Here is a 57,671-nt window from a genome sequence, read left to right on the forward strand (position 1 = left end):
TGGCGTGCCGTGACCGGCAAGAAGCCGCCGAGCAGTGGCCGCCACCCCGACGTCACGACCGGTGAGGCCGTGGCATGGGCTGTTGTGGGCGGCGCGATCATCGAGCTCGTCAAGGTCGGCGTACGCCGCGGCACCGCGAACTATTGGGTGAGGTCGACTGGTCAGCTGCCGCCCGGCATGAAGCCCCTCGAGAACTCGGTCCCGGACAACGCAAAGGAGCCGGTCCTTGCGGATCCGGCTCCCGAACGTTCGACCAAGAAGAAGGTCAGTAGGCGCAGTCGCGGCAGATGAGCACGCCGTTCTTCTCCGATGCCAGCTGGCTGCGGTGATGCACCAGGAAGCAGGACGAGCAGGTGAACTCGTCGAGCTGCTTGGGCACGACCTGGACCGCGAGCTCCTCGTGTGACAGGTCCGCACCGGGCAGCTCGAAGTTCTCGGCAGCCTCGGTCTCGTCCTCGTCGACCTTGCCCGAGCTCTTCTCGTGCCGACGCGCCTTGAGCTCCTCGATGCTGTCCTCGGACTGCTCTTCTTCGGTCTTGCGCGGTGCGTCGTAATCGGTAGCCATCAAATCTCCCTTTGTGCGGAACAACCGGCGTGATTGTGCCACACGCCCCAAATGTTCCGTTCGTCAGAACCCACAAGCACGTACGAGGGCGAAATATTCCTCGGCAATCGCAGGATGAGCAGCCATCACCATACGCTCGTCCGGGCCGCCGTCGATGCCGCTCAGCAGAAGGCCCGACTCGGCCGCGATCAGGCCGCCTGCGGCGAGGTCCCAAGGCTTGAGTCCCTGCTCGAGATAGGCGTCGAACTGGCCCTCGGCCAGACCGCACAGGTCGAGCGCCGCCGAGCCGATCCGGCGGATGTCGCGGACCTGTGGCAGGAACGTCGCCATCGCCGCGGCCTGCGCCGTGCGGACCGCCGGTATGTAGTTGAAGCCGGTCGCGACCAGCGCGTGGGCCACGGACTCCGGCTGCGGTGCGGTGAGCACCTGGCGTGACTCGCCTGCGTAGCGCCAGGCGCCCGCACCGCGTAGTGCGCCCCACTCGGCGCCGGACGCGATGTTGACGACGTAGCCCGCGACGACCTCGCCGTCCTGGCGCGCCGCGATCGAGACGGCGTAGGCCGGGATGCCGTAGACGAAGTTGACCGTGCCGTCGATCGGGTCGACGACCCAGTCGACCCCGGTCGTGCCGACGACGTCGTTGCCCTCCTCGCCGACGAAACCGTCATCGGGCCGAGCGGCGAAGATGCGCTCACGGATGAGGCGTTCGCAGGCCTCGTCGATCTCGGTGACGACGTCGGTGGGGCTCGACTTGGTGGCCGAGATCGTGACGCGTCCGGCCGGGCGCTTGTCTGCGACGAACGCGGCGGCTTCGCGGCCGACCTCTCGGGCCAGCGTCAGGAACTGTTCGGTCATGCGGTTGCCGTCGCGGTTGCGTCGCCGACGCCGCCGATCGTCGGCAGGGCCGATCGCGGGTTGAGGCAGCAGTCGACCGGGCACACGTCGTGGGACGGTCCGAGCTCGCCGAGCGAGCAGCGTTCGGGCTGCTCCCCCCGCTCGACCGCAGCGCGCTCGAGCAGCAGGTCGCGCACCATCGCGACGAAGTCGGGGTGAGCGCCAGGCGTGTCGACCCGGTCGTAGGTCATGCCGAGTCCGTCGGCGGTCATCTTGGCCTCGGTGTCGAGGTCGTAGATGACCTCCATGTGGTCGGAGATGAAGCCGATCGGCACGACCACGACCGACGTGGTGCCGGACTCGTGCAGCTCGCGCAGGTGGTCGTTGATGTCGGGCTCGAGCCACGGCATGTGCGGGGAGCCGGAGCGCGAGCAGTAGGCCAGCGACCAGCGATGCGTACCGGCGCCCTCGGCGACCATGGCTGCGACGCTCTCGTGCTGCCGGACGTACGCCTCACGGCCCGGGCCGCCGCTCGCGAGGTTCATGGTCTCGGGGATCGAGTGCGTGACGAAGACGACGTGCGTGCCGTCCGGCGCGCTGGCGAGCGCCTCCGACGTCGCCTCGATGAACGGCCCGACGAACCCCGGGTGGTTGAAGTAGTGCCGCAGTCGGCTGAGCTCGATGCCGAGGCCGCTGACCGCGTCGTAGAGGTCCTCGCGGTACTGCCGGCAGCCGGAGTATGACGAGTAGGCGCTGGTGACGAAGCACGCTGCTCGGCGTACGCCGTCGGCGGCCATCTGGCGGGCGGCGTCTCGCAGGTAGGGGTCCCAGTTGCGGTTGCCCCAGTAGATCGGCAGGTCGACCCCGTGTTCGGCGAAGTCCTTGCGGAGCGCGTCGAGCAGCTCGAGGTTGAGCTCGTTGATCGGCGACTTCCCGCCGAACAGGAAGTAGTGCTGGCCGACCTCCTCGAGCCGTTCCCGCGGGATGCCGCGGCCCATCGTGACGTTCTCGAGGAACGGGACGACGTCGTCCGGATGCTCCGGACCGCCGAACGACACGAGCAGAAGTGCATCGAAGGGGCGAGCATCCATGCGCTCATCATCCCACCGCCACCGATATGGTCGGCATGCTGGGAGGCCCTTCATGCTGACGACCTATCGGGACGTGCTGTCACGACCCGGTGCCGTGCTGTTCTCTTCCACCGCGGTCGTGTCCCGGCTGCCGCTGTCGATGGCCGGCTTCGGCATCGTCCTGCTGGTCTCGGAGCGCACGGGATCGTACGGCCGCGCGGGTGTGCTCGCCGCGGTCTACGTCCTCGCAGCCGCCGTCTTCGGCCCGACTCAGGGCCGACTCGCCGATCGCCTCGGCCAGTCGCGCGTGCTGTGGGTCGTCGGCGCCGTGTACGCCCTCGGCATGGCTCTCACGCTCGTCGCGATCGGCGAGGACTGGGCCACACCGCTGCCGCACGTGTGCGTGGCGATCGCCGGTCTCGCGACCCCGCAGACTGGGAGCATGGTGCGTGCGCGTTGGACGCACGCCGTGGCCGACCGGAGCCAGCTCAACACCGCCTTCTCGATCGAGGCGGTGCTCGACGAGGTCGTGTTCATGGTCGGCCCGGTCCTCGTGACGGTGCTGACGCTGCAGCTCTCGGACTACGCCGGACTGATCGCGGCGGCCGCTGCTGCGTCGCTCGGATCGTGGGCGCTGGCGACCCAACGACGTACTGAACCGCCCCTCGTCGAGCACGTCGAGGGCGCGCGCCCGCCGATCGGCTGGGGGCTGCTCGGACCCGTGGTGGCCTCGTCCGTGGGCCTCGGCATGCTGTTCGGTTCGGCCGAGGTCATCGTCGTGGCGTTCTGCACCGAGGAGGGCAACCGCGGCGCCGCCGGGTTCGTCATCGCGATCTGGGCGACCGGCAGCCTCATCGCGGGTGTCGTGGTCGGCGCACTCCCCCAGCCCGCGGAACCGCTGCACCGGCTCCGCGCGTCGCTGCTGGCACTCGCCCTGCTGTTCGCGCCGCTCGCGGTGCTCTCGGGCATACCGCTCATCGCCGTCGGCATGTTCCTCACGGGGTTCATGATCTCGCCGACGCTCATCGCGACCGTCAACCTGATCGAGCGCAGCATGCCCTCGTCGCGCCTCACCGAGGCCCTCACGTGGACCACCACGGGGCTCGCCGTCGGAGTGGCTCCGGGCTCCGCGATCGCCGGCTGGGTCATCGATCACCAAGGCGCATCGGCAGGGTTCCTGGTCCCCCTGATCTCGGGTCTGGCCGCTGCTGCCGTCGCGTGGAGCATTCGGACGCCGTCGCGGGGTGCCGCGGGGTGAACTTCGGGGCAGTGTGGCACTAACCTTGGGCACGACATGACCGAACTCACTCTCGCCGAACGCAGCGTCGAGCTCGTGCGCACCTGGATCGATCCGGAGCGCACCTCCAAATGCCGTGCTGATCCGTCCGCCGAACGCCTCGCCCAGCTGCTCAAGGACCCGCACGGGCTCGAGTTCACGATCGGGTTCGTCGACCGCGTAGTACGCCCCGACGACCACCGCGTGGCGGCCCGCAACCTGCGACGGCTCGCGCTGCACACCCCGTCATTCCTCCCGGCGTCCCAGCGCGTCCTGCTCAAGCTCGGTGCCGTCACGGCGGTCGTGTTCCCCAAGCTCGTCGTGTCGATCGCGCGGCGCACGCTGCGCCGCATGGTCGGCCACCTCGTCGTCGACGCCCGGCCCGACAAGCTCGGCAAGACGATCAAGCGCCTGCGCTCCGGCGGCGACCGGCTCAACCTCAACCTGCTCGGCGAGGCCGTCCTCGGCGAGGGCGAGGCGGCGCATCGCCGCGACGGCACCATGGAGCTGCTGGAGCGGGACGACGTCGACTACGTCTCGGTCAAGGTCTCGTCAGTCGCCAGCCAGCTCTCGATGTGGGCGTTCGACGAGTCCGTCGCCCGCGTCGTCAAGCAGCTGACGCCGCTCTACGAGCGGGCCTCCAGCGGCGAGCCGACGTTCATCAACCTCGACATGGAGGAGTACCACGACCTCGACCTGACGGTCGCGGTGTTCAAGGCGATCCTCGAGTCGTTCCCCGACCTCGAGGCCGGCATCGTCCTGCAGGCCTACCTGCCGGACGCTCTCGGCGCGATGCAGGACCTGCAGGAGTGGGCGACCCAGCGCCGCGCCAAGGGCGGCGCACCGATCAAGGTGCGGGTCGTCAAGGGCGCCAACCTCGCCATGGAGCGGGTCGACGCCGCGATGCACGGCTGGCCGCTCGCAACCTGGTCCAGCAAGCAGGAGACCGACACCAACTACAAGCGCGTGCTCGACTGGTCCATGACGCCCGAGCGCACCGACGCCGTACGCCTCGGTGTCGCCGGCCAGAACCTGTTCGACATCGCGTACGCCTGGCTGCTCGCCGGCGACCGCGGCGTCCGGGACGGTGTCGACTTCGAGATGCTGCTCGGCATGGACAGCGGTCCGGTCGACGCGGTCCGCGACGACATCGGCCAGCTGCTGCTCTACACCCCCGTCGTGCATCCGTCGGAGTTCGACGTCGCGATCTCCTACCTCGTACGCCGGCTCGAGGAGAACGCCAGCAGCGACAACTTCATGTCGGCCGCGTTCGAGCTCGCCGACGAGCCCGACCTGCTCAACCGTGAGATCCGTCGCTTCTTCTCCTCGGTCGATGCTCTCGACGACAGCGTGCCCGAGCCGCACCGCATCCAGAACCGGCTGACCGAGGTCGTGCCGGTGCACCCCGACACGTTCGCCAACACCCCTGACACCGATCCCTCGACGGCGGGCAACCGGGAGTGGGGCCGGCTCGTGCTGGCCCGCTCGGCCTACACGCAGCTGGGCGCCGAGACGGTTGGCAGCAACAAGATTCCCGGCCCGGCGAGCCTCGAGAGCGTCATCCAGGACACCCGCACGGCGGCCACGGCGTGGCAGGGTCGCGGCTCCGAGGTACGTGCGTGGATCCTCCACCAGGCCGGCAACGCTCTCGGCGCGCGCCGCGGCGATCTCGTGTCCGTCATGGCCGTCGAGGCCGGCAAGACGATCGCCGAGGCCGACGTCGAGGTCAGCGAGGCGATCGACTTCGCGCACTACTACGCCGAGTCGGCACGTCGCCTCGAGGCGGTTGACGGCGCCGAGTTCGTCCCCGACACCCTGACGATCGTCGCTCCCCCATGGAACTTCCCGGTCGCCATCCCGGCCGGCTCCGTGCTCGCCGCGCTGGCCGTGGGCAGCGGCGTCGTCATCAAGGCCGCACCTCAGACCCGTCGCTGTGCAGCCGTGATGGTCGAGGCCCTGTGGCAGGCCGGCGTGCCGCGAGACGTGCTGCGCTACGTCACGATCGACGAGGGCCCGCTGAGCAAGGCCCTGATCTCGCACTCCGACGTCGACCGCGTCATCCTCACGGGTGGCTGGGACACCGCCAACCTGTTCCGCTCGTGGCGCCCTGACCTGCCGCTGCTGGCCGAGACGAGCGGCAAGAACGCCATCGTCATCACGCCCAGCGCCGACATCGACCTCGCGGTGGCCGACCTCGTCAAGAGCGCGTTCGGGCACGCCGGGCAGAAGTGCTCGGCCGCCAGCCTGGCGATCCTCGTCGGGTCCGTGGGCGACTCCGAGCGCTTCGAGCGTCAGCTCGTCGACGCAGTCTCGTCGCTCAAGGTCGGCTTCCCGCACGATCCCGAGGTCACGATGGGCCCGATCATCGAGCCGCCCCTCGGCAAGCTGGCCGAGGGCCTCACCGCACTCGGCGACGGCGAGGAGTGGCTCCTCGCACCGCGCCAGCTCGGTTCCGATCCCCGGGTCTGGTCGCCGGGCGTCCGCACGGGCGTACGCCCCGGGAGCCGCTTCCACACGACGGAGTACTTTGGCCCCGTCCTCGGCATCATGAAGGCCAAGTCTCTGCAGCAGGCGATCGAGTGGCAGAACGCGACGGACTACGGCCTCACCGCCGGCATCCACTCGCTCGACGCCAAGGAGGTCAACACCTGGATCGACTCGGTCCAGGCCGGCAACCTCTACGTCAACCGCGGCATCACCGGGGCCATCGTGCAGCGTCAGCCGTTCGGTGGCTGGAAGCGGTCCTCCGTCGGCACGACCGCCAAGGCCGGTGGGCCCAACTACCTGACGCACCTCGGCACGTGGAAGCCACGACCGCTGCGCTCGGCCGAGACACCTGACCTCTCGCGGGAGGTCTCCCGCCTCCTCGACGCCGCACGCCCCCACGTGAGCGGAGTGGAGCACCGCGACCTGGTCGCGGCCGCGTCGTCCGATCACGTCGCATGGACTCGCGAGTACGGCGTGCTCAAGGACGTCTCCAAGCTCGGCGTCGAGCGCAACGTGTTCCGCTACGTCTCCGTGCCGGTCGCGATCCGCTTCGACGGCACCTTCCTGCCCGAGCTCATCCGCGTGCTGCTCGCTGCCGCACGCACCGGATCACACGTCGCCGTGAGCTCCCGGACGCCCTTGCCGTCGGGGCTGGCGCCCAAGGCGCGCATCGAGACCCACGACGAGTGGCTCGCCCACATCGCGGCGACCCGTCCGACCCGGCTCCGTCTCGTCGGGTCCGACGCCCGCGACGTCTCGGTCGCCGTCGACGGCGATCCTGACGTCGCGATCTACGCAGGTCCGGTCACCCAGTCCGGCCGCGTCGAGGCGCTGCCGTTCCTCCAGGAGCAGTCGGTGACGATCACGAACCACCGCTTCGGCAACCACGATCCCGAGTTCGAGCTCGTCCTCCCCCGCAAGCGCTGACCAACGCTGGGAGCGGGGTTCAGGCGTGGTCGATGCCGGGTGGGAGCGGCGCCGTCCAGCCGCGCTTCAGGGCGATGAGTCGCCAGCCGAGGCATACCGCGAACGCGAGGGCGTACCACCACTCGGAGTAGCCCTCGTGGTGCACGACCGTCGCGACGAATGCACCGGCGAAGGCCGGCGTCGCGTACAGCTCGCCACGGAAGATGACCGGTACGCGGCCGGCCACCACGTCACGCAGCATCCCGCCGCCGATGCCGCTCAACGTGCCGAGCACCGAGGCGGCGAGGACGTTGAGACCTGCCTCGTCGGCCTTGACCGCGCCCGTGACGCAGAACAGCGCGAGGCCGACGGCGTCGAGAACCATGATCTGGCGTTCCATGCGGCCGAACGCCGGGTGGAACACGAACACCGCGAGCGCCGTCGCGGCCGGGACGACCAGGTAGCGCCAGTCCTCGAGCGCCGCCGGTGGGACGGAGCCGATCAGCACGTCGCGCAGCACACCGCCACCAAGCCCGGTGATCAGGGCCAGCACCGTGACACCGAAGACGTCGAGCTCCTTGCGTACGCCCACCAAGGCACCAGTCGAAGCGAAGACCGCGATTCCGGCGAGATCGAGGACCAGGAGCAGGGTGTCGGACACGGCGACGACGCTATCGGGTATCGGCGCGTCACCGCAGGTTCGCCACCTGCGCGCCTAGGATGAGAACACGCTGCGGGTGAACGCCCACTCGCAGCCGGTGTCACATCGGAGGCGATGACATGCGTGATCTCGGTCTCGACGGACTGAGCGAGGACAGACGGTTCCTCATTGCGCGTGACACGTCCACCGGTGAACAGTTCCGCATCCCCGCTGATCACCGCCTCGCTTCCCTGATCGGCAAGCCGTCCCACCCTGGGAACACCTCCGGCCAGTTGGAGATCCGCATGGAAAGCTCTCTCAGCCCGCGCGACATCCAGACCCGCATCCGCCGCGGTGAGACCCCGCAGGCGGTCGCCGACTCGGCCGGCGTGCCGGTCGAGCAGATCCTCGGTTTCGCCGGGCCCGTGCTCGCCGAGCGTGAGTACATGTGCGAACAGGCTCGCAAGACCTCGATCCGCCGCAAGCACGTCGGCGGTGCCGGCGTCCTGCTCGGCACCCTCGTGTCGGAGAACATCGCCGCCAACGGTGGCGTGCCGGAGTCCGCGGCCTGGGACTCCTGGCGGCGCGAGGACGGCCGCTGGAACGTCCAGGTCACCCCGGAGGGCGCCGCGCATCCCGCGAGCTTCCTGTTCGACGTCAAGAGCCGCTACGTCGTACCAGCTGACGAGTTCGCCCACGACCTGGTCGGCGACGTCGCCCTGCCCGACTCCGCCGACATGGCGATCGCGGATGCCGTACGCACGCCGTCACAGCCGGCCGAGCCTTCCGTCGAGGTCGTCGACGACGAGGTCGAGGCCGTCGCGCCCGAGATCGAGGAGGGCCCCCAGGTCGGGGTCGCCTCGCTCAAGGAGGCCCGCGACCGCAAGGTGCTCGAGCAGCTGGCGATCGTCGAGACCGAGGACGCTGACACGTCGGCTGCGCTTGAGCACGAGGTCGACGACTTCGAGGAGTCTCTCGAGCACGACGTCGCAGTCCCCGACACGATGGGCCCACGCAAGAAGCGCCACGAGCGCCGCCGCGTCCCGAGCTGGGACGAGATCATGTTCGGCGACAAGTCCGACTGAGCGAGGCCCGAGCGCGCTCAGCGCGCGACCGGTCGACTTGGTTGAGGTGCGAAGGCCGCCCCGCGGCCGAAGCGTCGAAACCTCGTGAGATCACTCCCCAGCGCAGAAACGCGCAGCGTCAAAAAGGCAAGACATCCGGCGACAGGGCTGACGCCTTCGCCGATGCGGCCGTCATCCGGCGGCGATGGTGCCTACGGCACAGCACCTCATAGCCGACGACGAGGTCGTCCTCGTCCGGCGTCAGCTCGTGGTCGACGTCGCCCACGACGATGACGTCGCCCTCGGTCACCATGATCCCGTCCTCCGTGCGCGCGTTGTGCGTCGCGCGTTCGCCGCACCAGCACAGCGCTTCGACCTGCAGTGTGTGCACGTGGTCGGCCAGCTCGATGAGCCGCGCCGATCCGGAGAACAGCTGCGTCCGGAAGTCCGTCAGGATGCCGAACGCAAAGACGTCGATCGCCAGCTCGTCGGTGACCTTGGCCAGCTGGTCGATCTGGTCCGAGGTGTAGAACTGCGCCTCGTCGCACACGAAGTAGTCGATGCGCCCGCCCTGCGTCAGCTCGTCGACCGTGTACTGCCAGAAATGGAACTCGTCATCGACCTCGATCGCCGGGACCGCGAGACCCAGCCGGCTGGAGAGCGTTGCCGCGCCGGCGCGGTCGTGCGACGTGAACACCCGCCCGACACGCCCCCTGGCTCGGTGGTTGTGGTCCATCTGGAGCGCCAAGGTGCTCTTGCCGCAGTCCATCGTCCCTGAATAGAAGTTCAGCTCCGCCACGGCCACCATCCTGCCAGCCGGGTCATGGTGCGACGAGGACCGGGATGCGCAGTTCGGCCTCGCTGACCGAGCCGTGGAAGCCGGTCATCTTGAACTCGATGCCGAACTCGCGGGACGAGAACACCGCGAAGTCGCCGAGCGCCGCGACGACGACGTCGCCGATCCGGCCGCGTACGTCGGCCGTGATGGGCCCGAACCAGTCCTCGATGCCGTCCTGCGTACGTACGAGGGCACGGTCACCCAGCTCGGCCTGCCAGCGTGCGGCGACGTCGAGCGCAGCACCTGAACGCGTGTAGACGTGGCGGAACCGGGCCTCGCCGGCGAGCAGCGTGACGTCGTCGAGCAACGTCGGCGACGAGTCGACATCGAAGCGGTTGGCCTTGGGCAGGTCGATCATGCCGTGGTCTGCCGTGACCAGCAGCACCGTGTCACGTGGCAGCTCTTCACGCAGGTCGGCCAGCTCCGTGTCGATCGTGGTGAGCATCGTGCGCCACTCCTCCGACGCGCAGCCCTTGCCGTGCCCGGTGTGGTCGAGCCGCGACTCATAGGCGTACGTCATGGCGCGTGGCGACGACTCGATGACCTCCAGGACGACGTCGAGACGTTCCCAGATCGAGCTGATGCCGTGGAACGGCACGCCACGTTGGCTGCAGAGCGTCAGGCCGGAGTCGGCGAACGTCGCGTCGTTGACCGACGACGCGGCGATGCCGGCGTCCTGCATCTGCTCCAGCACGGTGCGGTGCGGCTGCCAGATCAGCGGGTCGACCGGCTGGTCCCACTTGAGCGAGTTGAGCCGCTGACCGCTGCCGGGCACGCGCGACGTGTAGCCGACCATCCCGTGCTGGCCGGCCGGCAGCCCCGTGCCGAGCGACGTGAGGCTCGTGGCGGTGGTCGATGGCACGCCGCAGACGACGTCGTCGACATTGGTGAGCGAGCTGAGGAACGGCGCCGCGTCGGCATGCTCGCGCAGCAGCTCGAGGCCGAGCCCGTCGACGAGGAACACGACGTAGCGCGCCGCCTCGGGCAGCATCAGCGAGTTGGTGAAGCCCGGGGCGCCCATTGCGGCACCCACCGAGGGCAGGATCTGGTCGATCGTCGCTCGACCGCCGAGTCCCGCCAGCGTCATGCGCCGCGGCCGGCGGTCGCGGCCGACAGCGTACGGGCGAAGCCGAGCAGCCGCTGCACCGCCGAACCGCCGTCGGCGGCAGCGGCGAGGCGCAACGAGAAGTCGTCACCCGTGAGGCTGCCGGTGTAGCCGTGATCGGCCTCGCACTCGGGGTCTGCACAGCGCGCCGGCTCGAGCTCGACGCGCGACACGGCACCCCAGCCGACGGTCAGCACGGCCTCCTCGAGCTCCTTGGACTTCGACGTCACCATGCGGGTCACGACGACGGAACGAACCTGGCCGAGTGCGACGGCCTCGGAGGTCGTGGACGTGTAGGGCTTGGGCAGCAGGTCATCGCCGGGGTGCTCGTCGGTGTGCACCAGCACGAGGCGACTCGGGGTCAGTGCCAGCACCGTCATGTGACGGCGGATCTCGTCGTGGTCGAACGTCGGCTCGTGGTGCAGGACGTAGGCCGCGACCGGCTCGTCGGCGAGCGCGTCGCGCAGGCCGTCAGCGACGATCTCGGGGTAGTAGCCGCTCGTGGAGACCTCGTCGAACAGGGACTTCGTGTCGTCAGTGGCCATCACGCCAGCGTATCTCCCATCGAGGCAGGTTGACTCAGGCGCCGGACGTACCACTCACCACGGCGATCCGCGGACGGTACGACCTTGGCGCGCGCGCTCAGGGCGGTGTAGCCCTTGCCGTGCACCAGCACGGGCTCGAGGTCGAGCTCGGCGATCTCCGGCAGGTCGTCCTTCATCGCCGCGAGCCTGACGATGATGTCCTGCAGCGCGTCGACATCGACGGCGTCGGAGCCGCGGTAGCCGTAGAGCAGCGGCGCGGAGCGCAGGTCGCGGATCATCGCTTCGGCGTCGAGGTCGGTCAGCGGCGGGATGCCGTAGGACCGGTCGCCCAGCAGCTCGCTGGGTGCGCCGGCGAGGCCGAACGACACCAAAGGACCGAACAACGGGTCCTCGGTGACGCTGAACGAGACCTGGATGCCGTCGGCGGCTGCGCGCTGCACGAAGAACTTGGTGTCCTTGCGCATGCCCTTCCACGTCGTGAGGTCGTCCCACGCCTCGCCCATCTCGTCGGGTCCGTGGATGTTGCGCCACACGTGTGCGAGGTCGGGCCGGGTGCGGAGATGCTCGCTGCCGGCCTTGAGGACGACGTCCCAGCCGAGCGACTCCCCCGCCGCGATCGCCTCCTCGCGCGAGTGCACGTTGATCCAGGTCCACAGGTCGATGCCGTAGCAGGCGAGCAGCGCGTGCACCTGGTCCGTGGACAGGATCGCTCCGCGCGGCGCAGCGTCCAGCACCTGACGGACGAGCGTACGGGCGTCACCCGTGCGGTGGTCGAGCGCGATGTGGAACTCGCCGTGGTCCTTGGCGGCCCACTCGGCGTAGTTGACGACGCGCGCGAGGGCGCGGACCGCCGACTCCGGCGCAGCGTACGAAGGCACGGACCCGCGACCCGCCGAGCCGCCGAGGAGGTCGGGCACGCGCAGCAGCACGGGCACGCCCTCGCTGCCGAGGAACGTCGACACGATCGGTTTGTCGGACTGCTCACCGACGGCGGCAAGGACGTTGGCGACTTCTTCGCCGCTGGTGTTGAGCGGCGGCACGTAGACCGCGACCAGTGCATCGATGTCGGGGCTCGCGATGGCGTGCTCGATCGCCGCCTCGAAGTCGTCGGCGTTGGCGTCGGCGCCCAGCGAGATCGGCTCGGCGACCTGCAGACCGGCGGCCGAGGCCGCGTCGGCCACGATCAGCGCTACGGCGTCGGAGTTGCCGACGATCGAGATGCGGTTGCCGCGCGGCAGCGGCTGGTGCGCCAGCAGCTGGGCGACGTCGAACATCTCGTCCAGCGTGTCGACCTGGATGACGCCGGCCTGGCGGAACATCGCATCGACGGCCGACTGCGGCGCCGACGTGCGCTTGACGGTGTGGCCGACAGGTACGCCCTGGGTCGAGCGCCCGGACTTGACCGCCACGATGGGCTTGGTGCGAGAGACGCGGCGGGCGATGCGGGAGAACTTGCGCGGGTTGCCGATCGACTCCAGGTAGAGCAGGACGACCTCGGTCGAGTCGTCCTCCTGCCAGTACTGCAGCAGGTCGTTGCCCGACACGTCGGCGCGGTTGCCGGCCGACACGAACGTCGACAGGCCGAGGCCACGTCGGGACACCGACTCGAGGATCGCGGTGCCGAGCGCACCGGACTGGCAGAAGAACCCGACGCGGCCCTGCGGCGGCATCGACGGCGACAGCGAGGCGTTGAGCTGCAGGTCAGGGGCGGTGTTGATGAAGCCGAGGCAGTTCGGGCCGATGAGCCGCAGCCCGTACGACCGGCTGAGGCCCAGCAGCGTGCGCTGGCGCTGGCGCCCCTCCGGGCCCTCCTCCGCGAACCCTGCGGAGATCACGACGAGCCCATGCACACCCTTGGCAGCGCAGTCGAGCACGACGTCGTTGACCGACTCGGCCGGCACCGCGACGATCGCGATGTCGACCTCGCCCGGGATGTCCTGGACGGTCTTGTAGGCCGGGAGACCCGACACCGCCTCGGCCTGGGAGTTGACCGCGTAGACGCTGCCGCTGAAGTCGCCCAGGACGAGGTTGCGCACCATCGCCTGGCCGATCGAGTTCTGCCGGCGACTGGCGCCGATGACCGCGATGCTGCGGGCGCGGAAGATCCGCTCGATCGAAGCGGCCTCGGCGCGCTGCTCGCGCGCCCGCATGACCCCGACGGCCAGGTCCGTGGGCTCGATCCGCAGCGTGAGGCGGGTGACACCGCCGTCGACCATGCCGTCGACCTGGTAGCCCATCTCGCGGAAGATCTGCTGCATCCGGGAGTTGGACGGCAGGACGTCGGCGACGAATGTACGGATGCCCCGCTCGCGGCCGGCCTGCGCGAGGTGCTCCAGCAGCAGCTGTCCCACACCGCGGCCCTGGTGCGCATCCTCGACGAGGAAGGCGACCTCCGCCTCGTCGTCGGTGATCGCGTCGTAGCGGCCCACCCCGATGATCGTGGCGTGCAAGGTCACGACAAACGCGACCCTGCGGTCGTTGTCGACGGTCGTGAACCGCGTGACATCCTTGTCGGAAAGCGTCGGATAGGGCGCAAAGAAGCGGAAGTACTTGGACTGCTCGGAGACTCGCGAATAGAACTCCACGAGCCGCTCGGCGTCAGCCTCCAGGATCGGCCTGAGCTGCGCCACCCGGCCGTCCTTGAGCAGGACATCGGCTTCCCAGTGCTCGACGGGCTGCACCTCACTGGTCACCCCCCCAACCTATCGGGTGGCCCACGGCGTGGCGCGAGAAGTCCGCAGGTGAGAGCGGCGAAAATGGACAACTGAGCAGCGCAACACAGGAGATTGAATGGCCCGCAGCAGCAAGCAAGCTCCCGAGGAGGACTTCGAGGAGCACATCGTCGACACCGACGTGAGCGACGAGATGCGATCGAGCTTCCTCGAGTACGCCTACTCGGTGATCTACGCGCGCGCCCTGCCCGACGCGCGTGACGGTCTCAAGCCCGTCCAGCGGCGCATCCTCTACACGATGGACGACATGGGCCTGCGGAGCGACCGCGGGCACGCCAAGAGTGCGCGACCCGTCGGTGAGGTCATGGGCCGGTTGCACCCGCACGGCGACAGCGCGATCTACGACGCGCTCGTACGACTCGTGCAGCCCTGGTCGTTGCGGCTGCCGCTGCTCGACGGTCACGGCAACTTCGGCTCGCAGGACGATCCGCCTGCGGCGATGCGCTACACCGAGGTCCGCATGGACCAGGCCGCCGAGGCCATGACGGCCTCGATCAACGAGGACACGGTCGACTTCAAGCCCAACTACGACGGCCGCGAGACCGAGCCGGTCGTCCTGCCGGCCGCTCTGCCCAACCTGCTCGTCAACGGCGCCAGCGGCATCGCCGTCGGCATGGCCACCAACATCGCGCCGCACAACCTGATCGAGGTGGTCCAGGCGCTGCGCCACCTCATCAAGCACCCGTCGGCCGACCTCGACGACCTCATGCGGTTCATCCCCGGCCCCGACCTGCCCACCGGCGGCAAGATCGTCGGCCTCGAGGGCATCCGTGATGCGTACGCGACCGGCAACGGCTCGTTCCGCATGCGTGCCTCGGCCCGTGTCGAGAGCGTCACTGCCCGCCGCAAGGGCATCGTCGTCACCGAGCTGCCCTACAACGTGGGTCCGGAGAAGGTCATCGAGGCGATCAAGAAGCTCGTCCAGGCCAAGAAGCTCCAAGGCATCTCGGACATCAAGAACCTCAGCGACCGCCACAAGGGTCTCAACCTCGTCATCGAGATCAAGAACGGCTTCATCCCCGAGACGATCCTCGAGCAGCTCTACAAGAGCACCCCGATGGAGAGCTCGTTCGGCATCAACGCCGTGGCGCTCGTCGACGGCCAGCCCCGCACGCTGGGGCTCAAGGACATGCTCGAGGTCTACCTCGGGCACCGCATCGACGTCGTCCGGCGCCGCACGCAGTTCCGCCGGGGCAAGGCCGCCGACCGGCTCCACCTGCTCGACGGCCTGATGCTCGCCCTGGTCGACATCGACGAGGTCATCCAGCTGGTCCGCGCGAGCGAGAACCGCAGCGAGGCCAAGGAGCGCCTCATGACGGTGTTCGACCTGTCCGACATCCAGGCGACCTACATCCTCGACCTGACGCTGGGCCGGCTCACCAAGTACGACCGCATCGAGGTCGAGCGTGAGATCGCCGAGCTCCGCAAGCTCATCGACGACCTCGACGCGATCCTCGCCGACGAGCAGGTGCTCCGCCGGGTCGTCGGCGACGAGCTCAACGACATCGCCCAGAAGTTCGGCACGCCGCGGCGCACCGTCCTCCTGGAGTCGTCAGGACAGACCGCCACGGCCGCGTCGCCGCTCGAGGTCGCCGACGACCCGTGCTGGGCGCTGCTGTCCGCGACCGAACTGCTGGCCCGTACGTCCGACGACTCGCCGCTCGGCGACGTCGATCGCCGGGTCAAGCACGACACGATCGTCTCGGCCGTACGCACGACAGCCCGCGGCGAGATCGGCGTGGTGATGGCCGACGGCCGCATCCAGCGCATCTCGGTGCTCGAGCTGCCGGCGTTGCCACCGACGGCCCAGTCGCCCAACCTCCAGGGCGGCATGCCGCTGCGCGAGATCCCGGGTCTCGAGGGCACGGTTCTCGCGCTCACCGGCCTGGGTGACTCCGGGCCGGGCCTCGCGCTGGGCACCCGCTCGGGCGTCGTCAAGCGGGTCAAGCCCGAACAGCTGTCGCGTGACTCGTGGGACATCATCTCCCTCGACGAGGGCGATGTCGTGGTCGGCGCGGTCGAGCTGGCGACCGGCGACGAGCAGCTCGCGTTCGTCACGTCGGACGCCCAGCTGCTGCACTTCTCGGCGTCGCTCGTACGCCCTCAGGGTCGCGCCGGCGGCGGCGTCGCCGGCATCAAGCTGACCCCGGGCGCCCGAGTTGTCTCGTTCGGCGCGGTGCGCGACATCGAGTCCGCCAGCGTCGTGACGATCGCCGGGTCCGGCGACGCCCTGCCCGGCACCCAGAACGGCGCGGTCAAGGTCAGCCCCATGGCGATCTATCCGGCCAAGGGTCGGGCCACCGGCGGTGTCCGGTGCCAACGCCTGCTCAAGGGCGAGGACGGGCTGCTGCTGGCCTGGGTCGGCGACGGCGCGCCCATGGCGTGCGCCACGAGCGGGTCGCCCGTCGATCTGCCCGAGCGCACGGATCGTCGCGACGGCTCCGGCGTGCCCGCCGCACAGCCGATCCTGGCCGTCTCGGGTCCGGCCGGTTCGCTCGCGATCTGAGCGCCGCACCGTGCAAGACTGAGCCGTGCGCACAAGACACCTGATCCTGACGCTCGCTGCCTCCGCCCTCGTCGTCTCCGGCTGCACCGGGTCCTCCGGCGACGACGGCGGCACCAAGGGCGATCCGGCCAAGCTGCAGGCGCGCCTCACCGAGGCCAAGACCGCACTCGACGACGCCGAGACGGTCACCATCTCGCTGGCCACCACCAAGCTGCCGTCCGGCGTCACCGGCCTGCTGTCGGCCAAGGGCCAGGGCAACCACTCCCCCGCGTTCAAGGGCAAGGTCAAGGTCGTCACGGGCGGTGCGAGCCTCGACGCCGACGTCATCGCGGCTGACGGCAAGGTCTGGGCCAAGACCGGCTTCTCGCCGACGTTCCTGACGATCAACCCGGCATCGCTCAAGGCACCGGATCCAGCCGGGCTGCTCGCGCCTGACACCGGCATCTCGCAGATCCTGGCCAAGACCCAGAAGCTCTCCGAGGGCGACAAGTCACGCGACGGCAAGGACGTCCTCACGACGATCACCGGCACACTCCCGGGCAGCCTCGTCCGCGACATCATCCCATCGGCGGCACAGGACAAGTCGTTCGCCGTGACCTACCGCCTCGACGACGACAACGTCCTGCGCGACGCCAGCCTCAAGGGGCCGTTCTACCCCAACGGCGGTGACGTGACCTACACCGTGAGGCTGACCACCTCCGACACCGCCATCACCATCGAGCCGCCGACCCCCGCCGGTCGATGACCTCGCGGGAGGCGATCAGCCCCGCCTCGAAGGTTCTCCTCGGACTGGCGGCTGTCGCGATCTCGTTCGCCGCCGCCGACACGTACGTCGTGGTGCTCGCGCTGCCCGACATGATGACGTCGACCGGGCTCGACCTCGACGACCTGCAGCGCGCCGCTCCCATCGTGTCGGGGTTCCTGCTGGGTTACGTCGGCGTGCTGCCGCTCATCGGGCGCATCTCCGACCTCCGGGGCCGCGTGCCGGTGCTGCTCGGGTCGCTCGTCGTGTTCGCGGTCGGCTCCCTGGTCACCGCGGCGGCCTACAACCTCGAGAGCATCGTGCTCGGCCGGCTCATCCAGGGCATCGGCGGTGGCGGCCTCATCCCGCCGACCCTCGCGCTCGTCGCGGACCTCTGGCCGCCTCAGCGCCGCGGCCTGCCGCTGGGCGTCGTCGGTGCCGTTCAGGAGCTCGGCAGCGTGCTGGGGCCGCTCTACGGCGCGGTGGTGCTCGCCTTCGGCGACTGGCGGCTGATCTTCTGGCTCAACTGCGCCATCGGGCTCGTGCTGGCCGCCGCGATGCTTCCGTCCCTGCACGTGTCGGACGTACGCGAGGGCGCCGCGACCGCTTCACCGGCCAAACGACGCTTCGACCTCATCGGCACCGGCCTGGCCGTGCTCACGCTCGTCGGGGTCACGGTCGTCATGCTCGAGCCAGACCGGCTGACCCAGGGCGTGACGAGCGGCCTGGCGTTCCTGCCGGTCACCGGCGACTCCCGCTGGCTCACGCCGCTGGCCCTGACGACGTACGGGCTGCTCGGACTGTTCCTGCTGCGCCAGGCGACCGCGCGCCGACCCCTCGTCGGCTGGCGCCAGTGGCCGGCACTGGCCCGCGAGACCGACATCTCCGGAGCCCTGCTGCTGACGACCGTGCTCGGGGCGATCATCCTGACGTTCGCGTCGGCCGAGCCCGAAAGTGGGGCGATCTCCGACCACGCCCCGTGGCTGATCCCGTTGGCCGTGGTGGCGTTCGCGGGCTTCGCGGTGCGCCAACGCCGCGCCCCTCGCCCCCTGATCCCACGTGGCGCTCTCGCGGCGACGCCGGCCTGGGGCGCACTCGTCGTCTCGTTCTTCGTGGGCGCGGCCCTCATCGCGGCGCTCGTCGACATCCCGTTCTTCGCTCGGCTCACGGTTGACCGCGACTCCCAGCTCGACGCCGCGCTGGTGCTCGTACGCTTCCTGGTTGCCCTGCCGATCGGCGCGGTCATCGGCGGATGGCTGTTGCACAGGGTTCCGGCATCCGTCCTCACGTGCGTCGCGATGCTGATGAGCGCTGTCGCGTTCTGGCACATGTCGACATGGGACGCGCACTCGCTCGACCATCCGGTCGAGACGCTGTCGCTGGTGCTCGGCGGACTCGGCTTCGGACTTGCGATCGCGCCGGTCAACGCCGTGCTGCTGGCCCACACCGCCGACGCCGTGCACGGTGTCGCGTCCGCCCTGCTGATCGTTGCGCGCATGGTGGGCATGCTGCTGGGCATCTCAGCGCTCACCACGATCGGCCTGCGGGCGTTCTATCGCGCGTCCGACACGATCCCGCCCGCCGCGGACCTGTGCAACGGCAAGGCGACGCTGTGCCAGGCCTACAAGGACGCCGTCCGCGACGCGGGCATCGCCCAGCTTCACGCGGTCTTCATCGGCGCCGCGGTGTGCGCCCTCACAGCCGCCGTGCTGGCGTTGCTGGTGTTCCGTGACAACCGCGAAACAGCCACCCGATAACCTGTCGCCCATGCCTGAATTCGACGACTTGCTGGCGGCCAATCGCGAGTACGCCGAGGACTTCGGTCTCTCGGGTTTCGACGGGATCGCCCACGCCGGGATCGCCATGGTGACCTGCATGGACTCCCGTATCGATCCGCTCCGCATGATCGGCCTCGCCCCCGGAGACGCCAAGATCCTGCGCAACCCCGGCGGGCGCGTCACCGACGCCGCGCTGGTCGCCCTCGTGCTGGGCGTGACGCTCCTCCAGGTGCGGCGCGTGCTCATCGTCGAGCACACGCGTTGCGCCATGGCGTCGTCGACCGAGGACGAGCTCAAGGGCCGGGTCGGCGACGCCGCCGGCACCGACGCGTCGTGGATGACGCTGGGCGCGATCGACGACCAGCAGAACACCGTCCGCGCCGACGTGCTGCGCGTCCGCAGCCACCCGCTGATCCCCGACGACATCGCTGTCGGCGGCTTCATCTACGACGTCGACACCGGGCTGCTCAACCCCGTCACCTGAATCTCCTGCAAAACCGGAAAAATGGCGTCAACGGGTTCATGATGAAGGTGGGGGCCAGCCCACAGGAGTCGCCATGAGAAAGACCTATCGAGTTCTCGCAGACATCATCGCGATCGAGGTCGTGATCCAGGCGATGGTGATGGTGTTCGCCATCGCAGGACTCTTCAAGTGGATCAGCGACGGTGCCACCCTCGACCAGTCCGTGATCGACGGGTGGGAGGACGACCCGCCGGCCTGGACCGGTTCGATCGGCCACTTCATCCACGTCATGAACGGCCAGTTCCTGATCCCGCTGCTCGGCATCGCCCTGCTGATCGTGTCGTTCTTCGCCGCGGTCAACGGCGGCGTCAAGTGGGCCGCGATCATCCTGGCGTCGATCGTGGTGCAGGTCGCAGCGGGGCTGACCGCCGAGGACTGGCCTTACCTCGGCCTGGTTCACGGGCTCAACGCGTTCGTCCTGTTCGGTGCCGCGCTGATGGCCGCTCGAAATGCCAAGCCCGTACCGGTGACGGCGCCGGCGACCGCACCCTGATGCCTTGAGGCGTCGCCGGCTCCTCATTGCGTCGGCAGCCACGTTGGTCGTGCTGGTTCCACTTGCGTGGATGTGGCACGCCAGCCTGGTGCCGTCGACGTACTCCGTGATGGACATGGGACATGTCGATGCCGGCGGTGGCCCGAAGCCCCACGGTGGTCACCACGGCACCCACACGACGAGCGTGAAGGACCTCGTCGAGGATCCGCAGCGGGAGGCCGACGTCGTCGTCGAGCTGACCGCGCAGCGTGGCAGGATCTCGCTGTCGTCCGGACGGTCCGTCGACGGGTTCACGCTGAACGGCCAGTCTCCCGGACCTGCGATCACGGCGAGGGTCGGGCAGCTCGTCGAGGTGCGCGTGACGAACGACAACGTGCCCGACGGGATCGCCCTGCACTGGCACGGAATCGATGTCCCCAACGCGGAGGACGGCGTCGCCGGCGTGACGCAGGATGCCATCCGCCCCGGGGATGAGCACACCTACCGGTTCGTCGTCGACCGAGTCGGGAGCTACTGGTACCACTCGCACCAGGTGTCGCACGTGCAGGTCGTCCGCGGCCTGTTCGGCCCCCTCACCGTGCTCCCTGCCGCAGGCATCGAGCAGGATCGCGACGTCGCCGCGGTCGCCCACACCTACCGCGGCATCCGCACGCTCAACGGCGCAGAGGGCAATGTGCCGGTCAGCGCGACCGACGGCGAGACCGTGCGCGTGCGGGCCATCAACACCGACAACGGACCGATGCAGGTGTGGTGCGATGCGTCCTACCGCGTCGTCGCCGTCGACGGCACCGAGGTCAACCAGCCGTCTCCGGTGTCGGGCAGGTACGTGACCGTGACGGCCGGCGGCCGCATCGACCTCGCGGTGGTCTCCCCCGCTCGGGTGCACGTCGGCGGTGCGACGACGTTGGCGATCGGATCCGTGGCAGAGCCGCAGCCCGGGACGCCTGTCCCGAAGCAGCCGGTCGACCTGCTGACGTACGGCGCGCCGACCCCGACCGGTCTGGACGCGGCCGACCCGGACCGCGAGTTCACCTACTCCGTCGGCCGCAAACCCGGATTCGTGGACGGTGTGCCGGGGATGTGGTGGTCGATCAACGGCCACCTGTTCCCCGACGTGCCGATGTTCCTGGTCGCAGAGGGCGATGTCGTCGTGATGCACATCGAGAACCACACGGGCGATGTCCACCCGATGCACCTGCACGGTCATCATGCCTTGGTCCTGAGCCGCAACGGAGAGCCGGCGACCGGGAGTCCGTGGTGGACCGACTCGCTCAACGTCAGGAGCGACGAGCGCTTCGACATCGCGTTCGTCGCTGACAACCCCGGCGTGTGGATGGACCACTGCCACAACCTCACGCACGCTGCGGACGGTCTGATCGCGCATCTGATGTACGAAGGCGTCACCACGCCGTACGTCGTCGGCGGCGACGCGGACAACTCGCCCGAATGAGGTTCGGTGCCGGTGCTCGACGCCGCTGCGAATCGGCGCCTTCCTCTGCCCTAGGCTCGATGCATGAGCTCCGGGGGGAACCATGACACTGCCCGTCCACGCCGCACATCTGGCCGGCGCAGGCTGGTGGCGGTGCTCGGCTCGATCGTCCTGGTGTGTGGCCTGATCGTCGGCTACGCGCATCTGCGCCTGCACCGGCTCGAGACCGCCGACGTCGCGTGGTCCTCGCCCTCCGTCACGGGCGACACCGCGATCGCCAGCGGGAGGGTCTACACGTACGACCCCAACGACGGCCTGAGCATCCACCGCATGGCCGACGGCAAACCGGTTTCCGGCGAACCGGTCTTCGGGACGTGGATGTACCTGGGCCGAAGCGGCTACTTCGCCGTCCTCGATCTCGACCAGATGACCTTCTACTCCCCGGTCGGGAAGAAGCTCTGGACCAGACAGCTGGGCAAGCGGGACCCTGTCGCCGTGCGCCCCCAGGCGATCGGCGACCGAACCGTCACCTTCAAGGACTGCACGGGCACGGCGACGTGCGCGCTCGTCACGCTCGATGCGGACGGTTCGACCGTCTGGCGCAAGTCGGTCGACGCGGATGCACCGTTCCCGTACGAGCACTCCGAGGACGTCGAGCAACCCGCGACCAGGAACGACCGACCCTCGCTGCGCCTCGTACCCTCGGTTCCGGTGCAGAACATCGATGGCCGGCTCACGGCGCTGGATGGCACTGGGTCCCCACACGGCCTGTCGATCGAGGCCAAGGATGCGGCGATCATCGGCGACACGTTGGTCGAGCTCAGCCACCAGGGCGACTCCTGCACCTACCGGGCCGTACGAGACGGCAGTGAGCTGTGGACCAGCAGCACGGCATGCCGCGGCGGCTCCCGGTTCGATCGCGAGCCGCTGTACGTCCTGGCGTTTTCGCGCCGCCTCTACGCGATCTACTCGACCTCCACCGGCAATTCGCGCATGGTCAGCCTCGACCTCACGACTGGCCGCGCGACCGGGTTCGACTATGCCTACGGCTCCGGCGACCGGACGTCGTCGACGTACGTGTACGCGGGTGAGAACGTCATCGTCAAGAAGGACAAGCGGAGGCTCACCGGGATCTCACCGTCGACCGGCAAGGTGCTCTGGCGCTACGCCGACCACGGCGGCAGCGAGCTCTACCCCGCCGTGGCTGTCACCGGTGGAACCGTCAATGTGCTCACCGCGCCGCGCAGGATGTGGCGGACGCTGGCCTTGGGACACACATACCCGAAGCACTCGATCACGGTCCTCGACGCTCGCAGCGGTACGACCGTCGCACATTTCATGCACGAGTCGATCTACGGCACGACCGGGGCGCCGGACGGCGCCCTCCTCGTCATCGCCGACGATCGGCTGTTCCTCGTGCGGCGCGACTGAGGGTCAGGCGTCGATGCGGTCGGCGTCGATCTCGTAGGCGCCCTGCACGATGAACTCCTTGCGGGGCGGGACCTCGTTGCCCATCAACAGCTCGAAGACCGACGAGGCTTCCTCACCATCGTCGACGGTGAGACGGCGCAGTGTGCGGTGTCGGGGGTCCATCGTGGTCTCGGCCAGCTGAGAGGCATCCATCTCGCCGAGGCCCTTGTAGCGCTGCACCGGGTCCTTCCACTTGATGTTCTTGCGCTGCAGCTCGGCGAGCTTGCGCTGCAGCTCGGCGTCGGAATAGGTGTAGACGTACTTCTCCTGGCCCTTCTTGGGGCTCGACAGCTCGATGCGGTGCAACGGCGGCACAGCCGTGAAGACCCGGCCGGCGTCGACCAGCTCGCGCATGTAGCGGAAGAACAGCGTCGCGAGCAGACACCGGATGTGGGCACCGTCGGAGTCGGCGTCGGCCATGAAGATGATGCGGCCGTAGCGCGCGGCGTCGACGTCGAACGTCCGTCCCGAGCCCGCACCGACGACCTGGATGATCGACGAGCACTCGGCGTTCTTGAGCATGTCGCCGATGCTCGCCTTCTGGACGTTGAGGATCTTGCCGCGGATCGGCAGCAGGGCCTGGAACTCCGAGTCGCGCGCCGACTTGGCGGTGCCGAGGGCCGAGTCGCCCTCGACGATGAACAGCTCGGACCGCTCGACGTCGTTGCTGCGGCAGTCGGCCAGCTTGGCCGGCAGCGCGCTCGACTCCAGCGCGTTCTTGCGGCGCTGCGTGTCACGCTGCTGACGCGCCGCCAGACGCGTGCGCGACGCGTCGACGACCTTCTGCATCACGAGCCGCGCCTTGGCCTTCTCGGCCGTCTTGGTGGACGTCAGGAACCGCTTGAGCTCACGGGACACGACCTGGTTGACGATCTTGGTGACCGCCGGCGTGCCGAGGACCTCCTTGGTCTGGCCCTCGAACTGCGGCTCCGCGAGGCGTACGGTCACCACCGCCGTCATGCCCTCGAGCACGTCGTCCTTGATGACGTCGGGGTCACCCGTCTTGAGCAGGCGGGTCGTCCTGAGCACGTCGTTGAACGTCTTGCTGACTCCGCGCTCGAAGCCGTTGAGGTGGGTGCCGCCCTTGGGGGTCGCGATGATGTTGACGAACGACTGCACCTGGGTGTCGTAGGCCGTGCCCCAGCGGACCGCGACGTCGACGCCGAGCGTGCGCTCGATGTCCTGCGGCGTCATGTGGCCCTTGCTGTCGAGCAGCGGGACGGTCTCGGTGAAGACGTCCTCGCCCTGCAGCCGCAGCACCTCGGTGACCGGCTCGTCGGTGGCGAGGAAGTCGCAGAACTCCGCGATGCCGCCGTCGTGGCGGAACTTCTCCTCGTGCGGCTCGTCACCCCGGTGGTCGCTGATGACGATCTCGAGGCCAGGCACGAGGAATGAGGTCTGCCGGGCGCGCGTCACGAGCTCGTCGTAGGCGAACTTGGCGCCCTTGATGAAGATCTGCGGGTCGGCCCAGTAGCGCACCCGCGTGCCGGTCTTGGCCTTGGCGACCTTGCCGATCTTGCGCAGCTCGTTGGTCGGGGTGAAGTCCGCGTCGGGGCCGTCACCGGCGAACACGCCCGGCTCCCCGCGCCGGAACGACATGGCCCACGTCGCGCCGTTCTTGTCGACCTCGACATCGAGGCGCGACGACAGGGCGTTGACGACCGAGGCGCCGACGCCGTGCAGGCCACCGGTCGCGACGTAGGACCCACCGCCGAACTTCCCGCCCGCATGCAGCTTGGTGTAGACGACCTCGACGCCGGTCAGGCCGGTCTTCTTCTCGATGTCGACCGGCACGCCGCGGCCGTCGTCCTGCACCTCGACGGAGCCGTCGTCGTTGAGCGCGACACGGATGTGGCTGCCGAAGCCGCCGAGGGCCTCGTCGACCGAGTTGTCGATGATCTCCCACAGGCAGTGCATGAGACCACGTGTGTCGGTGGAACCGACGTACATGCCTGGGCGCTTGCGGACGGCCTCCAACCCCTCGAGGACGAGGAGGTTGCGTGCGTCGTACGTGCTGTCGATTGTCGGTGCCTCTCGGGATCGGTCCTGTGCCTCAAGGATATCGACCCGGTGTGACGTGCCCCGCCATGACACGCGACCCACAGCGCGCCTGCGTCGATTTGTCCCGCTCGGGGAGTATGTATGTCGTAGGTCACGAACGACCACGAGGAATAGCGCCCCGTGATTGGATGTTGATCTGGTCAGAACCGCCGATTGCTCAGAGAGAAGGTCACCGTGACAACACTGACAGCCCCCATGCTGAGCTCCCTCGACCGCTGCGACCGCTGCGGCGCTCAGGCATACGTACGCGTGACGCTCGGCGGCGGTGGTGAGCTGATGTTCTGTGCTCACCACGCACGGCAGCACGAGGACAAGCTCCGCGAGATGTCAGCCCTCATCCACGACGAGAGCGAGCGACTCGCGGCGACGCCGTCGACGTTCGCGGACGAAGACGCCTGACCGCTTCGTCACCCGAGACACCCGCGAAGGGCCGGCCAGATCATCTGGCCGGCCCTTCGCGTTGTGCTCAGTAGGGGTAGTTGCGGTACTCGTGGGACTGGAGGATCGCCTTCCAGTGCTCGAGGTACGCGTCGTAGACCGCAGGGTCGGTCGTCTCGGTCGTGATCTCGTCACTGGCCACGAGGTTGGAGCCGGTCAGCGCCGCAGAGCCGGCCTGGACGATCGTCGCCCGGGCTCCGTCCGTGGGCCACACGCTGCCGTTGGGCAGGCGCTCCTCGGGGTTGTAGAAGTTGGGCCGCAGCTTGGCCTCGACCAGGATCGTCTTGTCGTGGGGCTTGGCCCACGCGGCCTCGATCGTGCGGCTCGACGTCTTGAACACGTCGAGGATCGGCCGACAGACACGGATGTAGATCTGGCAGTGCGTCGTCCGGTTGACCTTGAGGTCGTCCTCGAAGTAGACACCCGAGATCTTGCAGCCGCCCTCCGCGAGCTCGACCAGTCGCTGCGCGACCGCGATGCGGCGGTACTTGAACCGGTTCTCCTGCAGCCTGATGCGGCACTGGTCGTCGGGGATGACGCGCTTGAGCAGCATCAGCACCGGGTCCTTGCCGTTGGTCGGCGTCGCCCGGATCGGGGTCGGGTAGATCGTGACGTTGGCGAGGTTGGAGTAGAACATCCCGTAGACCGGGTCGGCCTTGGTGTAGCCGTAGCGCTCGCGCTGGGTCTCGGTGATGCCGTAGCGCGAGTTGTGAGCCTTGATGTACGCCGTGTAGTTGCTGTTGACGTTGCGCTCGGCCCACATGTCGGTCCACATCTGGCGAGTCTCTTTCCACAACTTGTAGTCGTTGTAGACCGTCAGACCGTTGTTGTAGGTGCGCTCACCGCTGGGGCCACCGAGGTTGGCCGATCCGGACCAGATGGCGGCACTGGCCGGCTTGTTGTCCCGCGTGTAGGTGCTCGTGACCAGCAGGATCTTGGAGTGCATGATCGCGCCGTTGAGGCTCGACAGGCAGGCCAGGCTCTTGCCCTTGGAGCAGATCTTGAAGTGGCCGTGCGGGAGCGCATTGAGCTTGCTCTGCAGGTAGCGCGACTCCTTGGACTGCGAGGCCTTGCCGTGGATGACGTAGACCTCGACGCCGTTCTGAGCGGCGCGGATCAGCTCACGCCCGACCCGGTGCGAGTTCTCCATGCGGGAGATCGACAGGTAGACCGCCTGGGACCCGCGGTCGGAGCGCAGGCCGCCGGTGGGCTTGCGGTAGGACCCGCGGATCAGCCGCTCGAGGTCGTTGAGCAGTGAGAAGTCGCTGTTGGCCGAGCTCGAGATCGCCTTGTAGGGACGGGAGAAGTTGGTCTCCAGCGTCACCGGCTTCGCGCTGCCGTAAGGGTTGGAGAATCCTGCCGCGGCGGGCTTGACCTCGCCTTGCGGCAGGGAGCCGTCCTCTTCACCCGTGGTGGCGGTGTCGGACGGAGCGGGCGTCGTCGGCGTGGCCGTCGTCGTGTTGTCGACCGGGACCTCGTCCGCGTTGGAGGCCACGGTTCCGAACCCGAGGAGGAGGCTGCAGGCAAGAGCGCCAAGCCCGAATGTGCGCAGCACGCGCGTCGATCTGCCGGTTTTCTGCACAGGTCTACTCTCCGAGGGGCTCGTCGTGGTCGTGACAGTCTAACGCAATCGGTCCGGGTGGACAGATGCCTACGACATCGGTGCGGCCGCGTCTCTCGGCGCACACGACAGGCTACCCCGACACGTACGTCAAAGGCCCGCATCCCGGCCGGAACGGCGAGATGCGGGCCTTTGACGATGCGGTCAGTCGAGGTAGTCGCGCAGGACCTGCGAGCGCGACGGGTGCCGCAGCTTGCTCATGGTCTTGGACTCGATCTGGCGGATGCGCTCACGCGTCACGCCGTAGACCTTGCCGATCTCGTCGAGCGTCTTGGGCTGGCCGTCGGTCAGTCCGAACCGCATCGAGACGACGCCGGACTCACGCTCGGAGAGCGTGTCGAGCACGGCGTGCAGCTGCTCCTGGAGGAGCGTGAACGACACGGCGTCGGCCGGGACGATCGCCTCGGAGTCCTCGATCAGGTCGCCGAACTCCGAGTCGCCGTCCTCGCCGAGAGGCGTGTGGAGGCTGATCGGCTCACGACCGTACTTCTGGACCTCGACGACCTTCTCGGGCGTCATGTCGAGCTCGATCGCGAGCTCCTCGGGCGTGGGCTCGCGACCGAGGTCCTGCAGCATCTGGCGCTGGACGCGGGCCAGCTTGTTGATGACCTCGACCATGTGGACCGGGATGCGGATCGTGCGGGCCTGGTCGGCCATTGCGCGGGTGATCGCCTGACGGATCCACCACGTCGCGTAGGTCGAGAACTTGAAGCCCTTGGTGTAGTCGAACTTCTCGACCGCACGGATCAGGCCGAGGTTGCCCTCCTGGATCAGGTCGAGGAACAGCATGCCGCGACCCGTGTAGCGCTTGGCCAGCGAGACGACGAGGCGCAGGTTGGCCTCCAGCAGGTGGTTCTTGGCGCGGCGGCCGTCGATCGTGATCCACTCGAGCTCTTCGAGCATCTTGGCCGAGATGCGTCCGCCCTTGGCGAGCTTCTCCTCGGCGAAGAGCCCGGCCTCGATGCGCTTGGCGAGCTCGACCTCCTGGCCGGCCGTCAGCAGCGAGACCTTGCCGATCTGCTTGAGGTAGTCCTTGACCGGGTCGGCAGTGGCGCCGGCGACCATGACCTGCTGGACCGGCTCGTCGCTCTCGTCGGCGGCCGAGATCGTGAAGGACGACTGCTCGTCCTCCTTGAGCGTCGGATCCGTCGCGAGGTCCTTCTCGAACTCCTCGTCAGGAATGTCCGGCAGGATCTTCTTGCCCTGCGCGTCGACCATCACGGTGCCGTCGGCAACGGGCGGCACCTCGAGGGCATCGGCCAGGTCGATGCCCGCGGGGATCTTCGACTCCTCGTCCTGAGGCTCGGCGCTCTTCTTGGGCGCTGCCTTCTTGGCCGGAGCCTTCTTCGCGGCGGTCTTCTTGGCGGTGGTGCTGGATGCGGTCTTGGTCACTGTCGCTTCTGTCTTGGCCGGGGAACGGGACGGTGTGGTGGCCTTCTTGGCCGGTGTCTTGACGGTGGCGGCCTTCTTGGCTGCCGTCTTGCGTGGTGCTGTCGTGCTGGGTGCCTTCTTGGCCGGGGCCTTGGGGGCGTCGTCCACAGCCTCTTGCTTGGCCCCGCCGAGAAGCTTCTTGACGGCTCGGATCGGCGATCCTGCTGCGGGATTCACCGGCACGTCAACCTCACAAGCGGTAGATGGGCGCAACAATGAGGCCTGTGGTCAACCTCTGACTCCAGTGTGCCACGACCAACCAACCCCCGACATCTCAGGGTCCTCTCAGGCGCGTGTCGGCCAGGTGTGAACCGGGTCACCCGCGTGCATGTGCTCCTCATAGGCCCGCGTGGTGGCGCGCATCGCGGCCGACCGGTCGCTCGAGGAGCCGGCGTGATGGGCGAACTCGTCGATCAGCCACGTGGCACCGTTGCGGCCCGTGATGCAGCGCTGCTCGATGATGCCGAGGAGCCGGTCGCGCACGGCGGAGTCGACGTTCATCTCCTCGAGCCCGGCGTGCGCCAGCGGCAGAAGCTGGCGCAGGACGAGCTCGCGGGCCGAGACCGTGCCGACCGCCGGCCAATAGATCTCGGTCTCGATGCCCGCCCGGGCGGCTTGGTGGAAGTTGTCCTCCGCGGCACGGAACGACAGCTGCGACCAGACCGGCCTGTCGCTCGTGCCGAGGACCTTGACGAGTCCGTAGAACAGCGCGGCGTTGGCCATCGTGTCGACCACGGTGGGACCGGCCGGCAGCAAGCGGTTCTCGATCCTGAGGTGGGGTCGCCCGTCCGCCACGTCGTAGATCGGCCGGTTCCAGCGATAGATCGTGCCGTTGTGGAGGCGGAGCTCAGGCAGGTTGGGCACCCGACCGGCCTCGAGCTCGGCCAACGGGTCCTCGTCGTCGACGATCGGCAGGAGCGCCGGGAAGTAGCGGACGTTCTCCTCGAACAGGTCGAAGACCGACGTGATCCAGCGCTCGCCGAAGAACACCCGTGGACGTACGCCCTGGGCCTTGAGCTCCTCGCTGCGGGTGTCCGTGGCCTGTTCGAACAGGGCGATGCGGGTCTCATGCCACAGCTGCTGGCCCAGCAGGAACGGCGAGTTGGCGCCGACCGCGACCTGCACGGCGGCGATCGCTTGGGCGGCGTTCCACATCGGGGCGAACTCGTCGGGCTCGACCTGCAGGTGCAGCTGCGTGCTGGTGCACGCCGCCTCGGGGATGATCGTGTCGGCCGTGGTGTCGAGGCGGTCGACGCCGTCGATCACGATCTCGATGTCCTCACCCCGGGCGTTGAGGATCTGCTCCGACAACAGGTGATAGCGCGGATTGGCCGAGATGACGTCGCGGCTGAAGTGGCCCTCCTGCAGCGTCGGCAGGATGCCGATCATCAGGAGGTGCGCGCCCACTTCGGACGCCTTGGCCTGGGCGAAGTTGAGGTCGTCGCGCAGCGTCGCCTGCAGGACGTCGAGTCCCGTGCCCTCGATGCGCGCCGGCGGCACGTTGATCTCGATGTTGAACAGCCCGAGCTCGGTCTGGAAGTCCTCGTCGGCGATCGCCTCGAGCGCCTCGGCGTTCTTGAGCGCCGGGTCGCCCTTGTCGTCGACGAGGTTGAACTCGATCTCGATTCCGACATGGGTGTGCTCGAACGACAGGTCGTGCTCGCTGAGCATTCGGGCGAAGACATCGAGGCACCGGCGCACCTTGGCGCGGTAAAGCGTGCGGTCCTCGCGGCTGAACTCACGTGCGTCCACGTCCTGTCCCATGCAGACAGCCTAGGGCGACACGGGCTTCGCGGCTTGGAGTGCGAGCCAGTGAGCGGGTGAGACACCCCCTTCGAGCATCTGGAGGATGAGCCCGGCCATGGAGTACGTCTCGTCGGCGTCCAGCGCGCGCTCGACCGCGATGAGCGACTGGGCCCCGTCGCCGGTCAGCCACGCGGCGAACGCCGCGAGCAGCGAACCGCAACAGGTATGAATCAGGAGATTATCGAGAGGTCACGGCATAGTCCAAGTACGACAGACCGCGATCCTCGTGCCCGCCTCGCGACCCTCGACTGTGGCGACCAGGCCTACATCAGGCGCCCCGAATGCTCGGAACCTGACCGAGAATTCGCGCATTCCGAGGATTCAGCATTTCTAAAGTGCACCCACAAGGCAGTCCCAGATTCTCTGCAATCTCAGCAATTTCTATGTCAAGTGCTGCTGAAACGTTCGACTGAGCAGCGAAATTTCGCTCGCAAGTGTTCGATGCCCGGCCGCCCGCCAAGACGGTGATTCACTTCTGCCCAAGATCAAGCAGCAGGAGGTGGACGCCATGGACGACGAACGACAAGCCCAACACAGAGAGCGGATGGCTGCATACGCCGCGGATATCGCCGGGGCTCAGGCCGGGCAAGCGACGGCGCAGGCTGACCAGGCGAGAACGGCTTTGCGGCATCGCGAACTTGACGATGCCCAAGCCTCATCGAAGCGCATGGAACGCGCGTTTGAAGCGCTTTCCATGGAGCACGCAGTCAGGAGGGCAGCCCTCGACTCTGCCTTCGCTGACTGGCCCATCTGGGCACAGAACTCACTGAACAACCAACGATAGGAGATATCAAATGTCTCAGTCGCTAACGCCTTACACCGGCGGTACCTCAGAGGTGAGCGAATCACCCCTCGCCTACGTTCCAGGTACCGCAGCATTCCGGGCCCGCCGCGAATCGGCCGAGTTGGAACTGTCTCGCCAGCGTGACGTTGTGCAAGCGACGCACCAGCACGCGATGGAGATGATGGAAGCCCGCAACGACACCTTGCTTGGCCAAGTGACAACGGCCGGCGCGGGATTGATCGCGGAGACCGCGATCGATGTGGTTGCAAACTTCGCATCGCACGCCGATTCGGCATACCGGACGGCGTCACCCATCGGGCAAAACCTGATCGCGGAGACGGTCGCTGCGATGGCCCCGATGATCAACAACGTTGCGAGCAGTCACGCAGCCGCATTGCGGCGACGCTAATTGTCCGGGGTGGGTGCGTTGGCCCGCGCACCCACCCCGTTCTCGATCACGTCAACAAGGAGTGTCGTCCATGGCTGAGTTGTCCACCCCAGCGCAAGCCCACGCTCATGTTGGCGCGGCGGTAGTCGAATTGCGGCTCCTTGGAGAGAGAGCCGAGGTCCTTCTCGCGCTCATCGCGCACTCTGACGATTCGAGTAGGGCGCTCGCGGCCTACAACCGATCCCGGCCAACGACCAACAGGACCTAGGAGAAGTTGTGAATCGCGACGAACAACGCAGTATGTTCACCGACTCAAATTCGCACCAAGCCTTCCGCGAAACGGGTCGCCATGCCATCGCCGATGCAAAGTCGCTGAAGGACGCCTTGACGAGACGCCTCGGAGACTCAATGCACGACGCTTGGTGGCGCCGAGGTGGCGAGATCCTTGAGCGCTGCATCCAAGATGTCCGGGCGGCTCAGTACCCCATGCCCACGAACTTGCAGGCTGTTCGATGTTCTCTGCTCAGACACGGCACCGCCGACGGGATGCGATGGGAATACGACGAACATTCGGCCACCGCTCCGTCCCTCGGCGCCGTAGAGAAGGTGATCGACCTCGTGCAAAATTCGGATCATCCGTTGGCCGAGCCTTTGGAGTACCACATCGGGCGCGTGCTTGCGGGCCACGCGATACTCAGGGACGTTCTTCGAGGACGAGTCGGAAATGAGCATTTCACTGATTGGTCCAAGCGGCAGTGGGGAGTGCCAAGCGGGCCGGACGTGGAAGCCGCCCGTGCGTTGCTGGAGCGGACCTTCGCTCACGAGCAGGACGAGGTTCTCATCGAAGGCAGCGAGGTTATCACCGCTTTCGAGGCACTTCTAAAGGATGTTGACGGGCAGTGGTCCGTGGCGGCACGCTCTGGCGCTGCGCTCGTCGCCGTGAATTCGGACGAAAAGACAGTCTTTGTCAACGTCGCCCACCCCTTCCGCCGAAGCGCGATACGGCGCCTAATGGTCCACGAAATCGGTGGTCACGTAACCCGGACCAACAACGCCGCCCGACACTCCGGCGTCCTCACAACCGTCCCGCTCGGTAACGATGCGATGGCAACCGAGGAAGGCCTGGCCCTCTACGTGGAGCGGCTGTTGGGGGTTTCTAGCGCAATGCAGGAACGGGTCTATGCAGCGAGGGCAGTCGGGGTCGCAGTCGCCTTAGAAGAGGGAATCGACGTGGTGTTCGCTGCGCTCGAGCCTTCAGTTGGTGCTGAGGCCGCGGCACAGATCGCGGTAAGAGTGAAGCGTGGAGTGGAAGACTTCAGTGCACCTGGTGCTTTTACGAAGGACCACGTATATCTGTCCGGCGGAAGCAAAGTGTCGGCCGCGCTCGCACGCCAACCCGACCTTTTGCCGACGTTGCTGTCAACGAAATGGGACCTCGATACCGCACGCAAACATGGGGATCTCCTTCGGTTGAGTGATCAACCACCCTTCATCCCGGACCAGTCGTTCTTGGCCGATATCGACTGCTCGATCAGCACACTTCGGACGGTCGGCGAATGAACACCTTCAGCGCCCGAGTCAGCCACGCAACCGATGTCCTGATTGCCGCAGGCGCCATTCAGGCCGAGTTGATCGACCTTCTAAGGGATTGCGAGGACGACGCCGTCGGACGGCGTGTGATGGACATTGCCCTCGATGCAATAGACCGACTCCATCCTGCAGGTTGACCGAATCAGGAGGTTGCTTCCATGGGTATACGAACAGTGGCTGATGCGGTCCAAGAAATGCGAGAGGCGGCCGATGCAACCATCAAGCGCCGCTCTCGGACACAACGAGCCAAAATTGTGTTCCTCTTCGCGCTCTGCCTGATACTCACGGTCCCAACGGCGTTGCATATCGCTGACACCGAAATGGTGAGCCGGCTCGTGACTAAGGGCCATGAGACATTCGATGAGAACGACGCGCTGCCGCGCGCCGGGGTAGAGCCCACGCTTTATGAAACGGCCATCTCGTTCAACCTCAACAAGTGGGGCGTCGTCCGCGTCGGATCTGTTGACGCTCTTGTCATCGATTATGAGTTCAAGGGTCACGCCGTCAAAGGCGACTATCAGTTGATCGCCCGTTGGAATAGGAAGCCGAACCAGCCGCGCACGAAATCGACGACCTGGACTGGCGACGATGCCTCGAAGCATCAAGCAAGTCCTGCAACGACACCGCTTGCGACTGCCAGCGGAACCGCGGTTGTTTCGAGTGGCACGACTTGCCACGAGTTACCCGCAAAAGCAGGTAGATCCACGGTCATTTGCGCAGGAAGTGAGTATTTCCTGGTCTCCCCGACCGTCGAGAACGGTCGCTATCCAGATGACCTCATGATCGTCTACAAGATGAAGGACCGCACTTCGGCGGCCGTTCGGTTCGTTCTAGACGACAGGACCCGTCGATGGAGAACCTGCAATCTGCTGCGGTGTACCCATATGGCGTCGTAGTCCCCTCTACGAGCGCCGGACTAGACCGCCCGTTAGCCATGAAGACCGTGAACTCACGTGTGTCACGAGCGATGGTGCTTGGTGAAGACGTTTCATTTCGTCCGGCCCAGCGGGCGGGCGGCTAAACACCTCATTCCACCCGCCGGGGCGGAGCCAATCGCGGCTCTCTAGAGATCGTCTCCAGTGTGACCCGCCGGTGATAGCGCGCAGTCGACGCAAGTGACGGTCCAACACTGAACCTGGCACGAATGAGCGGAAGTCTTCTCCGCGCTTGTCGACGGCAACCCGAGGTGTTTGGGCAATTGGCGCGCCTTCAACGAGCGTGCGCCCAAGTTCGTACGCAACTCGCACGTCAACGTCGCCGATAGAGGGGTGCCAGAGGAATTGGTGCAGATCGTCGTCTCCCCCACCAAGGTCGTGTTCTGGCGCAACGTACGCCCCTCCCCAATGCACGTAGGTCGGAAGCACAGTCGCGACGAGTGCCTTCGGAAAACGGTCCGCGGCGTCCTGAACGAGTTGTGAGGTGGCTTCTGCGTTCTCCCTGCTGTCTACGCCATTTACGTTCAAATCCGGAGACGTTTGTTCTGTCCTCTGTTCCCAGAGGTCTGATGATGTCTGATCCGATCCGGTATCGGTATCCAACAGAACGATCGCTACGGACGGATCGTTGAGAAGGTCTTCGGCTGCTGGACTGAAGTCCTGTTGGCTACCGATTTTGCGCAGCAGATACTGCACATTTGTCGGCACGACCAGCACGTCGTCGCGCCGCCGGCTTACTACCTTCAATCGCTCCCACGTGCGAGTCGCACTATCGCGATCTTCGATGTGTTCTACGGCGAATGGCCGCCTGCCCGTCAGCATCGCCTCCATCGTCCGAAAATCCACGACCTCCCAGCCCAAGGCTTCCCCTAAACGGCTCGCGATTGGGATCGGTCTGACGGACGCATGCCCGGCCACGATAATCGTCCTGACGACAGGGTCAGCGCATGGAGTTGTGTATACCGGGTCCGCGATGTTTAGCGGCGATTGCTGCGTGAAGATGTGCCGATGGCCCGGTTCCGTGCTGTGCCTAAGCATCGATGAAAAGTGCTTGCCGAACGAGCCATAGGTCGACAGGCGCGCTCGCGTGAATTGGGTCCCGCTCCGCGCCACGATCTCGAGCCGCTCGTGACGGTGCTTGTTCCATTCAGCGTCCGACCCCTGGAAGTTCTTCGGTCGCTCTTTCAAGAACCATCGGGGCGTCGTCGAACCCCTGATTCTGTCCAAGGAATAGCGCGGCTCGGCCGCTTGATCCCACCAGGCGGTAGAGGGGTAGGCGTCCTCACTCTCTCCCCGATTGGGTCCATACCAACGCAGGAACTCAACAGCGTGGTACCCGACGTGAGGAAACACCCATCCCATAGGGATATCGAACAGGCGTGCACGCCAGCGACCGTACGGGCTCTGCCCGGATGACCCGAAAGTCGATTCTCGCTCGCAGGACTCCAAAACGTTCCTGGTCAAGTCACTGACCGACGGGCCACGCTGGCTACTCCCCCGCAATGCAGTCTCTAGTCTGCCCATAATGTGTAGCCGAGATACGTGGGGCGCATCGAATTCATTGGGAGGCGCGAGTTCCTCGATCCTCTTCTCCGTGAGATCCGCGATCTGCTCGATTACTGAGTACTCAAAGCTTTCGCCGATGGCGACGAGCAGTCGAAGAGGCGGAACTGTCGAATTCGGCTCCTTATATCCCCGGACAGTGCTCACAGGAAACCCCGAAGCCTTCGCCCAAACGGGCAGCGACCCAAACTCGGACTGCTGAACCAAGGACTCAAGCCGCCCCCACCAACGTGTTCGTCCTTCGAGCGTCGCTATGCGCTGATCTTCACCGCGACTGATCGCCATCCAGACCCTCCACTGCATCGGTCTGCGAAACGTATCGAAGGAACGATGCGCGCGAGACGGAATTGACGAACCAGCCGCACGAATTCTCGTTCGCAACTGGAGTGAACGGCACGCGAACTGTGCGGCGACAGGCTGGAGCGCCGAGTATTCGGACACTCCAACGCTGCCCCATGGTGCAACGATTTCCTGAACTTACGCTCGGTCACGTCTCTACAAGGAGGAGAAATCATGGCAGCAGATCTTCCGCCCAACCTGGTCGGTTCTCCCGCGCACTCCGAGGTTCGATACGCGAGAGAACAGGACAAACAGCGCATCAAACGCGAGGAGGAGCGTAAGCGAGCGCAAGCCGCCGACATGCGTCTGCGTTCCCAACAGACCTCACAGAAGAAGTAGCAGCGATTGACCTGCGAGAGGAGGAATCATGAGCCAGCAGCAGCAACCCCCGCCCAAACCGCCGTCGACTCCGGGGCCGAATCAGCCCAATCCGCTTGGTAAACCGCACTGAGCCCTGAGGCGCCGAGGCAGGTCCGCACCGGATCGCCTCGGCGCCAAACGGGTTTGCATCGCCCGGGATGAGTCCACAAGGCCCAGACATAGCAGCGACTGCCGGCCGGTCACTCAAACCCCCGGCGTGCTCTACAGGTGCCGGACCACCGGCGGATGTCCCTCACCCGTGTCAGGATTCTCGACATGAGTTCGTTGTTGCGCACGGCATGGTTGACCGCCAGAACCATTCATCCGCCCTACGCCAGCAATCGGTGCGCCCCCATATGACCTCGACACCTCCAAGACTTGGCCGTGTCATTCACGTGGACGCGAGGGCCGTATGGCCTCATGAGGCTCACGATTTCACTCCGTGGCTGCTGGCGAATGTTGACGTTTTGAACTCGCTCCTTGGCATGGACCTCGTGCTGGACGTGGCGGAGCACCCCGTCGGCGGGTTCAGTCTCGACCTCAAGGGGCGTGACGAACAGACCAGGCAGACCGTGATCGTTGAGAACCAACTTGAACAGTCCGATCACATGCATCTGGGACAGATCCTGACTTATGCGGCCGGCACGGACGCGACGACGATCGTGTGGGTGGCGACAAGTTTCCGTGAGCCTCACCGTGCCGCCATCGACTGGTTGAACGAGCGCACAGACGAAGAAACCAGGTTTTTCGCGGTCGAGATCCAAGTCATCCGGATCGGTGACTCTGATCTCGCGCCGGCCTTCAAACTTGTTGCGCAGCCGAACGACTGGGGAAAGCACGTCAAAGCGGCGAACGCACAAACAGGCGAGGTGTCTGAGCGCGAAGGCCTCTACTGGCAGTTCTGGGACCAGTTCCGCTCGCGTGTTCTAGTTGAGCATCCGACGTGGAGCAAATCCTCGTCGTCGACGAAGAGTTCGTGGTTTTCGATGTCAGCCGGTGTGAAGGGCGCCAACTGGGTGGCCACTTTCACCGGCCGGCGTCTCGCCGTCCAACTCTCGTTCGAAGATCCCGACAGCGATCTCAATAGCGCACGTTTCGAAGCGCTTTTGACCCGCCGTGTCGAACTCGAAGAGGCCTTCGGTGCATCTATCCAGTGGGAACCACGGGAAGGCTTGAAGTCCACACGGATTGCGGTCTACTCCGACGACGAATGCGATGTGAGCGACCGCGCCCATTGGCCTGACTACGTGGATTGGCTCATTAGACAGGGCATCCGGCTGCGGTCGGCCGTAGCGAGCGTTGGCGGCGTTCCGCTTGCTAGCAGTCCGCTCCCCCACTCAGACCAGCAGGCACCAGTCCCCGACGCTCGAATCGCAGAGGCGGAGGGGACGGTGTGACCAAAGACGACGCGTATGCGCGACTCGATTCGCTGGCCACCTGGTCGCCCTGGACACCGTTCGACGCGTCCCACGCGGTCGCGCCCACCGAGCCCGGCGTGTACCTGTTCCGCCTCCCCGGCGACCACACCATCGTGTATGTCGGCATGGCCGGCGAGAGAACTGGCTCCGGTCGCCCGCAGGGGCTCCACGGGCGGCTCAACGTCTACCGGCGCGGAAAGGGAGCCGTGAGCGGATTCGGTGAAGCCGCCTTGGACAGGGCCCTCGCCGACGAAGCGTTCATCTCCGAACAACTCCGCCACCTTTGCAGCGACGGACCTAAACGTGCAAAGGAATGGGCGAGGGAGGCCATCACTTGGCTTAACCCGCAGATCCGTTGGACCGCTACTGCCGACAAGGCGTCCGCCCTCGCTCTCGAAGCGGAGGTCGAGGCACTCCTCGGTCCGCACGGGTTGTGGAACCGCGTCTCCATGAAGAACCGGCTGTTGCTCGACCAAGCCGAGATTGCTGCATTCGAAGAGGACACCGCGGCGGAGCCCCCCGGTTCAGACGAGCCGGCCACCGAGATGGATTTCGAGACGGTCTTCACATTGCACGGCTACACGATCGACCTTGATCGTCTCTACCGGGAGATGTGGGCGTTCTCCAGTGTTCATGTGACCAGTGGCGAACGAATCTTCGACGGATACAGTCCCGAAGTTCCCGCCATGAAGCGGCTCATCCATGAACTCTTTGATGTCCCTGTCCAGAACCGGATCCACGCTGTGAACGACGCCATCCGATCGGAGTGCCGGGATCGACTGACAGCGCTCGGCTGGGCAAGTAAACACCCCGGCCGATCCCCCCGATACACCTTGCACCGGGTCCTCTGACCGTGAACGCGGCTGACTTGATCATCCGGCACCCGACCGTGTTTCACATGGCGGCCCAGTCCGCGTGGCCATCAATCCGGGAGCACGGCTTACTCTCAGCAGAGGGACTTGCTGACCTCTACCGGGTGCGCGGTGCAAAACGGCATGCCCTTCTGGGCGAGGTGCGGCGGGAGTCGATCACCCTGAAGCGCCTCGGGATGTCACCGGCCATTGTCCGCGACCAGAAGCCGATGAAATTCATCCACGAGAAGATCGAAGCCGGGTCAACGTTGGAGCAGTACTTAGCGGCGATCAACGCTCGGGTGTTCTTCTGGCCAACACGCGAGCGGCTCGAAAGGCTTACCCGCTCCCGCGAGTACGCCGACCAACCCAAGGTAGTCCTGCACGTAAGTACGTCAGCACTCGTTGACCGGTACGGCGAACTAATAGAACTGTGCCGTTTCAACAGTGGTGCGGTCACGCAGAAGAACCATCCGCCTCGGGGACATCAGTCGTGGGTCCCTGTCCGCGATTACCGCTATGACGAGCACCGAGCCGCACACGGCCCGGACGGAGCGCTGGCAGAGGTCACGGTCCGGGGCAGCGTGCCCGACGTTTTGGACATAGTGACCGAGATCGAGCGAATCCCATAACGAACGCTGGTTGAAGACGGCACGACAGGGGCCCCGCGGGCGCCAAGGTCACACCTTTGGGAACGGTTCCCAGCCGCTCTTCACGGTCTTACCCAGACTCAGGTCAAGGCTCCCACGGATACGACCGTTGTACGGGCCCAGCGTTTCGGACGCATCGATCAACCGGTGTACGTCTTCGAGTGGCACGTAGAACGTCACCTCCGACCCCGATTCAAGTCGGTGTGGGAGCGGCGGGTTGGGATCCCACGCGAAGCGCGAGAGTGACATCCCCGCCTGTCCCTCCACCCCGTAGCCCTTTATGTCCACCGGCATCCGACCGCGGTTGCGACCGCGCACCGCAACAACCGGCTCGGTGAAACCTTGCTGCAAAGTCCTGTCAAGGTCGCCGCGAATGGGACCAATAGCGGCTCCTCCCCTCCCGAGGCCACCCCACAGGATCTCCGCTTGAACACGCGGGCCAGTCAGCGAGTGCTGTACGACTTGCCAGGTCAGACTTGCAACGGACAGCGCGAGGCCGACGACGGCGATTGTGAGTGTGAAGACTTCCACGCGAGATCCTGCCTTTCGCCAGTGACAGGCAGTATGCCGACGGCACTTTGCTGCTGCAAACAGGAAGCCAGCCGGGATCCTCGGGGGGTGAGACCACGGCTGGCCTGAAGTTAAATCTAACGGGGACGCGGAGCCGCTGTCCCTGAATTCGTGACACTCGCAGATCTCTCGCGCTTACGAGACCCTCTTCGGGCATCCCACGGCCTGAGCGACAGGGCGCTGACCTGCGCAACCAACGACCAGTGGGCCCTCGCCGCTTGGCGTCGCGGACGATGCCGTATCTCCGTTCGCCAGTCAGCCCTGCCAGTGCGTCTGGTTGTGTCAGGTTTGCCCCGCCGCGTGTTCCAGGTCGTAGTGCCGGTCAGATCGAGCGGCCCCGAGCCCCCTCACGGTCGCCGCAGCAGCAGCGAGGATATGCCCGTGGCGGCCCAAACGGACTCGGCATAGCCTCTGTCGGTCTTGGTGATAGCCCATGTCGGCATGGGTGATGGGGGCAGTCGGTATGGGTGATGGCGTCGACGATTTTCCCTGTCGGTTCTGGTGACAGCCCCCTGTCGAGTTCGGTGACAAAAGAACTCAACGCTTCTTTACAACGCAACCGGGCGCTTCCAACTCGCAAAACGAACTCACGTTCAACGCATGTTCTCAACTCGTCTCGCGCCAGCGCGCGACAGCGGGCGAGCACATGAGCGAGGCGCCGGACGATGCGAAGCCACGATCGTGCCGATAACCCATTAGCCACTCGACGGTTCAGGGAAGCGCCAGGTCGGCGCCATCAAGCAAGGAGAGCGAAATGGAAGTTAACGTCACCGCAGCACCGCGAAGACTGACCCCAGCCCAAGACTCGTTCAGTGTCCCGCGATCACTCGTGTCCGCCCGTCTCATAAGGGTCAAGAAAGATAAGGAGACCAAGGAAGTTAAGGAGACCCGTCACGCTCTCACCGACATCGACAAGTTCGTCGCGGTTGCCCTCTACGACCTTGGTTACGACACCGAATACTGGATCCTTGAAAAGACCGAACCGAAAGGGTGGGCCTATGAGGGAAGTATCCGCCACCTGGCGGGCCGTGTCGGTTGCAGTCGCTCTGCACTGACGAAGGCCCTAGGCAACTTGAAAGCCGTGGGAGTCATCCTAAGTATCGAGCAACTGGTGAAGGAATCAGCCGAAGACGCTGCCCAGTCAGAGCCCCATGACTACAGATACGGCCGGCCCAGCGGAAATCCCCACAGGGCCGCCGCAACTATTCGTATCGTGCTGAGGGCACCCCTCACTGATGCAGGAGATGACGAAGGCCGTGAGGAGCCGTTGGTTCCGATCGTCTACTCAGCGGATGGCTACGTAACGATCGATCAAGCGGCCTTCTGGGAACACCGCCGCCATGGGGGCCCGCGCCAAGATCCGAAGCGCTCATGGCAGGCATGTGCGGCTTTGCTGACAATCCTTGCGTCTGCGTCGTTCAACCGGGATAAGGGACATCCCTGTTTTGTAGGAACCGCGGAACTTGCAGCCAGGGCAGGCACGAATGTCACCCGGTTCATGGAGCGCCTAGCAGCAGTCGACGAGATTCTCCCCGGGTTGATGCTGAAGACCGTCACCCGGGCGCCGAATCGGAGCAATCAGTACTTCTTGCCGTCCACCTACTTTGTGAGATGGACGAAGGTAGGAGCCGCTCTGGAGCAGCGAGGGTTTGACGTCCAGGAGGGGAAAACCGAAGCCCCGACATTCGTGGCGGGTGAGATCCTGTTGCGCGACCTTGTGAGTCAGATAGACAACGCTGACACGGCCGAAGAGGCTCATGATGCCCGTCAAGTCGTCGTGGCAGATGTTTGAAATCGCTGAGCACGCGCGAGCGGCCGATCGCGTGACCGCAGTGAGCGTTCTCGTCGAAGAATGCGTGTGGGCCACGACCCTGGGATTCTGGGACAACACAAACCTTTGCCTCACTCCGCTCGGCGCGAAGTTCCTGCGGGCCGCGAGGTCGCCCTCCCTTGCCAGCGCGGCAGTGGACGCCGTGCCCGAAGCGATGGCTCATGCGACCCGGCTCTGGGCTATTACTTCCGCCTTCGCTCCAACCCACGTCACTGCCGACGTAGACATTGACCGAGTCTGCGAGATCGCGGCTGAGGCGCGAAGCATCATCCGGCTCGCTATGCCTTGAGCAGAGGTCAATCGCTTCCCAACGTGGGCGCCAGTGGCGATCGTCCGGAGCGGCGGGCCCCGAGGCCGGTCTGCTCCGGACCAAATGGAGACCCAGCAGCGTGTCCTCCCACTCGAGATCTGATGCTTCGCACTCCTCGGACCGCACGGTGGCGTTGCACCGCCGCGGTAGGGGGGTCAACCAAATCCCAAGGTGAGAACGCCAGATTCGGCGGCGGGCATCCATTTGCGGATCGTGACGATGTTGGTGGTGCCGGTGTCGATGGCGGCCTGGTTGATCAAATTCCGTACAGCCACCTTGTCGGTATAGAACACGACCGCCCCGATGTTTGTGGCGTTCTTGTACGCAAACAGGGTGGCCCTAACCCGCATGGGCGTCTTGTGCTGCAACTCCAACTCGACGGCGATCGACTGAGGTGCGCCCTCGATCGGGTCACGCAGCAGCACCATGTCGGGAATGTGCAACGTACGCCGCCGCTTTCCGATGGCCGCGCCTGTAGCCACCGCGTACACCGGACCGGGCCCGTGGCCGCTTGACTGTCGCGCCGCGGCCATCCGGTCAGACACACTGTTGCGGGTGTCGGCGGCCCTGATCTCCCTTTCTGTGATCACCGTTTCACCGGTCGCTTCGAACCGGATGCCGAGGTCCACCAGCCCGAGGTCGTGACGGATGGTCGACGGAGAGATTGACTTGGGGGCTTGCAGGTTCAGGCCGGATGCGTCAGCACCCAGGTCTGTGACCGTCCAGAGCAAGAACTTGGTGAGGCCCATCGTGTGAGAAGTCACCCAACCGCCTCTACGAAGTTTCGGCATACGCCTGCGGAGGATGTGCCCCTCGACATCAAAGTGACTTGCGAGTTCCGCCAAGGTCGCAAAGCGATACCGCGCCAGAAAGCGGAGCAGTTCGACATCCCTCGATGTGAGGCGTGCCGGTCGCCCCGACCGTTGACGCCGGTACTCAGGCATCGCCGGGTCCGGGCTCGCGGCGCCAGTACCTGACACCCGTGCCCGCTCACGGCGCGGTACCGCTGGCGCGAGCGGAAGAAGCGGCCTGGTGAGTGGACTGGATGGGAGCACGGACGCCCCGCCGATTGGGCGCGCAGACGATGCTGAGGGCGGCCTGGTTGGGAGGCGACGCACCGGTTCCAGCGCAACACGTGTAGTCAGTTCGGACATGCTTGATCTCCTGGTGCGTTCCTGACGAGTCGAGGCCGCTCGAAAGCCACCACTGAGTCGGTTCTAACGCCGGCGAAGGGGTGCGGTGCTACACGACGTGTCACGCGTGAGGTCGGGAGCCTGCTGCGTGGCCGGCCCTTTTGGGTGCCACACGGGTAGCCGGGTCTGCAATGAATCGCCACTACAACGCCAGCGCTTTCGAGTTCCGCGGTGCTTAGACAAGAACCACTACCTGTGCTCGTCTCATGGTCCCGACGAAGACACTTGCGGACTCCCGCGCTGGCGCCCTTGGTCAGCATCCCGGTTGGACAGGGCGCCATGTCCACAAATGTGGACATGGCATATCGCGGAGATCCCCGGCCCCGGTCAAGCACCCCCGGTGCGGGGCCACCCCCGGTGTGGGGCCACCCCGGCCCCGGTCAAGCACCCCCGGTGCGGGGCCACCCCCGGTGCGGGGCCACCCCGGCCCCGGTCAAGCACCCCCGGTGCGGGGCCACCCCCGGTGCGGGGCCACCCCGGCCCCGGTCAAGCACCCCCGGTGCGGGGCCACCCCCGGTGCGGGGCCAGTCAAGCACCCCCGGTGCGGGGCCACCCCCGGTGCGGGGCCAGTCAAGCACCCCCGGTGCGGAGCCACCCCGGCCCCGGTCAAGCACCCCCGGTGCGGGGCAGCGGGTGGGCATGATGCTGGACTCCGAGTTGGAGTCGTTCAAATCGAAGTAGACCTTCTGGCGAAGACGATCTCGGGTACACAAGTCGCTTGTGACTCTCCAAGAGGTCGGTGACCGCATTGGCTGTGGAACGCCGATGAGCGATCTTCACGCCACCGGAGTCTTCTTCAAGGCTTCGACTCGAGAAATCGGTCTCGCAGGTCGGAGAGCGTTACGTCTCCTCCGGGAGTCTCCACGATCCAGAAGATCCATCCGTTGGTCGATGAGCCAGTGATTGTGTTGGCGAGTGGGGAGGGGTTTGCCCATGACTGCCCGTTCACCTGGAGCACACCGTTTTCGCCGACAACGCCCTCTGCTGGCCATTTTTGAACTTTGGACCGAATGCGCCAACCCTGGTGAAGAAGGCCAGCATCGGCGAGAGTGCGGAGCGTGATGCCGTTGTATCTGTCCGATCGGCCTCGCTGGATCGGCCGTTGCGGCGCCGGGGGTGGGACAGGGATGGAGTGAGGCACCACCGCCTGCTGCGGCTTCTCGGCCTGGGCACGCAGTGGGCGTCGACCGGATGTTGTGTCGCATCCCATCACGCGGAGGGCTCGCTCGATCGGAAGAACTGCTCCTTCCAACATGGCTCGCTCATACGCTGGCAGAGTTTCGTCAGACGGCCGGTTCCCGTTGTGAAGCCGGGCCTTTGTGGCCTCTGCCAGAAGGTCGTGCAGCCGTCCCTCCAACCATGCGACTTGGGCAGAGTTGAATCCGTGTGTTGTGTCTCGCCTGATGGCTAAGGCGCGGCGCCAGTAGGGCTTGGATCGTAGGTGCTCGCTTAGCCGGACCCGAACCCCTGTGGTTGCCTTACCGACATAGCACCCATAGGACCCGTCCGTGGCTGGCGGGTCGAGAAGGATGTACGCGCCGGGGCCCTCCCATTCGGGGCCGAGCGTCAGCGCGTGATCCCGTTCAACGATGGCGAAAATGAGGGCAGCGTGAGGCTCGTAGATCGTGATCGGCTCTGCCACGCTCTGGGGCACGAGCACTGTGAATGGCACGCCTGACGAACCGTTGCCTGCACCTGACATTGCTCACACCTCTCTTGTATGTCCCCCACCAGAGTCTGCCAGTGAGTTTGACCCTTGACGCCGTCAACACGAGATCGATCGATGCTCGGGTGCCGCGGAGTCCCAGTACTGCTAGCGCGCATGCTCCGGTCAGGTTTAGACGAGGACAGTGTGAGGGCGACGGGCCGGCCTCCTTCCAGCACGCCCCCTGTTCTCGGAATCCGAGAAACGGCCGACGTGCAGTCCCAGCGAAAACCACCAACCCTTTCCCCGAACCCGAGAAACGGGGTCGATCATGCCGGCCACCGCGCCCCGCCGCACGCAACCGCGGACTGGCTTGAAGTGAGGTGCCACCCGCCGCATGATGCGCACGGGTAGACCCGCAGTCTCCCGCCGAATTGATGTCCAGAACGGCGGACTCCCCCAACGGGCGCCGGGACCGGCAACGCCAACGCCAACGCAAAGGCGGTTGGCCCGAGGCAGGCCGAGCCCCAATGGCGCCCGCCGGATTCGGCTGACCCGCCGCCACCCCCGGGTCCGGACATTGTCTGAAAAGCCGCCTACCGTGTCGTGCGAAGACATACGAATGTTCGGAGACACGCAATGGGCACATCGCTTGAGACGCAAGGGGTCTGGTGGCTTCCCGACTCACCAGATCACAAGGTCGGCGGGTGGCTGACGTTCGACGAAGTGAACGGCGGTACCCTCACGCTTGGTGGCACGCTCCGCCCACCCGAGTGGCACGACAACGCTCTCGTGGACGGGTCTGTTCAGAGCGTGCGAGTACAGCACGACTCGGTTGATGGCCGAACCTATCCGATGGTTCATGGCCAACAGGGAGACAAGATTTTCACGCTTGTCTCGTGCTTCCAGAGCGCGCGGCAGTTCGGTTACATGTCTGGCACAGAGACCGAGAAAGTCACGGTCAACACAATCCTGTTGGGAGCATGGTTCGAAAACGAGGAGGACCTCCAATTCGACCGCGCCCGTGTCAGCCTCCGGCACGCGACCGCGTTCGTCGGCCAGAACGGTGTGGCATCCGAGTACCCATTCGTAGACGGAGATGACGACCGCTACTCCGTTATCACCGCTAAGACACTTCCCCCCATCCAGGTTGAGGTTGGCGACAGCAAGATTGCGTTCACCCATGTGCTCGAACAGGAAGGTGACCGATTCCACGACACCACCGTGAAACAGCGGTGGAGGCTCGACATCAGCGTTGAAGGCGTGCAGCGAATCCAGGGGTTCCTTGACGTGATGAGCGACATGCAGGACCTCATCACCATCGCTTCAGGAAGCACAGCCGACATTGAAGAGTTTGAGTTTCAGCATCCCGAACTCGACGAATCCGCAGGCGGGAAGAGGATCGACGGATTCCGCAGGAACATTCCCTACCTGGCGCGGTGGTCACAACGGTCATCTCACGAACATCTCGTAACCAAGCACGAGTACTACTTCAGGCTGGACGATCTTGACGGCATCGACGGACTGCAAAGGTGGCTCATAACGGCGATGCAGTACCGAACCGAACTCGGACGGGCCATGGCCACCCGGTACAGCGACACCATGTTTCTCGAAGACCGCATCACGAACCTCTGTGCCGCCCTGGAATCGCTGGATGCAGTCCGCCGCGGAACGTCGCGCGACGAGAATTTCGTCGACCACATCAAGCAATGCGCGGCTCTCGCCGGCACTCCGTTCACAGACATGCTCGCGACTAGTGCGGACGACTGGGCGAAGCACGTCAAGGAAATCCGCCACGACCTGGCTCACCATCGCGAGCGGCTCCGCGCCAACGCCACACCCATCGAGCACGTCGTCTCAGAGCAACTTTTCTGGCTGTTCGTCTTCTGCATCCTGCGGATCGCGCAAGCGCCGCCGAACGTTTTCGAATCCATCAGCAAGCACCCACAGATCCGATGGCTCAAGGCTGAAGCGGAAAGGGCGGACGGCCCCTGACCTGTCGGTCAGCCACCACCGGGCGGTGATACCGCCCAGCCAGACGCGGACATCCTCGGAACTGTCCACCACCAATCCGTCGGGCTGTGGACGGGCCGGAGTCACTCCGAAGGTCTCACGGACCACTTCAACGTTCGCTCGGCCATGTGGGGCTCGGCGCGAGGGGCATCGCACCAGATGTGACCTACGAGCACACCGAGGCTGCGGCGATGCCGACGTTCCCCGGTCCTCCCCAGCGTTCGACCCACGCGCCAGCCAAGCACCAAAACACAGGTAGCGCAGGGCAAAGGGCGGACGAGCACCCAATGCGCACCACATGGCGGCTGACTGGTCTACACCGGTCACGTCGGTGATGTTGATGGACGGGATCCGCACGATTGAGCGGGGTGACAGAGCCCCACACTGTTCCGGCATGTGCGGGTTTCCGTCCAATCTCGCTCAAAGCGTCCGCCAAGCGGTCTACGGTGCTGGTACAGCAGCCGGGAGCCTGCTCAGAGGGAGATCACATCGGTGGCTGGCGTGCGTCATGCGATCGAGGATGTGTCAGCGTTTCTCGACGGCAACTACTGTCAGGTGTGGGCGGTCGACCGGCGCACCGGTGAATACCAATATCTACCTGACGGGAAAGCCGACGACTACCGCGCCGAAGCGAAGCGGCACTGGAAGTGCCCCGTCCCGGACTGCACCGGACCGATCAACACACGCGGCAAATCTCGAAGGGCCCACTTTTACCACCTGAACACTGTCGACCATGCCGCAGAAAGCGAGGCGCATCTCGCGGCGAAAGCAATGTTGTTCGGGTGGGCGCGTTCCGTCGTCCCTGGCGGATGTGAGGTCCACGAGGAGTTGACGATCAAGGACCGAGACCAGGCCATCCATCGTCGACCGGATGTGGCAATCACGGACGGACAACGCACTGTAGCCCTCGAAGTCGAGTACAAGAACTTCCAACCAGAATCCTGGCGCGCCAAGCAGGCGAACTACGACCAAGTCGGCATCGTGTGCTCCTGGCTTCTTGGGCACACCCAGGTCACACGCGTCCACGACTCTGTGGCGTCCGATGGAGCCACAGAGGTGAAAGTCTCGAAACTCGGCAAAGTGATTGGGGCTGCCGGTCACCACGTCCTCGTCATTAACCCGACCGACCAACTCGTTGGAACCCTGGCAGGTGACCGCGATTTCACCAGCCGCCTCACCGCAACATCACCGACCGCGTGGTTGTGGATTCACAGGCTCGACGACTGCCAGTTGGACCCGAGCCAAGGGCTCATCACACCAGGCACTCAACGCATCGATACCGCTATCGAAGAACGACGACGGGCCGCCGAAGCAGCCCGACGACGCCAGGAGGATGAAACCAAGCGGCGGGCAGAGTCGGAGACGCGTGACGCCGAGTACGCTGCACGCCGCGCCGAGTTCATCCGCCGCAAGCAAAAGGAACAGGACGAGGCGTGGCTCGCATCAACCCTGCACGCGACCTGCCTTGAACGCTGGGGACGCGTGCCCGATGTCCTAACAGCCCGAATGCGTAACCCCGGCGCTGCTTTCGCCAGCGAGGCCCATTGGCACGCGGTCGTCTATGAGGCGCTCCTCCACGACAGCACCAAGCCGTTCCGCCTGACAGATGTCGAGCGCGTAATCCGGCAAACCGGGCTTCCCCTCAATCCGGATACGAAGCAACGGTTCAGATCCCTCATGCAGTTCTTCGAACATCTCGCCCACGCAGGCCTACTGCGAATTGACCGATCCAAAGGCATCGTCCTGACACCGGCAAGCCACAACATTGGCGCAAAGCCCCAAAGGCGCAGGACACAGGATGTGACCGAGCAAGCAGCCACCACAGCACCACCCGTCATCCCCACGATCCCGCGACTCTCCCAGACCCCTGGTCCAGAACCACCCACGGAGGCTGCTACCCGGTGGACCGTATCGGCAGAGCGACTGAGACTTATCAGCCGCTTCAATCGGGTCCCCGAGTTTGTTGCTTGGCGAGCACTCACAGAAGAAGAGTTCGCATTCATCGACGCCACCCCAGAGCACTGGCACGCCATCATCTACCTCAACTTCATCGACGGCCGACCGCACGGCCACCTGTTCTCCATCGACGACATCGTTGCGGAACTGGCAAAGAGAACGATCGACGCGTCGTCACCGCTCGCACGGGCTGCAATCCGTGGCTACTTGCGGAACCTCACACAACGTCGGTTCCTCGTCCAAGCCTTCGAAGACACATTCACGCTGGCAAGCGACTTCTGAGACCGACAGACGGTCACTGACGCGTTGCTCCCCCAGTCGCCTCCCAGCCGGTCGTGAGATTCGACCCGCCTTCAGCCGTCGGTTCGGGTAGTGAACTGCCTCCTCGATCAGATCGGTGCATTCCACCGACCTCGAGTTCTCCCGTCCAAATCCGCCACACGTGCGACCACGTCCGCCAGGTAGTCCTTTCAAGCCATGTTCAAAAAACACCTCGGCACATAACGAGAAATCCGTCAGCGGCACCTGCTCTAATCAACTTAGACACACCGCGGATTGCCGGGATGGCGAGCCGGGACATTCGGTTTGATCCGCCTGGATCGCGCCGATAAGAGGATCGGCGGGCCGGGGAGCGACTTCGGCGGCGAGAGCGAAAACGGTGTGTCTAATGAAGAAACTCATAGCAGCGACCCTGGCCGCTGGCCTCATCTTGCCTCTCACGGCTTGCTCGGCAGGCAACGCGCCCGTCCGGGCGGACTCATCGAACCCCCCAGCAACCGCGACGACACCGAGCCCGGTGGCGGCAGTCAAGAACGACGCCGACGGCAAAGCCGACGTGTGCTCGAACGTCGACGCATCGACGTTCGACCTCTCAGAGGACCTGGCGGCCGCTTACACCCAAAAGGAGGTCGCCGCAGCGGCATGCGAAGCGATCCGATTCCAATACGACGCCGGCTGGACCGACCTCGCCATTCCCGGCCATACGGTGAGGGTGTCGGGCGGCCAAGCCATCACCGAAACTCTCCGGCCATGGCTGACCGAACGAGCCTTGAACAACGCGAGCACACTCGCGGTCAAGTCCGCCGATGGTGACGGGGCCGCCGACGACGACCTCATCGGGCTGACGATGGTCAATCTGACCAACCCCGACTGGAACCTGCGCGCACAGGACAAGGAAGGCAGCCTGATCGTCGACGACCGGTCGTGGGGGGACGCCGACCTCACGATCGACAAGACCGCCGACGCAGCCGGCCGCGAGCGCGTGGACGTGACGATCAAGTTCACCGATCAGATGCTGCTGACCCGCAAGAGCGACGGCGTGCTGGGATCGGTCCCCGTGACCCGGACAATCACGTACGCCATGTCGCAGACCAGCCTCAAGGACCATCCGTGGCTGGTCGACGGGTGGTCGGCCAAGTGGACGTACGGCACCCCGACCCTCGACAAGAAGGCGGAGAAGTGATGAAACAAATCATCATCGCGGCACTGGCCGCGACGCTCCTTCTAGGACTCGCAGTCCCGGCATCCGCAGGAGACTGGGGCACCGGGTCCGGCGACTCAGGCGGCGGCAAAGACGACAACCCCGGCAACAGCGGGGACCCGAACCCTGGAGGAGGATCCGGGTCCGGCGGAACCGCCGGAGGAACGAGCGGCCGGTGGTCGCTGTCGGGGACCATCTGGGGCAACCCGACCACCAAGAAGGCCGTAGCACCCAGCCCAGCCGCCTCCGGCTCGAAGAAGGTCACGTTGAAATGCTCGGGGTCGAACGCATGGGGACCGTTCCTCGGGCAACGTTGGTCGAGTTGGGGTCACCGGACCTCGCAGGGCAACGACAACGGCTCTTATCGATACAACTTCATGGAGGGAGCCTCCCGCACCTGTATCGACGCCCCGCATTTCGTGATTGAGACACGCCGCTGCGTCACGCGGATCACCGGCGATGTTACGTGGGCCTATAAGCGCGTGGACGGGAAACCTGTTACCACGCGGAACCTGGGCACGACAACCACGGCGTTCGCAAAATCAGGCAATAAGGACCTCTCGAAATGCACGTCCGAGTACCAGAAGCACTTCAGTTTCGATGATGAAGTGTGGGGCGAGTACAGGGGCCGCGCGGCCGCTTTTGAACGCGTCGCCACAATCAAGCGGTTCACCACCCCACACGCAAAATCGGGCAAGACACCCAGGCCAGTCCTGCTCGCCATGGGTCCGGAACAAAAGGTCAATCCGGTGACCGTCTGGTGGTCCCAGTCTTGCCGCTACGGCGTCGAGCAAGGTCGTAAGAACCGCGACTATTCCGGCAACGGGTGCCAAGGCAAACCATCCACTTCTGAATGGAAGTGCGGCATTGCTCCGACCGCCTCCCCGTACCTATCCGGCATCCGCAACTCGAAGGAGATCGAAGTATTCCACGACGCAAAGCGGCGGCCGATCCGGTTCAAGGCACCCAAGCCCACCGGCGACGTACGGGCGTTCCGGGACAAGTCTGGGACGCTCAATTACGTCTCGGGCTCGCCGTTCCGGACGATCAGCGGGTCGTCGGTTGCCAATGCGCAGAAGAATTCCACGCAGCATTTCTCGGCGGTTCCGGCGTACGGAACCGCCGTCTCGGGCTGGCCAACAACGTGGAATGGGCAGTGGTTCCGGGCGGGCCTCCCGGGTCAGAACTTTAAGGCCAGAGTGACGTATCGGTTCTCAGCGGAGTTCAAGCACCAGTTCGCAATCGTGACTGGCATCCGCTCGGACGGGTCGCTCATTTACAGGACGAGCACCAAGTGGGCCCGTTCGACCGGCTCCTGTGCCACGCCGAGTACCAACTTGGCGATCACCCGCTCGCGCACCAGCAACTGAAGCGGTCATAGTCCGCCCCGGTACGCAGGTCGATTCGCTCTCCACCTGCGTACCGGGGCACTCCTATGCACAAACTCATCGACGGCCGTTAGAAGCAATGGGACAACCAAGCCATGTCTCAAAGAGGAGCACGCCATGTGCAAAGCGAAATCAGCCGGTGGAGTCCGGTGCAACGGTCACCGGCGCGCCGCAGCCCAGAACTCGATAGTCGCTCTCGCAGCGGCCACGTCACCGTTGTCCCATGCAGAAGCGAGCAGGAAGATCGAGGACGCCCGCACGACCGGTGACACTTCGCCCGCCAACCGTGCGGAAATCGACGCGTTCTTGACCGATGCCGCGAGTCGGGCAGAAACATGCGAAGCACTAGGAACGCGGACAAAGGTGGCCGTCGTTGCCCGCCTTCGTGAAGCGATCGGCCATCTGCGGATCGATCGCGCCACGCTGGCAGCATGGCGCGCTGCCCTCGGTCGAGAATGGGCGCAGGTCGGCCGGGCCGGCGTCTCGATGCTGCTGTCCGCCACCGTTGCCGCAGGCGTCGGCGGTTGCGGGGCAGGCAGTGACGGTCACGTCCCCGAGCCGACAACCTCGGCAACCGTCGCAGCGGCGCAAGTACAGCCGTACGCGGCAAACTCGATCCCGAAACCGGACATCCCCCAGACAGTTGCCGACTACTTTGGGTCCGAAGCGAACGCGCGAGCGGCATATCGAAAGGCCACCAAGGCCTACATGGCGGCACAGATGGACAGCGAGATGTTGTCCCTTGACCGCGCCGACGCCACCCCCAACTCTTTCAAGATCCGCACGGCACTCTCCGCTACTGCCAAGTCCAAGTTTGACAAGAGGATCACCAAGGCAGCGGATGGCGATCAGCAGGCCTACCAGGACGTTTCAGCACTCACCCTCTTTGACGCGCTCGACGCGAACGCCGCGTCTGGAACTGAGTTTCGACGCGGGGTACCCTCAACCACCGTGCAGCGGAGAATCGAGGCGCTCCGTATCGCCGATGGTTCAGGAGGGCGACCGAAGGTCACATTCATCTACCGGGGTGCACTACGCATCACCGAACACGACCAACGACTGCTCTCTCCGTACGCCGTGAAAACAACCCTATGGCTCACGAAAGGGGGGGAGATCGACGCTTGGGCCAGTGACTGGAAGGCCGTTGACCCCGGGGAGCAGACTCCGGACCGCTGGTGACCCGCGGGCGAACGTTCAGCGCTTGCGTCGCCGCCTGGACGGGGTCACTCGTCCTTCGCCGTCGCACGAGTTGCAGTTGATGTACGAGTTTGTGTCCCTGTCGATGGCGTACGAGCGGCCCTGTGTGTCGACCTGGTCGCCGTTGGACGGCTCGAACCCCGAGCCGCCACATCGAGGGCAAGGGACTGCGAGGTCCTCTGTTTGGGCTGCGACTCTTGGCATGGCGGGCTCTCCTTTGGTGGTGTCTATGAACGCGTTATCGGCGCGCATCGGTGTCGGAGGTCTTGACTGGGCACCAGGGGCACCAGACCTCGTGCCCGTGGGAATCGAGGGCGGGACGCCCGTCGTCGTCGAGGACGCTGCGGGTGCCATGGCATGGATCACAGGTGGTGCTGAGAGTGGTGGTCATCGGTCGCTCTCCGGTCAGGGGGTCTGCCCCTGTTATCGGCGCACATCGAGGAACGGTGCTCCAGTAGGACTCCACAACGTTCCTGCCTGTGCTGTAACCGGATCGGGCAGCCCGGACGCGGTTCGACACGTAAAACCGTGAGCACAGCACCCGCCCCGGCGCTTTCCCTCCCTAACTATGGGAGACCGCATGACCCGCAGCACCAAACGACTCCGCGTGATCGGCTACGTCCGCCTGAGCGACTATCGAGGCAAGAACGACGCTTCGACCGCCGCAGCGCGTCAACGCGAGGCGATCACTGCAATGTGCGTAGCCCGAGGAGGGGACCTCGTGGACATTGTCGAAAACCTGAACGTTTCCGGGTCCGATCGCGGTAAGCGCCTAGACCGTCCGGGGCTGGTCAATCTTCGCCCCGACGGCGACCCGACTACAGGCGTACGCGGCAGGCCGATCTTCGACAGAGTCAAGTATCTGATCCGACGAGCCGCTCTGCCGTGTTCCCTGTTCCCAATTCGTTCCAACCTCGAATGGTGTCAGGCCACACCGCTACGTTCAGAACACATCCGACTACACATGGAGACCTGATGGCCGAAGAAACTGCCGACGAAGCAGGCGAGTCTCCTGAGCCGGAAGACGACCCGACGAGCCCGGCGAAGTCTGACCCTGCAACATCGGACGCGCCGCCACTCCGCGCTGCGACGTGGTCTGAACTAATCCAGTGTGCGGACTCCGCATTCCTAGTGGGCGGGCACTGGCACCGCGTCGCTGGACGATTGGCGACCATGATGCAAGGGCTCGGCCTAGACACATCGGATCCTCTCGCCATCCCCCTTAGACGCGGCTTGAACTTCGCGCTAACTGCCGAGGACGACCGAGCGCACGTTGAGATGGCCCCTTCGGGCTTGCACAACGGCGTTCCATTAGCGCTAAAGCGCGTCCCGGTTGAGGACCTCGACGTATGGCGCAGAATCGCGAAGGACGTTACTCACCCTGCTGCCAAGGCGCATTTCTACGATCTCCTGTTCAAGAAGGGCGGACCGCGCGCTCTGAATGACGCGGTTGAGGCGGTCCATGCGTACATGGAAGTCGCGAAAGTGGACCACTACGAAGTCCAGGTCGGCGAGGAGGAAGAGCGTCAGTTCAAGTGGGCCGCTCACAATCGAAACATGGCAATGGGTCGGGCGCTCTCATTGCGTCACGTGGTCGCGAAAGACTCCGCGTCCGCCGCCCTCGTTGAAGAGGTGCAAGGGCTCGCCTTGCGGTGTATAAACCGAATCCTGCTGGACCCTTCCCCGCATATCGGCGACCTCTTGATGCTTGTGCGACTCCTGACGCGCGGGCGTCGGACGCTAGCTCCCCAGCAGTCCGAGGCCCTCAAGGTGGCGATCGAGCAGGCGCTCCACAAGCACCAAGACCGCGATCACGTTATCGACGACTTAGTCGCTCAACTGATCCTTCTCGAACCCAGCCGCGCAGACGAACTCAACAGAGTCCGCGTTCAGGCCCGCCTCACCATCGCGGAGTCTCAGCCCCACGCCAGCGTCAAGATGATTCATCTCGAACGAGCGGCCACCTTGGCACGCAATCATCAGTTTCGCGACCTGCACGACGAAGCAATCAAGCAGATGCAGCGGATCTCACCTGAGGATCTCGGCTTCCAAACGTTCTCTTCAGAAGCGCCCCTGCAAGCCGAAGTCCTCGCCGCAGAGATTCAGCGGGTCAGTGAAGGGGCTGACTGGCGCGATTCTCTAACGTCCTGGCTCCAAACAGGTTCACCTTCTGGCAATGCGGAATCCAATCGTGAAGGCGCAGAGGCTCTGGCTCAAGTCTCGTTGGTCAGCCAACTTGGGATGCCATCTATCGTTTATGGGCGCGACGGATTGCCGCGCTGGACGGCCAGCACCGACGATGAACGGCGCCAGCACGAGTTGGCACGACATGAAATGTTTGCCGTCAATTTCAACGGACTGGTTCTCGCCGAGGGACTGGACGCGATCGGGAAGAAGTACGCGACTCCCAACGTCGAAGATCTGACACTCCTCCTGAGTCACGATGGGGCGGGAGACGTTGCCCTCGCAGGCATGTTCGCCAGAGCTCTCCTGCGCTACTGGAGTGGCGACTTTGAGGGCGCTCTGATGACAGCCGCCCTTCGCGTGGAGACAGGCGCTCGGCATCTCGCTGTTGCGCTCGACGAGGCCGCATACGTGACGAGTCGTCAGACCGCCCCGGCCGTGTACCTCGGGATCGCCCCCTTGATCGATTTGCTGGAAAAGCACGGTCTTGACGAGGACTGGAAACGCTTCCTGCTCACGTACTTCGTATCTCCCGAGGGCCGGAGCCTGCGTCACGATCTCGCGCATGGGTTCGGACCCGATGACGACAAGCCCCGCATCGAGGCAGCGTTGTCCCTTCGCGCCCTTGGGTTGTTCGTCAATGCGGCTTGGCAGCCAGGCAAAGATACCGCCCCTGCTACGCCCGTTGTCGGGCTCCATTCCACGGGACTCGTCGAGGCGGCATACCTGCTCTTTCGCCACGCTTTCGGAGGTGTGCCTGTTACAACATTGGTCCGGCATGAAGCACGTTCTCTCCTGAGGATCGCGCGAAACTGGCGTCGTGGATGACATCTGATTCCAGCGCGCCACAAGAGGGACTGACTGAATGCGCCGCTCGTATTGCGCATTGGTCGTAACGAGGGAAGAGCCGCGTTAAGCGCATTTGATGACGCAGCGTGGGGCTGGATAGGCGCATTTGGTGACGCACGGCCCGCTCTGGAGAGAGCATTTGATGTCACACCCTTGGTGCATCTGACGGCGCACGGCTGGTGCCGGTCCGGACGCACATCGTCGTAGCCGAGAACAGGGGTGAAGATCGGTTTGCTAGTCGCCCTCCGCCCGGAGGCCTCCCGGTAAACGGCGTTGCGGGGAGATCATGTCGGCGTGCACCCAGCACACGCGAAAGTCGCCAGTGCCGTCGACACGGACGACTTGGGCCCACCATGGTCCTCCGCCTGGCTGGCGAGACCATGCGACCAGGAAGGCGGGCTCGCCGGGCAGCCCTGAACGAGGCTCGGCGTGAAGCCATACGTGGCGGGTCTTCGGCTCATCGATCGGTGGCTCCAGGCGGGCCACCCGGTCACCGGCCGGGCGGGCATTGCTCATTCCTCGAACATACTTTCGAAGAAAGGTTCTTGACAACCACGCTACGCGCGCGCCCCGAGGGATGGGCGCGTAACGTCCTCCAGAACCCGGCGGCCCCTCGGCGGCCTTGCACGGATGCTTCGCTCCCTTCGAGCCGTCGGGCCACCCAATTTGTTGCCGTCCAGGGTGGGCCTGGAGGAAGGCCTTCGATCCACCAGACCGTCACACCTCCCCCACAATGTTCTCGTCTGCGAGGTCTCTAGCCTGCTCCCTGGCGATGCAGGCAAGCGAGGATCCGAGGAGACGTTGGGCTTCCGCTCGGTCCGCCTCAGTCATGTCGGCCTCGGCGAGCAGCCTCGTCATCAGCGTCACCCAGGCCCGGACGGGGTCTTTCGCTGGATCGTCGATGACGATTTCTGGCCAGGCGGTCGCCCAAAATCGCCAGGAACCCTCAGCGCCCTCAGCGTGGAAATCCATAGCGATTCGCCACTCTGGCGTCGGCTCGTTTTCACCGTTCATATGACCTCCACATTGAGGGATTCAAGATCGAGGGTGCCAAGATTCCCGACGCCTTCATCGCAGTTGAGGGACACGACCTGCGTGTCCCATGGTGCGCCGGGGATACGCACGGCACCACGGTCAGCGACGTGCATGTGTCCATGAATGAGTAGCCGGGGTGTGACGCCGCTAAAGGCCTTGGTGACTTGCGCCCGCCCTTCGGCCGCGTAAACGAGTGCGGCCTCAGACCAGTAGGAGGGTCCGTCCAGGATTCGCTGGACGGCTGGGAGCGCAGGCTCTGGTGCGTCGTGGGTGAGCATCACGTCGGCATGACCATCGGCAGTGGCGGAACGCACCTCATCGTCGGTGATGACCTCTTCCGGCCACCAGGTCTTTCCCGATGTCCGGTGCTCAAAGTCGACGCTGGGTGCGCCGCCGAGGGACACGAGCGTGGTGTCTGCCCACAGCCATCGATGTCCGCGCTCAAAGAATCCGATCCGGTCGGTGACCCACCGGACGCCGTCGACCGGTTCAATCATGGCGAGGCGTGAATGGTCGTCGTGGTTGCCGTCTGTGATCCGGATTGTGAGGTCGTGCTGCTCGCAGACTGCCGTCACACGGCGGATGTACTTGGCCCCCTGCTCTCCGGGCCACAGCCCGAAATCCCCGGAGTGAAGTACGGTGCGGACCCCGAGGCCCGATAACCGCTTCAAGGATCTTTCAGCCCAGCCCAGGTTCCCGTGCCAGTCCCCCGCTAGACCCACACGGGGTCGCCCGGTGAGGTCAAGTGCCGCGAGATCCTCGCGGAGGCACGGAGAGTCTGC

General features: G+C 65.6%; 47 protein-coding genes (2 of these 47 running past the window's edge). 28 read left to right on the forward strand and 19 right to left on the reverse strand.

Features of this window, described 5'->3' with window-relative positions:
- On the forward strand, window positions 1–291 hold the 3' portion of the coding sequence (locus ESP70_RS02320) for a DUF4235 domain-containing protein (RefSeq protein ID WP_188110440.1). Its footprint begins 156 nt before the window's first position; the window shows 291 of its 447 coding nt (coding positions 157–447); its start codon lies off the left edge, out of view; the stop codon is at window positions 289–291.
- Here ESP70_RS02320 and ESP70_RS02325 read toward each other — a convergent pair.
- The 3 genes from ESP70_RS02325 to ESP70_RS02335 form a co-directional block, all read right to left on the reverse strand.
- Window positions 266–565, reverse strand: a complete 300-nt coding sequence (locus tag ESP70_RS02325; protein ID WP_056213481.1) for a DUF4193 domain-containing protein — start codon at window positions 563–565, stop codon at window positions 266–268. The genes ESP70_RS02320 and ESP70_RS02325 overlap by 26 nt on opposite strands.
- 63 nt (window positions 566–628) lie before the next feature.
- On the reverse strand, window positions 629–1,420 hold the full coding sequence (locus ESP70_RS02330; protein ID WP_149687757.1) for an inositol monophosphatase family protein: 792 nt from the start codon (window positions 1,418–1,420) through the stop codon (window positions 629–631).
- A complete protein-coding gene (locus tag ESP70_RS02335; RefSeq protein WP_149687758.1) occupies window positions 1,417–2,490 on the reverse strand; it encodes a ferrochelatase in 1,074 nt (357 codons plus the stop codon). Before ESP70_RS02335 ends, ESP70_RS02330 begins: the two co-directional genes overlap by 4 nt.
- Window positions 2,491–2,542: 52 nt before the next feature.
- Here ESP70_RS02335 and ESP70_RS02340 point away from each other — a divergent pair, with 52 nt between their 5' ends.
- Both ESP70_RS02340 and ESP70_RS02345 read left to right on the forward strand, forming a co-directional pair.
- Window positions 2,543–3,727: an MFS transporter gene (locus ESP70_RS02340; protein WP_188110441.1), complete on the forward strand. Its 1,185-nt coding sequence runs from the start codon at window positions 2,543–2,545 to the stop codon at window positions 3,725–3,727.
- Window positions 3,728–3,763: 36 nt separating this feature from the next.
- Window positions 3,764–7,159 (forward strand): bifunctional proline dehydrogenase/L-glutamate gamma-semialdehyde dehydrogenase, encoded by a 3,396-nt coding sequence (locus ESP70_RS02345; protein ID WP_149687760.1) that lies wholly within the window; start codon window positions 3,764–3,766, stop codon window positions 7,157–7,159.
- A gap of 19 nt (window positions 7,160–7,178) precedes the next feature.
- On the opposite strand, the gene ESP70_RS02350 is transcribed toward ESP70_RS02345, so the two are convergent.
- Window positions 7,179–7,799, reverse strand: coding sequence for a trimeric intracellular cation channel family protein (locus ESP70_RS02350; RefSeq protein ID WP_149687761.1), 621 nt, complete (start codon window positions 7,797–7,799; stop codon window positions 7,179–7,181).
- A gap of 119 nt (window positions 7,800–7,918) precedes the next feature.
- On the opposite strand from ESP70_RS02350, the gene sepH reads away from it, so the two are divergent.
- A complete protein-coding gene (gene sepH, locus ESP70_RS02355) occupies window positions 7,919–8,863 on the forward strand; it encodes a septation protein SepH (protein WP_149687762.1) in 945 nt (314 codons plus the stop codon).
- A gap of 118 nt (window positions 8,864–8,981) precedes the next feature.
- Here the strand turns inward: sepH and ESP70_RS02360 are convergent, their stop codons facing one another.
- From ESP70_RS02360 to ESP70_RS02375, 4 genes are read right to left on the reverse strand one after another with little or no spacing between them, the layout of a single operon-like run.
- The gene (locus ESP70_RS02360; RefSeq protein WP_223148633.1) at window positions 8,982–9,647 is read right to left on the reverse strand and encodes a thymidine kinase; all 666 of its coding nucleotides are present in this window, start codon (window positions 9,645–9,647) and stop codon (window positions 8,982–8,984) included.
- Between the two features lie 16 nt (window positions 9,648–9,663).
- Complete coding sequence (locus ESP70_RS02365; RefSeq protein ID WP_149687764.1) at window positions 9,664–10,767, reverse strand: alkaline phosphatase family protein; 1,104 nt, start codon at window positions 10,765–10,767, stop codon at window positions 9,664–9,666.
- Window positions 10,764–11,330 (reverse strand): DUF5998 family protein, encoded by a 567-nt coding sequence (locus tag ESP70_RS02370; protein WP_056213469.1) that lies wholly within the window; start codon window positions 11,328–11,330, stop codon window positions 10,764–10,766. The genes ESP70_RS02365 and ESP70_RS02370 overlap by 4 nt, the downstream gene beginning before the upstream one ends.
- Entirely contained in the window at window positions 11,330–14,023 is a 2,694-nt protein-coding gene (locus ESP70_RS02375; protein ID WP_149687765.1) for a bifunctional acetate--CoA ligase family protein/GNAT family N-acetyltransferase, read from the reverse strand. The genes ESP70_RS02370 and ESP70_RS02375 overlap by 1 nt, the downstream gene beginning before the upstream one ends.
- Before the next feature lie 97 nt (window positions 14,024–14,120).
- Between ESP70_RS02375 and ESP70_RS02380 the strand changes: the two genes are divergently transcribed.
- The 7 genes from ESP70_RS02380 to ESP70_RS02410 all read left to right on the forward strand — a co-directional run bounded on the left by ESP70_RS02380 (window position 14,121) and on the right by ESP70_RS02410 (window position 22,964).
- Entirely contained in the window at window positions 14,121–16,568 is a 2,448-nt protein-coding gene (locus tag ESP70_RS02380; protein ID WP_149687766.1) for a DNA gyrase/topoisomerase IV subunit A, read from the forward strand.
- 25 nt (window positions 16,569–16,593) lie between these two features.
- Window positions 16,594–17,313: an LppX_LprAFG lipoprotein gene (locus ESP70_RS02385; protein ID WP_149687767.1), complete on the forward strand. Its 720-nt coding sequence runs from the start codon at window positions 16,594–16,596 to the stop codon at window positions 17,311–17,313.
- Window positions 17,310–19,067 (forward strand): MFS transporter, encoded by a 1,758-nt coding sequence (locus ESP70_RS02390; RefSeq protein WP_188110442.1) that lies wholly within the window; start codon window positions 17,310–17,312, stop codon window positions 19,065–19,067. Before ESP70_RS02385 ends, ESP70_RS02390 begins: the two co-directional genes overlap by 4 nt.
- Window positions 19,068–19,077: 10 nt before the next feature.
- Window positions 19,078–19,572: a beta-class carbonic anhydrase gene (locus ESP70_RS02395; protein ID WP_149687768.1), complete on the forward strand. Its 495-nt coding sequence runs from the start codon at window positions 19,078–19,080 to the stop codon at window positions 19,570–19,572.
- A gap of 73 nt (window positions 19,573–19,645) precedes the next feature.
- A complete protein-coding gene (locus ESP70_RS02400; protein WP_149687769.1) occupies window positions 19,646–20,104 on the forward strand; it encodes a hypothetical protein in 459 nt (152 codons plus the stop codon).
- A 70-nt stretch (window positions 20,105–20,174) separates the two neighbouring features.
- Window positions 20,175–21,554 (forward strand): multicopper oxidase family protein, encoded by a 1,380-nt coding sequence (locus ESP70_RS02405; RefSeq protein WP_149687770.1) that lies wholly within the window; start codon window positions 20,175–20,177, stop codon window positions 21,552–21,554.
- Window positions 21,555–21,617: 63 nt separating this feature from the next.
- On the forward strand, window positions 21,618–22,964 hold the full coding sequence (locus ESP70_RS02410; protein WP_149687771.1) for an outer membrane protein assembly factor BamB family protein: 1,347 nt from the start codon (window positions 21,618–21,620) through the stop codon (window positions 22,962–22,964).
- Window positions 22,965–22,967: 3 nt separating this feature from the next.
- Here the strand turns inward: ESP70_RS02410 and ESP70_RS02415 are convergent, their stop codons facing one another.
- Complete coding sequence (locus ESP70_RS02415; RefSeq protein WP_188110529.1) at window positions 22,968–25,064, reverse strand: DNA gyrase/topoisomerase IV subunit B; 2,097 nt, start codon at window positions 25,062–25,064, stop codon at window positions 22,968–22,970.
- 195 nt (window positions 25,065–25,259) lie between these two features.
- Here ESP70_RS02415 and ESP70_RS02420 point away from each other — a divergent pair, with 195 nt between their 5' ends.
- On the forward strand, window positions 25,260–25,463 hold the full coding sequence (locus tag ESP70_RS02420) for a DUF7455 domain-containing protein (protein WP_056213457.1): 204 nt from the start codon (window positions 25,260–25,262) through the stop codon (window positions 25,461–25,463).
- 67 nt (window positions 25,464–25,530) lie between these two features.
- Here ESP70_RS02420 and ESP70_RS02425 read toward each other — a convergent pair whose 3' ends face one another.
- The 4 genes from ESP70_RS02425 to ESP70_RS20645 form a co-directional block, all read right to left on the reverse strand.
- A complete protein-coding gene (locus ESP70_RS02425; RefSeq protein WP_149687773.1) occupies window positions 25,531–26,997 on the reverse strand; it encodes a phospholipase D-like domain-containing protein in 1,467 nt (488 codons plus the stop codon).
- 270 nt (window positions 26,998–27,267) lie between these two features.
- Window positions 27,268–28,731 carry an RNA polymerase sigma factor gene (locus tag ESP70_RS02430; RefSeq protein WP_188110444.1) on the reverse strand — a complete coding sequence of 488 codons (1,464 nt, stop codon included), beginning with the start codon at window positions 28,729–28,731 and terminating at the stop codon, window positions 27,268–27,270.
- Between the two features lie 108 nt (window positions 28,732–28,839).
- Window positions 28,840–30,318 carry a glutamate-cysteine ligase family protein gene (locus ESP70_RS02435; protein ID WP_149687775.1) on the reverse strand — a complete coding sequence of 493 codons (1,479 nt, stop codon included), beginning with the start codon at window positions 30,316–30,318 and terminating at the stop codon, window positions 28,840–28,842.
- A 9-nt stretch (window positions 30,319–30,327) separates the two neighbouring features.
- A complete protein-coding gene (locus ESP70_RS20645) occupies window positions 30,328–30,459 on the reverse strand; it encodes a hypothetical protein (protein WP_425458384.1) in 132 nt (43 codons plus the stop codon).
- On the opposite strand from ESP70_RS20645, the gene ESP70_RS20530 reads away from it, so the two are divergent.
- Window positions 30,404–30,529, forward strand: a complete 126-nt coding sequence (locus ESP70_RS20530) for a hypothetical protein (protein WP_281287293.1) — start codon at window positions 30,404–30,406, stop codon at window positions 30,527–30,529. The two genes, ESP70_RS20645 and ESP70_RS20530, sit on opposite strands and share 56 nt — an antisense overlap.
- A gap of 300 nt (window positions 30,530–30,829) precedes the next feature.
- Here the strand turns inward: ESP70_RS20530 and ESP70_RS19945 are convergent, their stop codons facing one another.
- The gene (locus tag ESP70_RS19945) at window positions 30,830–31,012 is read right to left on the reverse strand and encodes a hypothetical protein (RefSeq protein ID WP_188110445.1); all 183 of its coding nucleotides are present in this window, start codon (window positions 31,010–31,012) and stop codon (window positions 30,830–30,832) included.
- Between the two features lie 142 nt (window positions 31,013–31,154).
- On the opposite strand from ESP70_RS19945, the gene ESP70_RS02445 reads away from it, so the two are divergent.
- The 7 genes from ESP70_RS02445 to ESP70_RS02470 all read left to right on the forward strand — a co-directional run bounded on the left by ESP70_RS02445 (window position 31,155) and on the right by ESP70_RS02470 (window position 39,220).
- Window positions 31,155–31,553, forward strand: a complete 399-nt coding sequence (locus ESP70_RS02445; protein ID WP_149687776.1) for a hypothetical protein — start codon at window positions 31,155–31,157, stop codon at window positions 31,551–31,553.
- Between the two features lie 255 nt (window positions 31,554–31,808).
- Entirely contained in the window at window positions 31,809–33,092 is a 1,284-nt protein-coding gene (locus ESP70_RS02450; RefSeq protein WP_149687777.1) for a tyrosine/phenylalanine carboxypeptidase domain-containing protein, read from the forward strand.
- On the forward strand, window positions 33,089–33,259 hold the full coding sequence (locus ESP70_RS19950; protein WP_188110446.1) for a hypothetical protein: 171 nt from the start codon (window positions 33,089–33,091) through the stop codon (window positions 33,257–33,259). The genes ESP70_RS02450 and ESP70_RS19950 overlap by 4 nt, the downstream gene beginning before the upstream one ends.
- Window positions 33,260–33,280: 21 nt before the next feature.
- Complete coding sequence (locus ESP70_RS02455) at window positions 33,281–34,018, forward strand: hypothetical protein (protein WP_149687778.1); 738 nt, start codon at window positions 33,281–33,283, stop codon at window positions 34,016–34,018.
- Between the two features lie 2,786 nt (window positions 34,019–36,804).
- Window positions 36,805–37,716 carry a DUF4268 domain-containing protein gene (locus tag ESP70_RS02460; RefSeq protein WP_223148586.1) on the forward strand — a complete coding sequence of 304 codons (912 nt, stop codon included), beginning with the start codon at window positions 36,805–36,807 and terminating at the stop codon, window positions 37,714–37,716.
- Window positions 37,713–38,588, forward strand: a complete 876-nt coding sequence (locus tag ESP70_RS19955; protein ID WP_188110447.1) for a hypothetical protein — start codon at window positions 37,713–37,715, stop codon at window positions 38,586–38,588. The genes ESP70_RS02460 and ESP70_RS19955 overlap by 4 nt, the downstream gene beginning before the upstream one ends.
- A 38-nt stretch (window positions 38,589–38,626) precedes the next feature.
- Window positions 38,627–39,220 (forward strand): DUF7002 family protein, encoded by a 594-nt coding sequence (locus tag ESP70_RS02470; RefSeq protein WP_425458385.1) that lies wholly within the window; start codon window positions 38,627–38,629, stop codon window positions 39,218–39,220.
- A gap of 48 nt (window positions 39,221–39,268) precedes the next feature.
- Here ESP70_RS02470 and ESP70_RS02475 read toward each other — a convergent pair whose 3' ends face one another.
- The gene (locus ESP70_RS02475; protein ID WP_149687780.1) at window positions 39,269–39,769 is read right to left on the reverse strand and encodes a hypothetical protein; all 501 of its coding nucleotides are present in this window, start codon (window positions 39,767–39,769) and stop codon (window positions 39,269–39,271) included.
- Between the two features lie 868 nt (window positions 39,770–40,637).
- Here ESP70_RS02475 and ESP70_RS02480 point away from each other — a divergent pair.
- Complete coding sequence (locus tag ESP70_RS02480) at window positions 40,638–41,600, forward strand: hypothetical protein (RefSeq protein ID WP_149687781.1); 963 nt, start codon at window positions 40,638–40,640, stop codon at window positions 41,598–41,600.
- A gap of 504 nt (window positions 41,601–42,104) precedes the next feature.
- On the opposite strand, the gene ESP70_RS02490 is transcribed toward ESP70_RS02480, so the two are convergent.
- Both ESP70_RS02490 and ESP70_RS20650 read right to left on the reverse strand, forming a co-directional pair.
- Complete coding sequence (locus ESP70_RS02490) at window positions 42,105–42,713, reverse strand: hypothetical protein (protein ID WP_223148587.1); 609 nt, start codon at window positions 42,711–42,713, stop codon at window positions 42,105–42,107.
- A gap of 1,225 nt (window positions 42,714–43,938) precedes the next feature.
- A complete protein-coding gene (locus ESP70_RS20650) occupies window positions 43,939–44,844 on the reverse strand; it encodes a restriction system modified-DNA reader domain-containing protein (RefSeq protein ID WP_425458377.1) in 906 nt (301 codons plus the stop codon).
- A 582-nt stretch (window positions 44,845–45,426) separates the two neighbouring features.
- Here ESP70_RS20650 and ESP70_RS02495 point away from each other — a divergent pair.
- From ESP70_RS02495 to ESP70_RS02525, 7 genes are all read left to right on the forward strand, one after another.
- Window positions 45,427–46,782, forward strand: coding sequence for an ApeA N-terminal domain 1-containing protein (locus ESP70_RS02495; protein ID WP_149687784.1), 1,356 nt, complete (start codon window positions 45,427–45,429; stop codon window positions 46,780–46,782).
- 519 nt (window positions 46,783–47,301) lie between these two features.
- Window positions 47,302–49,038 carry a competence protein CoiA family protein gene (locus ESP70_RS02500; protein ID WP_188110450.1) on the forward strand — a complete coding sequence of 579 codons (1,737 nt, stop codon included), beginning with the start codon at window positions 47,302–47,304 and terminating at the stop codon, window positions 49,036–49,038.
- 514 nt (window positions 49,039–49,552) lie between these two features.
- On the forward strand, window positions 49,553–50,218 hold the full coding sequence (locus ESP70_RS02505) for a hypothetical protein (RefSeq protein ID WP_149687786.1): 666 nt from the start codon (window positions 49,553–49,555) through the stop codon (window positions 50,216–50,218).
- On the forward strand, window positions 50,218–51,606 hold the full coding sequence (locus ESP70_RS02510; protein ID WP_149687787.1) for a hypothetical protein: 1,389 nt from the start codon (window positions 50,218–50,220) through the stop codon (window positions 51,604–51,606). Before ESP70_RS02505 ends, ESP70_RS02510 begins: the two co-directional genes overlap by 1 nt.
- A 381-nt stretch (window positions 51,607–51,987) precedes the next feature.
- Window positions 51,988–52,803, forward strand: coding sequence for a hypothetical protein (locus ESP70_RS02515; RefSeq protein WP_149687788.1), 816 nt, complete (start codon window positions 51,988–51,990; stop codon window positions 52,801–52,803).
- A 598-nt stretch (window positions 52,804–53,401) separates the two neighbouring features.
- Window positions 53,402–53,797: a recombinase family protein gene (locus tag ESP70_RS02520; protein ID WP_188110451.1), complete on the forward strand. Its 396-nt coding sequence runs from the start codon at window positions 53,402–53,404 to the stop codon at window positions 53,795–53,797.
- A 257-nt stretch (window positions 53,798–54,054) separates the two neighbouring features.
- On the forward strand, window positions 54,055–55,833 hold the full coding sequence (locus ESP70_RS02525; protein ID WP_149687790.1) for a hypothetical protein: 1,779 nt from the start codon (window positions 54,055–54,057) through the stop codon (window positions 55,831–55,833).
- Between the two features lie 738 nt (window positions 55,834–56,571).
- Here ESP70_RS02525 and ESP70_RS02530 read toward each other — a convergent pair.
- Both ESP70_RS02530 and ESP70_RS02535 read right to left on the reverse strand, forming a co-directional pair.
- Entirely contained in the window at window positions 56,572–56,868 is a 297-nt protein-coding gene (locus tag ESP70_RS02530) for a hypothetical protein (RefSeq protein WP_149687791.1), read from the reverse strand.
- A protein-coding gene (locus tag ESP70_RS02535) for a metallophosphoesterase family protein (protein ID WP_149687792.1) crosses the window boundary here: on the reverse strand, window positions 56,865–57,671 show its 3' portion. It continues 114 nt past the right edge of the window; the window shows 807 of its 921 coding nt (coding positions 115–921); its start codon lies beyond the right edge, outside the window; the stop codon is at window positions 56,865–56,867. The genes ESP70_RS02530 and ESP70_RS02535 overlap by 4 nt, the downstream gene beginning before the upstream one ends.

The sequence above is a fragment of the Aeromicrobium ginsengisoli genome (assembly GCF_004134905.2).
GTDB lineage: Bacteria > Actinomycetota > Actinomycetes > Propionibacteriales > Nocardioidaceae > Aeromicrobium > Aeromicrobium ginsengisoli.

Coding starts and splice junctions, on each gene's coding strand:
- ESP70_RS02410 (WP_149687771.1), top strand. CDS start 21,618: ATGAGCTCCGGGGGGAACCATGACACTGCCCGTCCACGCCGCACATCT.
- ESP70_RS02365 (WP_149687764.1), bottom strand. CDS start 10,767: ATGACGCTGGCGGGACTCGGCGGTCGAGCGACGATCGACCAGATCCTG.
- ESP70_RS20650 (WP_425458377.1), bottom strand. CDS start 44,844: ATGTCAGGTGCAGGCAACGGTTCGTCAGGCGTGCCATTCACAGTGCTC.
- ESP70_RS02530 (WP_149687791.1), bottom strand. CDS start 56,868: ATGAACGGTGAAAACGAGCCGACGCCAGAGTGGCGAATCGCTATGGAT.
- ESP70_RS02460 (WP_223148586.1), top strand. CDS start 36,805: ATGGACCTCGTGCTGGACGTGGCGGAGCACCCCGTCGGCGGGTTCAGT.
- ESP70_RS02400 (WP_149687769.1), top strand. CDS start 19,646: ATGAGAAAGACCTATCGAGTTCTCGCAGACATCATCGCGATCGAGGTC.
- ESP70_RS02495 (WP_149687784.1), top strand. CDS start 45,427: ATGGGCACATCGCTTGAGACGCAAGGGGTCTGGTGGCTTCCCGACTCA.
- ESP70_RS02405 (WP_149687770.1), top strand. CDS start 20,175: ATGTGGCACGCCAGCCTGGTGCCGTCGACGTACTCCGTGATGGACATG.
- ESP70_RS02395 (WP_149687768.1), top strand. CDS start 19,078: ATGCCTGAATTCGACGACTTGCTGGCGGCCAATCGCGAGTACGCCGAG.
- ESP70_RS02510 (WP_149687787.1), top strand. CDS start 50,218: ATGAAACAAATCATCATCGCGGCACTGGCCGCGACGCTCCTTCTAGGA.
- sepH (WP_149687762.1), top strand. CDS start 7,919: ATGCGTGATCTCGGTCTCGACGGACTGAGCGAGGACAGACGGTTCCTC.
- ESP70_RS02520 (WP_188110451.1), top strand. CDS start 53,402: ATGACCCGCAGCACCAAACGACTCCGCGTGATCGGCTACGTCCGCCTG.
- ESP70_RS02390 (WP_188110442.1), top strand. CDS start 17,310: ATGACCTCGCGGGAGGCGATCAGCCCCGCCTCGAAGGTTCTCCTCGGA.
- ESP70_RS02345 (WP_149687760.1), top strand. CDS start 3,764: ATGACCGAACTCACTCTCGCCGAACGCAGCGTCGAGCTCGTGCGCACC.
- ESP70_RS20530 (WP_281287293.1), top strand. CDS start 30,404: ATGAGCCCGGCCATGGAGTACGTCTCGTCGGCGTCCAGCGCGCGCTCG.
- ESP70_RS02335 (WP_149687758.1), bottom strand. CDS start 2,490: ATGGATGCTCGCCCCTTCGATGCACTTCTGCTCGTGTCGTTCGGCGGT.
- ESP70_RS02340 (WP_188110441.1), top strand. CDS start 2,543: ATGCTGACGACCTATCGGGACGTGCTGTCACGACCCGGTGCCGTGCTG.
- ESP70_RS02380 (WP_149687766.1), top strand. CDS start 14,121: ATGGCCCGCAGCAGCAAGCAAGCTCCCGAGGAGGACTTCGAGGAGCAC.
- ESP70_RS02325 (WP_056213481.1), bottom strand. CDS start 565: ATGGCTACCGATTACGACGCACCGCGCAAGACCGAAGAAGAGCAGTCC.
- ESP70_RS02435 (WP_149687775.1), bottom strand. CDS start 30,318: ATGGGACAGGACGTGGACGCACGTGAGTTCAGCCGCGAGGACCGCACG.
- ESP70_RS02330 (WP_149687757.1), bottom strand. CDS start 1,420: ATGACCGAACAGTTCCTGACGCTGGCCCGAGAGGTCGGCCGCGAAGCC.
- ESP70_RS02455 (WP_149687778.1), top strand. CDS start 33,281: ATGGGTATACGAACAGTGGCTGATGCGGTCCAAGAAATGCGAGAGGCG.
- ESP70_RS02445 (WP_149687776.1), top strand. CDS start 31,155: ATGTCTCAGTCGCTAACGCCTTACACCGGCGGTACCTCAGAGGTGAGC.
- ESP70_RS02370 (WP_056213469.1), bottom strand. CDS start 11,330: ATGGCCACTGACGACACGAAGTCCCTGTTCGACGAGGTCTCCACGAGC.
- ESP70_RS19950 (WP_188110446.1), top strand. CDS start 33,089: ATGAACACCTTCAGCGCCCGAGTCAGCCACGCAACCGATGTCCTGATT.
- ESP70_RS02420 (WP_056213457.1), top strand. CDS start 25,260: ATGCTGAGCTCCCTCGACCGCTGCGACCGCTGCGGCGCTCAGGCATAC.